Annotated in this window: 49 protein-coding genes, 1 tRNA gene, 1 other RNA gene and 1 other annotated feature (1 of these 52 only partly in view); of the genes, 13 read left to right on the top strand and 38 right to left on the bottom strand. The window is 50.4% G+C overall.

Going from position 1 to position 57,671, the window contains the following annotated elements; translation table 11 throughout:
• Positions 1–146 precede the first annotated feature (146 nt).
• The 3 genes from KO087_RS04075 to KO087_RS04065 all read right to left on the bottom strand — a co-directional run bounded on the left by KO087_RS04075 (position 147) and on the right by KO087_RS04065 (position 5,403).
• The gene (locus KO087_RS04075) at positions 147–2,810 is read right to left on the bottom strand and encodes a valine--tRNA ligase (RefSeq protein WP_215507999.1); all 2,664 of its coding nucleotides are present in this window, start codon (positions 2,808–2,810) and stop codon (positions 147–149) included.
• Between the two features lie 28 nt (positions 2,811–2,838).
• Positions 2,839–3,026: a binding site (T-box leader), on the bottom strand.
• A 49-nt stretch (positions 3,027–3,075) separates the two neighbouring features.
• A complete protein-coding gene (gene trpS / locus KO087_RS04070; protein WP_215507995.1) occupies positions 3,076–4,065 on the bottom strand; it encodes a tryptophan--tRNA ligase in 990 nt (329 codons plus the stop codon).
• A gap of 21 nt (positions 4,066–4,086) precedes the next feature.
• Complete coding sequence (locus KO087_RS04065) at positions 4,087–5,403, bottom strand: amidohydrolase (protein WP_215507994.1); 1,317 nt, start codon at positions 5,401–5,403, stop codon at positions 4,087–4,089.
• Positions 5,404–5,552: 149 nt separating this feature from the next.
• Here KO087_RS04065 and rpsD point away from each other — a divergent pair, with 149 nt between their 5' ends.
• Positions 5,553–6,146 (top strand): 30S ribosomal protein S4, encoded by a 594-nt coding sequence (rpsD, locus tag KO087_RS04060; protein ID WP_215507993.1) that lies wholly within the window; start codon positions 5,553–5,555, stop codon positions 6,144–6,146.
• 69 nt (positions 6,147–6,215) lie between these two features.
• Complete coding sequence (gene murC, locus KO087_RS04055; protein ID WP_215507987.1) at positions 6,216–7,616, top strand: UDP-N-acetylmuramate--L-alanine ligase; 1,401 nt, start codon at positions 6,216–6,218, stop codon at positions 7,614–7,616.
• A gap of 92 nt (positions 7,617–7,708) precedes the next feature.
• On the opposite strand, the gene KO087_RS04050 is transcribed toward murC, so the two are convergent.
• The 11 genes from KO087_RS04050 to ftsE form a co-directional block, all read right to left on the bottom strand.
• Positions 7,709–11,269: an S-layer homology domain-containing protein gene (locus tag KO087_RS04050; protein ID WP_215507985.1), complete on the bottom strand. Its 3,561-nt coding sequence runs from the start codon at positions 11,267–11,269 to the stop codon at positions 7,709–7,711.
• Between the two features lie 422 nt (positions 11,270–11,691).
• Positions 11,692–12,390 carry a hypothetical protein gene (locus tag KO087_RS04045; protein WP_215507983.1) on the bottom strand — a complete coding sequence of 233 codons (699 nt, stop codon included), beginning with the start codon at positions 12,388–12,390 and terminating at the stop codon, positions 11,692–11,694.
• Positions 12,391–12,509: 119 nt separating this feature from the next.
• Positions 12,510–13,232: an amino acid ABC transporter ATP-binding protein gene (locus KO087_RS04040; protein ID WP_215507981.1), complete on the bottom strand. Its 723-nt coding sequence runs from the start codon at positions 13,230–13,232 to the stop codon at positions 12,510–12,512.
• Positions 13,216–13,905, bottom strand: coding sequence for an amino acid ABC transporter permease (locus KO087_RS04035; protein WP_215507980.1), 690 nt, complete (start codon positions 13,903–13,905; stop codon positions 13,216–13,218). The genes KO087_RS04040 and KO087_RS04035 overlap by 17 nt, the downstream gene beginning before the upstream one ends.
• Positions 13,906–13,970: 65 nt before the next feature.
• Positions 13,971–14,885, bottom strand: coding sequence for a transporter substrate-binding domain-containing protein (locus KO087_RS04030; protein ID WP_215507978.1), 915 nt, complete (start codon positions 14,883–14,885; stop codon positions 13,971–13,973).
• A 322-nt stretch (positions 14,886–15,207) separates the two neighbouring features.
• Positions 15,208–18,036, bottom strand: a complete 2,829-nt coding sequence (uvrA, locus tag KO087_RS04025) for an excinuclease ABC subunit UvrA (protein WP_215507976.1) — start codon at positions 18,034–18,036, stop codon at positions 15,208–15,210.
• A gap of 15 nt (positions 18,037–18,051) precedes the next feature.
• The gene (gene uvrB / locus KO087_RS04020; protein ID WP_215507974.1) at positions 18,052–20,022 is read right to left on the bottom strand and encodes an excinuclease ABC subunit UvrB; all 1,971 of its coding nucleotides are present in this window, start codon (positions 20,020–20,022) and stop codon (positions 18,052–18,054) included.
• A 24-nt stretch (positions 20,023–20,046) separates the two neighbouring features.
• Positions 20,047–21,210, bottom strand: coding sequence for a S41 family peptidase (locus KO087_RS04015; RefSeq protein WP_215507972.1), 1,164 nt, complete (start codon positions 21,208–21,210; stop codon positions 20,047–20,049).
• 62 nt (positions 21,211–21,272) lie between these two features.
• Positions 21,273–22,556, bottom strand: coding sequence for a murein hydrolase activator EnvC family protein (locus tag KO087_RS04010; RefSeq protein ID WP_215507964.1), 1,284 nt, complete (start codon positions 22,554–22,556; stop codon positions 21,273–21,275).
• Between the two features lie 24 nt (positions 22,557–22,580).
• Positions 22,581–23,486 (bottom strand): permease-like cell division protein FtsX, encoded by a 906-nt coding sequence (gene ftsX / locus KO087_RS04005; protein WP_215507962.1) that lies wholly within the window; start codon positions 23,484–23,486, stop codon positions 22,581–22,583.
• Positions 23,473–24,159, bottom strand: a complete 687-nt coding sequence (gene ftsE, locus KO087_RS04000; protein ID WP_215508006.1) for a cell division ATP-binding protein FtsE — start codon at positions 24,157–24,159, stop codon at positions 23,473–23,475. The genes ftsX and ftsE overlap by 14 nt, the downstream gene beginning before the upstream one ends.
• 81 nt (positions 24,160–24,240) lie before the next feature.
• On the opposite strand from ftsE, the gene KO087_RS03995 reads away from it, so the two are divergent.
• Entirely contained in the window at positions 24,241–24,798 is a 558-nt protein-coding gene (locus KO087_RS03995) for a 5-formyltetrahydrofolate cyclo-ligase (RefSeq protein WP_215507960.1), read from the top strand.
• Here KO087_RS03995 and larB read toward each other — a convergent pair.
• On the bottom strand, positions 24,783–25,454 hold the full coding sequence (larB, locus tag KO087_RS03990; protein ID WP_215507951.1) for a nickel pincer cofactor biosynthesis protein LarB: 672 nt from the start codon (positions 25,452–25,454) through the stop codon (positions 24,783–24,785). The genes KO087_RS03995 and larB overlap by 16 nt on opposite strands.
• A gap of 103 nt (positions 25,455–25,557) precedes the next feature.
• Between larB and KO087_RS03985 the strand changes: the two genes are divergently transcribed.
• From KO087_RS03985 to KO087_RS03975, 3 genes are read left to right on the top strand one after another with little or no spacing between them, the layout of a single operon-like run.
• On the top strand, positions 25,558–26,310 hold the full coding sequence (locus tag KO087_RS03985) for an ABC transporter ATP-binding protein (RefSeq protein WP_421949888.1): 753 nt from the start codon (positions 25,558–25,560) through the stop codon (positions 26,308–26,310).
• Positions 26,307–27,857 carry a COG1361 S-layer family protein gene (locus KO087_RS03980; RefSeq protein ID WP_215507949.1) on the top strand — a complete coding sequence of 517 codons (1,551 nt, stop codon included), beginning with the start codon at positions 26,307–26,309 and terminating at the stop codon, positions 27,855–27,857. The genes KO087_RS03985 and KO087_RS03980 overlap by 4 nt, the downstream gene beginning before the upstream one ends.
• Positions 27,857–29,149, top strand: coding sequence for an ABC transporter permease (locus tag KO087_RS03975; RefSeq protein ID WP_215507947.1), 1,293 nt, complete (start codon positions 27,857–27,859; stop codon positions 29,147–29,149). The genes KO087_RS03980 and KO087_RS03975 overlap by 1 nt, the downstream gene beginning before the upstream one ends.
• 100 nt (positions 29,150–29,249) lie before the next feature.
• Here KO087_RS03975 and KO087_RS03970 read toward each other — a convergent pair whose 3' ends face one another.
• The 11 genes from KO087_RS03970 to KO087_RS03920 all read right to left on the bottom strand — a co-directional run bounded on the left by KO087_RS03970 (position 29,250) and on the right by KO087_RS03920 (position 39,087).
• Entirely contained in the window at positions 29,250–29,609 is a 360-nt protein-coding gene (locus tag KO087_RS03970; protein WP_215507945.1) for an FMN-binding protein, read from the bottom strand.
• On the bottom strand, positions 29,609–31,600 hold the full coding sequence (tkt, locus tag KO087_RS03965; RefSeq protein ID WP_215507943.1) for a transketolase: 1,992 nt from the start codon (positions 31,598–31,600) through the stop codon (positions 29,609–29,611). Before tkt ends, KO087_RS03970 begins: the two co-directional genes overlap by 1 nt.
• Positions 31,590–32,405, bottom strand: coding sequence for a WecB/TagA/CpsF family glycosyltransferase (locus KO087_RS03960; RefSeq protein WP_215507941.1), 816 nt, complete (start codon positions 32,403–32,405; stop codon positions 31,590–31,592). Before KO087_RS03960 ends, tkt begins: the two co-directional genes overlap by 11 nt.
• On the bottom strand, positions 32,380–33,480 hold the full coding sequence (csaB, locus tag KO087_RS03955; RefSeq protein WP_215507940.1) for a polysaccharide pyruvyl transferase CsaB: 1,101 nt from the start codon (positions 33,478–33,480) through the stop codon (positions 32,380–32,382). The genes KO087_RS03960 and csaB overlap by 26 nt, the downstream gene beginning before the upstream one ends.
• Complete coding sequence (locus KO087_RS03950; protein WP_215507936.1) at positions 33,458–34,828, bottom strand: O-antigen ligase family protein; 1,371 nt, start codon at positions 34,826–34,828, stop codon at positions 33,458–33,460. The genes csaB and KO087_RS03950 overlap by 23 nt, the downstream gene beginning before the upstream one ends.
• Positions 34,813–35,373, bottom strand: a complete 561-nt coding sequence (locus tag KO087_RS03945) for a hypothetical protein (protein ID WP_215507934.1) — start codon at positions 35,371–35,373, stop codon at positions 34,813–34,815. Before KO087_RS03945 ends, KO087_RS03950 begins: the two co-directional genes overlap by 16 nt.
• 3 nt (positions 35,374–35,376) lie before the next feature.
• The gene (locus tag KO087_RS03940; protein WP_215507925.1) at positions 35,377–35,859 is read right to left on the bottom strand and encodes a DUF4330 domain-containing protein; all 483 of its coding nucleotides are present in this window, start codon (positions 35,857–35,859) and stop codon (positions 35,377–35,379) included.
• Positions 35,849–36,976 (bottom strand): glycosyltransferase, encoded by a 1,128-nt coding sequence (locus tag KO087_RS03935; protein WP_215507923.1) that lies wholly within the window; start codon positions 36,974–36,976, stop codon positions 35,849–35,851. The genes KO087_RS03940 and KO087_RS03935 overlap by 11 nt, the downstream gene beginning before the upstream one ends.
• Positions 36,977–36,987: 11 nt before the next feature.
• On the bottom strand, positions 36,988–37,440 hold the full coding sequence (locus KO087_RS03930) for a hypothetical protein (protein WP_215507921.1): 453 nt from the start codon (positions 37,438–37,440) through the stop codon (positions 36,988–36,990).
• Between the two features lie 109 nt (positions 37,441–37,549).
• Positions 37,550–37,891, bottom strand: coding sequence for a type II toxin-antitoxin system PemK/MazF family toxin (locus KO087_RS03925; protein ID WP_215507919.1), 342 nt, complete (start codon positions 37,889–37,891; stop codon positions 37,550–37,552).
• Positions 37,892–37,905: 14 nt separating this feature from the next.
• On the bottom strand, positions 37,906–39,087 hold the full coding sequence (locus tag KO087_RS03920; RefSeq protein WP_215507917.1) for an NAD(P)H-hydrate dehydratase: 1,182 nt from the start codon (positions 39,085–39,087) through the stop codon (positions 37,906–37,908).
• A gap of 214 nt (positions 39,088–39,301) precedes the next feature.
• Between KO087_RS03920 and tyrS the strand changes: the two genes are divergently transcribed.
• A complete protein-coding gene (gene tyrS / locus KO087_RS03915; RefSeq protein ID WP_215507915.1) occupies positions 39,302–40,528 on the top strand; it encodes a tyrosine--tRNA ligase in 1,227 nt (408 codons plus the stop codon).
• A gap of 57 nt (positions 40,529–40,585) precedes the next feature.
• Here tyrS and KO087_RS03910 read toward each other — a convergent pair whose 3' ends face one another.
• The 4 genes from KO087_RS03910 to KO087_RS03895 all read right to left on the bottom strand — a co-directional run bounded on the left by KO087_RS03910 (position 40,586) and on the right by KO087_RS03895 (position 44,810).
• Positions 40,586–41,695, bottom strand: a complete 1,110-nt coding sequence (locus KO087_RS03910; RefSeq protein ID WP_215507913.1) for a PIN/TRAM domain-containing protein — start codon at positions 41,693–41,695, stop codon at positions 40,586–40,588.
• A 7-nt stretch (positions 41,696–41,702) separates the two neighbouring features.
• Entirely contained in the window at positions 41,703–42,215 is a 513-nt protein-coding gene (locus tag KO087_RS03905) for a CarD family transcriptional regulator (RefSeq protein WP_215507912.1), read from the bottom strand.
• Positions 42,216–42,602: 387 nt separating this feature from the next.
• Positions 42,603–43,673, bottom strand: coding sequence for a SpoIIE family protein phosphatase (locus KO087_RS03900; RefSeq protein ID WP_215507910.1), 1,071 nt, complete (start codon positions 43,671–43,673; stop codon positions 42,603–42,605).
• 18 nt (positions 43,674–43,691) lie between these two features.
• On the bottom strand, positions 43,692–44,810 hold the full coding sequence (locus KO087_RS03895) for a THUMP domain-containing class I SAM-dependent RNA methyltransferase (RefSeq protein ID WP_215507908.1): 1,119 nt from the start codon (positions 44,808–44,810) through the stop codon (positions 43,692–43,694).
• Positions 44,811–44,966: 156 nt separating this feature from the next.
• On the opposite strand from KO087_RS03895, the gene KO087_RS03890 reads away from it, so the two are divergent.
• Positions 44,967–45,323, top strand: a complete 357-nt coding sequence (locus tag KO087_RS03890; protein WP_215507905.1) for a desulfoferrodoxin family protein — start codon at positions 44,967–44,969, stop codon at positions 45,321–45,323.
• 151 nt (positions 45,324–45,474) lie between these two features.
• On the opposite strand, the gene KO087_RS03885 is transcribed toward KO087_RS03890, so the two are convergent.
• The 7 genes from KO087_RS03885 to KO087_RS03855 form a co-directional block, all read right to left on the bottom strand.
• Positions 45,475–46,104 carry an ABC transporter permease gene (locus KO087_RS03885; protein WP_215507903.1) on the bottom strand — a complete coding sequence of 210 codons (630 nt, stop codon included), beginning with the start codon at positions 46,102–46,104 and terminating at the stop codon, positions 45,475–45,477.
• Complete coding sequence (locus KO087_RS03880) at positions 46,097–47,056, bottom strand: osmoprotectant ABC transporter substrate-binding protein (RefSeq protein ID WP_215507895.1); 960 nt, start codon at positions 47,054–47,056, stop codon at positions 46,097–46,099. Before KO087_RS03880 ends, KO087_RS03885 begins: the two co-directional genes overlap by 8 nt.
• 1 nt (position 47,057) lies before the next feature.
• Positions 47,058–47,687, bottom strand: a complete 630-nt coding sequence (locus tag KO087_RS03875) for an ABC transporter permease (protein ID WP_215507894.1) — start codon at positions 47,685–47,687, stop codon at positions 47,058–47,060.
• Positions 47,680–48,804 carry an ABC transporter ATP-binding protein gene (locus KO087_RS03870; protein WP_215507892.1) on the bottom strand — a complete coding sequence of 375 codons (1,125 nt, stop codon included), beginning with the start codon at positions 48,802–48,804 and terminating at the stop codon, positions 47,680–47,682. Before KO087_RS03870 ends, KO087_RS03875 begins: the two co-directional genes overlap by 8 nt.
• Before the next feature lie 238 nt (positions 48,805–49,042).
• Positions 49,043–51,124: a heavy metal translocating P-type ATPase gene (locus tag KO087_RS03865; RefSeq protein ID WP_215507890.1), complete on the bottom strand. Its 2,082-nt coding sequence runs from the start codon at positions 51,122–51,124 to the stop codon at positions 49,043–49,045.
• A gap of 1 nt (position 51,125) precedes the next feature.
• The gene (locus tag KO087_RS03860) at positions 51,126–51,437 is read right to left on the bottom strand and encodes a DUF6110 family protein (protein WP_215507888.1); all 312 of its coding nucleotides are present in this window, start codon (positions 51,435–51,437) and stop codon (positions 51,126–51,128) included.
• 453 nt (positions 51,438–51,890) lie between these two features.
• Complete coding sequence (locus KO087_RS03855) at positions 51,891–52,535, bottom strand: class II aldolase/adducin family protein (RefSeq protein ID WP_215507886.1); 645 nt, start codon at positions 52,533–52,535, stop codon at positions 51,891–51,893.
• An 87-nt stretch (positions 52,536–52,622) separates the two neighbouring features.
• On the opposite strand from KO087_RS03855, the gene KO087_RS03850 reads away from it, so the two are divergent.
• From KO087_RS03850 to ffs, 5 genes are all read left to right on the top strand, one after another.
• On the top strand, positions 52,623–54,905 hold the full coding sequence (locus tag KO087_RS03850; RefSeq protein WP_215507884.1) for a helicase C-terminal domain-containing protein: 2,283 nt from the start codon (positions 52,623–52,625) through the stop codon (positions 54,903–54,905).
• Positions 54,906–54,907: 2 nt separating this feature from the next.
• Positions 54,908–55,375, top strand: a complete 468-nt coding sequence (locus KO087_RS03845; RefSeq protein WP_215507882.1) for a tRNA (cytidine(34)-2'-O)-methyltransferase — start codon at positions 54,908–54,910, stop codon at positions 55,373–55,375.
• Positions 55,375–56,325 carry a biotin--[acetyl-CoA-carboxylase] ligase gene (locus tag KO087_RS03840; RefSeq protein ID WP_215507880.1) on the top strand — a complete coding sequence of 317 codons (951 nt, stop codon included), beginning with the start codon at positions 55,375–55,377 and terminating at the stop codon, positions 56,323–56,325. The genes KO087_RS03845 and KO087_RS03840 overlap by 1 nt, the downstream gene beginning before the upstream one ends.
• A 70-nt stretch (positions 56,326–56,395) precedes the next feature.
• Positions 56,396–56,487, top strand: a tRNA-Ser gene (locus KO087_RS03835).
• A gap of 11 nt (positions 56,488–56,498) precedes the next feature.
• Positions 56,499–56,763: signal recognition particle sRNA large type (gene ffs / locus KO087_RS03830), an RNA gene on the top strand.
• 486 nt (positions 56,764–57,249) lie between these two features.
• On the opposite strand, the gene KO087_RS03825 is transcribed toward ffs, so the two are convergent.
• Positions 57,250–57,671 carry the 3' portion of an ABC transporter ATP-binding protein gene (locus tag KO087_RS03825; protein WP_215507878.1) on the bottom strand. It continues 961 nt past the right edge of the window, so the window shows 422 of its 1,383 coding nt (coding positions 962–1,383); the start codon falls outside the window, past its right edge; it ends in the stop codon at positions 57,250–57,252.

The raw sequence follows: 57,671 nt of genomic DNA, 5'->3' as shown, positions 1-57,671 counted from the left end.
GCCCTTTGATACTCATTCTCTTTTCTATTATATCGCAAAAGAAAAACCGGAGCATGGAAAAACGGATGCCTTCTCCTTCAGCATCCGTTTTTCGCTATGAATTCAATTAATCGCAGGCGGTCAAACTCAAAATACTTTCCTAAAACCTAATCCGCCAATTGTTTTTCGACGAAAGCAGCCCGCTCTTTTAAGTTTTTGAGGTTTTCTTTATACATTTCCAATTTTTCCCGCTCTTTTTGTACGACTTCGGGTTTCGCTTTGCTGACGAAGTTTTCGTTGGCCAGCTTCTTTTCCGCACGCTCGATTTCCGCCTCGGTTTTTTCCATGTCTTTTTTCAGCCGTTGGGCTTCTTTGTCGTAATCGACCAAGTCTTTCATTGGAAGGAAAAGTTCCGCTTTTTCCACGACCACGGAGATAACATCGTCGGAGACGGCGTCGCGATCGGGAATTCGCTCAATGGCGGTGCAGTTGGCCAAATTGGCGAAATGATCTTTTAATTCGTCGTAGACTGCCGCCCGGGCGTCGTCGTCGGTTAAGAGGTAGAGCTTGCTCTTTCTAAAGGGCTCGATATCCATTTCCGCTTTGGCATTGCGAATGCCGCGAATGGCTTCTCTGAGAATGGAGATTTTTTCCACATCGTCGTGGTAGCTGTAGATGCCGCTTTTCGGCCAGTCACTGACGATGAGATCGCCCTCGGTGGACGGCAGGAAGGCGTAAATTTCTTCCGTAATGTAGGGCATAAAGGGATGGAGCATCTTCAAAATCTTTTCTAATACATCCAACAGGACGCCGTAGACTACTTCTCGGTCTTCGATGTCGTCGCCGTAGAGGCGGGGTTTCACCATTTCGATGTACCAGTCGCAGTATTCGTCCCAAATAAAGTCGTGTACGGCTTCGGCGGCCATGCCGATGTCGTATTTTTCGATTTTTTCCTGAACTTCCACGATGGTTTCGTCGACGCGGGTTAAAATCCAGCGGTCTTCCGAATGGAGTTTGTCCTTCATAACCTTGGCGTCGTAGAAATCCTCCGGCAGATTCATCAGCACGAAACGCGATGCGTTCCACAATTTATTGCAGAAGTTGCGGTTGTTCTCTACCCGCTTGTAGCTGAAGCGCATGTCGTTGCCCGGAGTGGATCCGGTAATCAATGTAAAGCGAAGGGCGTCGGCGCCGTATTGGTCGATGACATCCAAGGGATCGATGCCGTTGCCCAAGCTCTTGGACATTTTGCGTCCCTGTTCATCACGAATGAGCCCGGTGAGGTAAACGTCGGTGAAGGGCAATTCCTCGGTGATTTCCAGGGCGGAGAAGACCATGCGGATAACCCAGAAGAAGATAATGTCGTAGCCTGTGATTAACACATCGGTGGGATAGTAATAGTCCAAATCAGGCGTGGAATCGGGCCAACCCATGGTGGAGAAGGGCCACAAAGCGGAGCTGAACCAGGTGTCCAATGTGTCTTCGTCTTGGCGAATGTTTTTGCCTCCGCAGGCACTGCAAGTGTGGACGGCTTCTTTCGATACCATCACCTCGCCGCAGTCGTCGCAATAGTAAACGGGCAGGCGATGGCCCCACCACAATTGACGGGAAATACACCAGTCGCGAATATTTTCCAGCCAGTGGGTGTAGATCTTTCCGAAGCGTTCCGGAACGAAGTGGAGCTCGCCTTTTTCGTAGGCGTCCAGTGCGGGCTTGGCCAATTCTTCCATGGCGACGAACCATTGCTTGGAAAGCATGGGTTCGATGACGGTTTTGCAGCGCTCGCAGTGGCCCACGGCGTTGTGGTGATCGTCGATTTTCACCAAGTAGCCGCCTTCGTCGAAATCTTTGATGATGGCTTTGCGTGCCTCTTCGCGGCTCAGACCTGCATATTTTCCGGCGTTTTCGTTGAGTCGGGCTTCTTCATCCATAATCAGCAATTGTCCCAAGTCGTGGCGAGCGCCGACCTCGAAGTCGTTGGGGTCGTGGGACGGGGTGATTTTTACGGCGCCGGTGCCGAATTCCGATTCCACGTAGCTGTCGGCGATAATGGGAATCTTCCGCCCGATGACGGGGATGACGGCATGCTTGCCCACATAGTTTGTAAAGCGTTCGTCGTCGGGGTTCACGGCGATGGCCAAGTCCCCGGGAATGGTTTCCGGTCGGGTGGTGGAGATCATAATGGCGTCGTCTTCGCCGTCGATGGGATAGCGGAAGGTCCACATTTTGCCTTCTTGCTCTTCGTGTTCCACTTCCGCATCGGAAAGGGCGGTTTTGTCGTGGGGGCACCAGTTAATGATGCGGTCGCCCTGATAAACCAGACCTTTGTTGTAGAGGCGAATAAACATTTCTTCGACGGCGGCGGACAAGCCTTCGTCTAATGTGAAGCGCTCTCTGGACCAGTCGCAGGAAACGCCCAGTTTCTTTAATTGGTTTTTAATGTTGCCGCCGTATTCTTCCGTCCAGGCCCAAGCGGCTTCCAGGAATTTTTCCCGGCCCAAACTATCTTTCGACTTGCCTTCGTTGCGAAGTTTTTCCACGACTTTTACTTCCGTGGAAATGGACGCATGGTCTGTCCCCGGAATCCACAGGGCGCTGTAGCCCCGCATGCGCTTGAAGCGGATCAAAATGTCTTGCAGGGTGTTGTTCATGGCGTGTCCCATGTGCAAGTTCCCCGTCACATTCGGCGGCGGCATGACGATGGTAAAGGGCTTTTTGCCCGCTTGCTTATCCTTTTCCCGATCCGGCGTAAACTCGCCTTTTTCCATCCATTGGGCATAGATGCGCGCTTCGAAATCCTTGGGCTTATAGGTTTTCTGCATACTGTTCATAATTCCTCCTACAAAAAAATCTCGCCCTGAAAAGGACGAGATTCCGCGGTACCACCTTTATTCCGTATTGCTACGGCACTTCTTCCCCATAACGACGGGACGCCGTTTCGCTCTCGCGAAAAATGATGAAGGCGACCTTCAATTGCTTCGCCGACCGCTTCCACCACCCGCGATCTCTCTTTAGACGAGGAACAATCTACTCCTCCTTCACTTGTGTAAAGATAGGTTCATTATAGAAAATCTTCTGTGAAAAATCAAGACTTGTTTAAAATTGTACTAATCCGACTTTTCTATAGACTTTTCTTAACGTCTTTTGTGCCAGGTAAGACGCTTTTTCCGCGCCTTCTCTGCAAATGGCTTCCAATTGTTCTTTGTCGCCGCGAATGGCGTGGAAGCGCTCTTGCACCGGAGCAAGGCCTTCGACCACCGCTTCGCCTACGGCTTCTTTTAATTCGCCGTAGCCTGCGGATTTAAATTCACGTTCCGCTTCTTCCGGGCTAATGTGTTTAAAGGACGAATAGATGTCCAGAAGGTTTTTAACCCCCGGTTGCTCGTCGGTATAGGCGATGGTTCCCTTGGAGTCGGTAACCGCCCGTTTGATTTTTCGGCGGATGACATCGGGTTCGTCTAAGATTAAAATAAAGGCATTTTCGTCGGGATCGGATTTGCTCATTTTCGATGTGGGATCTTGCAAGCTCATGATCTTCGCTCCCACCTTCGGCGCCATAATGTCCGGAATGGTAAATGTAGGCGAATAACGGGTGTTAAAGCGTTCGGCAATGTCGCGGGTGAGCTCGATGTGTTGCCGTTGATCTTCCCCGACGGGCACGAAGGAGGATTGATAGAGGAGAATGTCCGCCACCATAAGTACGGGGTAGTTTAAAAGCCCGGCGTGCACTTCTTTTTGTTTTTTGGATTTATCCTTAAATTGGGTCATGCGATTTAATTGGCCGACGGAGGTAATGGTGTTTAAAACCCATGCCAATTCCGTGTGCTCAGGCACTTGAGATTGGATGTAGAGAATCGATTCCTTCGGATCGATGCCGCAGGCCACATAGAGTGCGATTAAATCCAGGGTCCGCTTTCTTAAATCGGCGGGGTTTTGGGGCACGGTAATGGCGTGCATATTGGCGACGCAGTAAATGCATTGGTACTCTTTCTGCAAATCGGAAAAATTGCTGAGTGCGCCTAAGTAATTGCCGATGGTCAAACTACCGGAGGGTTGAATGGCCGAATATACCACTTTCTTATCCATAATATCCTCTCTTTCCGCGGCCTAAAGGTCGCCTTTTATTGCATCGCTTAATTCTTTACGTTCTAAAAGTTGTTGGAATTTTCTCTCCACCTCTGCCCGAATATCGTCGAGATTGACCCGGGTCAGTTTCCGGTCCTTTAAGACAAATTCGCCGCCGATTAAAACGTGTTTAACATCTTCCGCCTGCGCCGAGTAGCACAGGGCGCTGATTAAATTATTTCTCGGCGTAAAGCTCGGTGAATTTAAATTAAAGCAGGAAATATCCGCCAGCTTTCCGACTTCGATGGAGCCGATTTCATCTTCGCGTCCCAACGCCTTCGCCCCGTTAATGGTGGCCATGCGTAGCACATCTTCCGCCTTCAGCACCTCGGGATCGTAGCTTATGCCCTTGGCGAGAAGACTGGCTAGGTGCATTTCCTCCAACATATTTTGATTGTTGTTGGAGCTGTCGCCGTCGGTACCCAACGCCACGGTAAGGCCTTTGTCCATCATTTTTTGAATGGGGGCGATGCCGCTTGCCAGTTTTAAATTACTGGAGGGGTTGTGCACCGGGAAAAATTTCTCCGGATCCACCAAATCCATGTCCTCTTCCGTCATATGCACGCAGTGGGCAGCAATGGTGTGTACCTGATCCAGCCCCAAATCCCACATATAACGAATGGGCGTCGTGCCGTACAGATCCGCGGCATCGTCCATTTCCTTCAAGGATTCGGACAAATGGGTGTGGAGTATGCCGTCCATTTCTCCGGTAAGTCGGATGATGTCTTTAATGTAATCGCCGCTGCAGGTGTAAATGGCGTGAGGCGCCGGTGCCACTTCCACCAAATCGTCGCCCAGGCCGTGGCTGTTAATATAGAGCATGCGGGTTTCTTCTAATTTTTCGTCTCCGCCGCCGTCGATGTCTGTGAGTCCGCGGGTCAAAAGCCCCCGCATACCGATGGCGACGGCCGCCTGGGCCACCATGTCCAAGTGGTAGTACATATCGCAGAACGTCGTCGTTCCCGATAAAATCCCCTCCGCCATGGAAAGCAAACTGGCCCAATAAATGTCTTCGCGAGTCAAATGGGCTTCCAGGGGCCATATGGCCGTGGTAAGCCACGTGTTCAGATCCATGTCGTCGGCGTAATTTCTGAAATAACTCATCCCCAAATGGGTGTGGGCATTGATAAAGCCCGGCACGAGCAAAAGATCCCGACCGTCGATGATCTCTGCACCGTCCAGTGTGCAGGCATCTGCAATGGCCGCAATCTTGCCGTCTTTTATCTCGATGTCTTTGTGGTCAAAAACCTTTCCGGCCAACACATCGACGTATTGCGTGTCTTGAAAAATGGTATGCATAAGTCCTCCTCGCAAGTCTTTCTTTAGTATAGCACAAGGGATAAAAAAGCGGAATATAGCCTTTTTTCTCTTTACATATCATCAATTTTCTTGTATAATACCAGAGGTTCTAAATTATCGCGGCAAATTATAATTTAGGAGTGAAGACAATGGCAAAAATGATGGGACCTAGATTCAAACAATCCAGAAGATTAGGTCTGAATGTATGTGGACATCCGAAGGCGATGAACCGCGCCGGCAGAGGCACGGCTCGTTCCGACAAGAAGTTAACCGAATACGGCAAGCAATTGTTGGAAAAACAAAGACTCAGAGCTTACTATGGCGTAATGGAAAAGCAATTTTACCGCTACGTCCTCGATGCACAAAAAGCTGAAGAAGAAACCGGCCCTGCACTTGTTAAGCGCTTAGAAGTCCGCTTAGATAATTTAACGTATCGTATGGGTTTTGCATCTTCCATTCGTCAAGCAAGACAAATGGTTACCCACGGTCACATTCACGTAAACGGTAAGAAGATCAACATTCCCTCTTACCAAGTCCAAGTCGGCGACGTGATTTCCTTAAGCGACCGCGGCCGCAAAGTTGACATGTTCAAAGAAAACTACGAAACGAACTTCGTCAACGCCTATCCCTACATCACGAAGGAAAAGAACAATCGAGCTACCTTAAGCTCCGAACCCGCTCGTGAAGATATCCCTGTTGAAATCGAAGATCAACTGATCGTCGAATTCTACTCCGGAAAATAAGAAATTGCGGATTTTCCGCAATTTTTTTATTTGTCGTCTTATAAATAACTACCAGGAAGTGAGGTAAGTATGTTTCAATTCCGATTTGGAACGACGGATTATCACCATATCCACTTTATCGGCATCGGCGGCATCAGCATGTCCGGCCTCGCGGCACTGATGCTTTCAAAAGGTTACACCATCTCCGGCAGCGACCGAAAGGCTTCGCCCATTACGGAGCACTTAAAAGAATTGGGCATTACGGTATACGAAGACCACGATCCCGCTCAAATCGAAGATGCGGATCTCGTCGTTTACACCGACGCCATTCAGATGGACAATCCCGAATACCGGGCGGCCATTGCCAAAAAGATCGACGTGGTGGATCGCGCCACGTTCCTCGGCGCCGTCATGAAGAATTTCCACGTCTCCATCGCCGTTTCCGGCACCCACGGCAAGACCACCACCACGTCCATGATCGCCACGGCCATTAAAGACGAGCCCTTCTCCCCGACCATTATGGTCGGCGGCAACCTCGGCGAAATCAGCGGCAATGTACGCATCGGCGAAGGGGACTTCTTCCTCACCGAAGCCTGCGAGTATCGGGCCAATGTATTGAAATACTTCCCTTCCACGGCGATTATTTTAAACATCGACGAAGACCACCTGGATTTCTTCGACAACATCGACCACATTCTGGAAACCTTCCGTGCCTACGCCGGCAACCTCGGCGAAGGGGATGTGTTGATTTTAAATAAGGACGACGACTACGCCTACAGCATGAAAGACTCCACCAAGGGCCGGGTCGTGACGTTCAGCTACAAGGGCGATGCCGATTACGAAGCCCGTAATCTCGTCATCGATCCCCACACCGGTCGCCCCGCCTACGATTTATACATTCACGGCGAAAAGGTCGCGCCCATTCAGCTGCAAGTCATGGGGCTGCACAATGTGTCCAATTCACTTGCCGCCATTAGCGCCTGCGTGGAAAACAACATTCCCATGGAAGATGCCATCAAAGGCGTCCTAGGCTACCACGGCGTGGGCCGCCGCTTGGAATTTAAAGGCGAGGTAAACGGCATTCGCGTCATCGACGATTACGCCCACCACCCTACGGAGATCGCATCCACCCTCCACGCTTTAAAGCCCACGGTGAAAAATCGGCTGATCTGTATCTTCCAGCCGCACACCTACACCCGCACGAAGCTTTTGTTGGATAGCTTCAGCCACAGTTTTAAGGAATCGGACATGACCATTATCGCCGATATTTATGCGGCGCGGGAAAAAGACTACGGCGACATCCACTCCAAGACTTTAGTGGAAGCGGTAAAGGCCAATCACGATTCAGCCATTTACATCGGCGAACAGGACGATATTTTGGACTATATCAAAGACAAAAGCCGCCCCGGCGATGTAATCCTCACCATGGGTGCCGGCGATATCTATCGCGTTGGCGAACGCTTCTTGGAAGACCTTAAAGTGCAAGCATAAAATTAATAACAAAACTGAGCACACCCCCGACACTCATGCGGTGTCGGGGGGTTCGCCCAATGAAAAACTCCCGGCAGGACCGGGAGTTTTTTTTATCTTAACTTATTTATGTTAAACACAATTTGAGCGATTTCCGCTCTCGAAAGTTGTTTCTTGCCTTGGAAAGTGCCGTCTTCCATTCCGTTAAGAATTTTCGATTTAGAAAGTTCTTTTACGGCTTCTCTCGCCCATTTAGGGATCTTGTTTTGGTCTTTAAATTGTTTTGCCTGACCGTCGAAGTTGATTTTCTTCATTTGCTTGTAGCGGTAAAGAATGGTTGCCATTTCTTCTCTTGAAATGTTCTTATTCGGCGCGAAATGGGTCGCGTCCATTCCGTTTACAAGGCCCATTCCCTTGGCCCAGTTTACATACTTGCCGTAATAGGCACCCATATCAATGTCTTGGAAACTGATATTCGCGGTGAACACGTTTACTTTTTCGAATCTACCTAAGATGGCAATGAATTCTGCCCGTGTCATGGCTTTATTCGGTTCAAAGCGATCGCCTTTTACAATATCTTCAAAGAGTTTTTCCTTCAAGCTAAAATTGATGGCTTCTTTTGCCCAGTGGTTTTCAACATCCACGAAAGTCGGCGATTGCTCCTTGGCCTTTTCCTTGTGTTTCTCCTGTTCCTTCGGCGGCGCAGACTTGAAGAAATTAAAGTTGTACCATCCTCTTCTCGGAGCGGCTTCTTCCTTTCTCTTCGGTTTCGAAGGACTTGGAGGCGTCGGTTTCGAGGGACCAGGAGGCGTCGGCTTCGACGGATTCGGTTTCTGCGGATTGTTCGGATCAGGTGTCGGCTTCGACGGATTCGGTTTCTGCGGATTGTTCGGATCAGGCGTCGGCTTCGACGGATTCGGTTTCTGCGGATTGTTCGGATCAGGCGTCGGCTTCGACGGATTCGGTTTCTGCGGATTGTTCGGATCAGGTGTCGGCTTCGACGGATTCGGTTTCGACGGATTGCCCGGATCAGGCGTCGGCTTCGACGGATTCGGTTTCTGCGGATTGTTCGGATCAGGCGTCGGCTTCGACGGATTCGGCTTCTGCGGATTGTTCGGATCAGGCGTCGGCTTCTTCGGATCCTGCGGTGTCGGCGCAGGCGGCGTTGATTGCTCTTGTTTTACTTCCTCTAAGACCTGCTTCAGATCCTTGATTGCCGCATTCATACCGTCAAGCGATTGCCCTTGAAGTGCGGTTTCAGCATCCTTTAAGGTGTTTTTGAGTTTTTCCTTCAACTTTGATGTCGGGGAAAGATTGATCGCCTTTGCTTCTTCAACGAGCTTTCTCAGCTCATTTTTAGCCGCTTCCAAAGTTTTCGCCTTGTTCTTTTCAGCTGCCTTTTCTGCATTTTTACGAGCGGCGTCTTCTTGAATGGATTGAATTTCAGCGACACTGCCAGCGCCATTGATTTGCTCCACATACTTCGATACCTCATCCGGCTCTAAATCAGAGAGCTTTTTCACTTCTTCAATCGCCATCTTGCGCGCATTTTCAAGTTCCGTCTTTGCCGCGGCTTTTTCTTGATCGAGTTTTTTGTATCTTTCTACAATAGGTTCGATCTGGGCGAGCGCTTTTATCGCCATAATTTCTTGTATCGCCGAGTTGACTTCACTCTCGCTTAAATTTTTGAATTCTTCAATTTTATACAGTGCAGCGGACTTAGCTTTGTTTAAGTTAAACTGAACCGCACCGTCATATGCTTCTTTTACGAGATCGAGAGTATCGGCTTCTTGAATTTCCTTCGTAAACCGCTCTTTGTCATCGGCGCTTAATAAAGCGAGAGTCTCCAACTTGCCAATATACTCTTTCTTGGCATCGTCGAGATCTTTCTTCTTCATAGCAGCTTCACTTAAGGATTCATACTTTTTAACGACCTCATCAATTTGTTCCTTATCTGCCGCAGCTTTTAAGTCATTATCCGCTTGACTCAGCTGATCGGCCGTTAAGCCCGGGAGACCTTGAATCTTCGCGAGAGCGTCTTTTTTCGCTTCGAGGATCTTCGCCGCATTTTCCGCTTCCTGATTCTTTGCCTCTGCTTCCTTTAAGAGGGTTTCTACATCGGGGATCGTCGTGGCAGCTTGAATCTTTTTGATGATCTCCGTCTTATACGCCTCGTGTTCCCCTGTAAGGAAGGTGTATTTCTCATTAATCGTTTTAATGGCAGCTGCTTTTTTCTCATTAAGAGGGCGATTCTTTTCGTCTTCTATCTTCTTATCTTCGGCTTGTGCGTCCTTTACAATGTTGTTAATCTCTTGTTCGGAAGAAGCACCGGTTACTTTCGCTTGATAAGCCGTTTTCTTGCTTTTGTCCAGGTTCTTCAATTCGCCGATGGTTTTATTGGCTTCTTGCCGCTTGGGTCCAAGAGAATCTCGCAGTTTTGGAAGAATGATCGCTTCTAAGGCTCTAGCTGCATTGTCGACCTCATTTTGAGTTCTATCCTCTTTTTCTAAATTATTCTTTATCGTCTTGATTTGCGCTTGAAATTCCGTTAGCTTGTCTGCAGAATAGGTCTTCAATTCTTCATAAAGCGGCGTCGCTTTTGACATATCCACCTGAAAGGTCTTCGTTACGACCTGCGAAGGGTTAAAATTGTCTCCCTCTTGAGAAAATTTAAATTCCGTGTTGTTCGGCGTATCCTTGGAGACGGCGTAGAACACCCCGTCTTTTATCGGTGTCAACTCTTGAGACATTTTTGCCTTATCAAGGGTAAAGGTCTTTTCTTCACTCCCCTTTACAACCTTCAACTTCGGCAATTTCTTTTGAATGGGCGTCGGATCCAGTTTCGGATTATCGGGCAGAGAAATGGTGAAGCCCGCCATTTTATCTTTGCTTTCTCTCTCTTTAAATTCTACACTAGGCGCATCGTAGGTATCTTTAAGAACCATTTTTTTGCTAATGGTTTTTCCCTTGCCCTTTTCTTGGTGGACGACGACGTACTCATCGCCTGCATTCGCTCCATAGGTGCTCTTCAACTTTTCCATGGGAAAGTCGTAGGAAATCGCGTTCGGAACATTCTTTTTGTCAAACAAGAAATTCTTCCATTTACCATCTTTCTTGGTGTAAATGTACATGTTCAAAGACCCCGTCATTTGCGAAGAGATCATGATCTTATCTTTCGTCTGCTCCACGATGGGGGCTAAGCTTTTTTGACCCTTGACGCTGACATGACCGACCTTCGTTTCTTGAGCACCCTTTACAACGTAAAGCTCGACGACATCGCCGCCGCTAAATTCTCTGAAGGGGATAAGCGGTACTCCGCCGGCACCCATGATTTGATCCGAGGTGTAGTCCTCTTTGATGTGCTCTTGTTTTACCGGATCCAGTAAGTTCTTTTTATACGTTTGACCATCGGTGATCAGCTTCATTCGCAGCGTATCGCCAAGATCCAGTTTGTTGTCATCTTTCAATTTTTTCGTATTGATCTGCAGTGTTTTGTCGCCGATTTCAGGTCGTTTGTGGAAATACATTTCCATCTCTTGCCCTTGGCTTTGTACAATTTCATTGCCCATTGTTCCCGTTTCGGCATAGACAACACCGCCGGAAAATGACGTAGATAACGTCGCAAGGCTTAATGCCAACGCAAGAGTTTGATTTACTTTATTATATTTTCCCATAAATCCTCCTTTTGTATTTTTATTTTATAGGAGAATTACTTGCCCTGTCACCTCTTCGCCATTTCACAGTTTTTTCACCAAGCCCTCGTTTGTCATTCACGATTTTAACCGTTCTTTCATCCCTGCCCTTGTAAACCCCGTTCAAACATTCATTCTATTTCAATATTTTTATTTTTTAAAATAGGCATAGAACATACAACTCGTTCATACGATGCTCAAAATGCATTATTTTTCAAATCTTCAATTTCTTTTTTTTATTTTTACACAAACGGCTCTCACGAAAATTTCACTGATAAAAAATCCTATTTACTTCTTTCTTCCTATTAAATGCTTTCTTCCTTTTCTTGCCTGTTTTTCCCATGAAAAATCCCCCGATTCGTCCGGGGGATCTGTCTTGTTTTTGAAAAATGAATTGACGGTGCCTAATTGGCGTCTTTCCGAAAGCGGGCCGCTTTTTCATTGAGGATGTCTTCCAATTGATTGTAGGTGTTCATCATCTTCGGCTTCCTTGAATTCCCTCGAAGGGTAGTTAATCTTTCCCGCGGCCGGTTAAAATGCCCTTCTGAAATCTCTTCCATGAGATAAAGCTGACCCACGCTTTCTCCATAGGTGGCGTGCTCTTCAAAGCTTGCGAAAAAAGCCTCGTTCGCTTTGAAAATACGATCGAAGGACGGCAGATCCTCCAGTTTAAAATAAGCTATGGCCAGATTGAGGCGATAGACCAGCTTGAGGTTCTTGTTTTTTAAGTAGTTCACGTCCATGGATTCATAGACATCCACCAACTTGGCGGGCTGATTTAAATCCAGATAGCCGGCGCCTAAATTAAGCTTCATGATGTTTTGAAGGTATTTATTCCGCGTTCCCGAAATCAAGTTCTCCAATTCATCGACGAATTTTTTGTAGTCTCCCCCCTCGTAAAGGGCCATGACGGGCTTCAATTGTCGTAACTTGTAAAAATAATAGCCGGTGTTCATGATGGCCACAAGAAGGATTAAGGCCAAGCCTAATTTCCAATAGACGGAAAGAAAAACCCTCTCGTCGATGTGGAGGACGTTCGTTAAAACCAAAAGGGCGATTCCCAAGACCACGCCGGCAAGAATCACTTTCAGGCTATGTTTCATCGTCGTCTCCTTTCCCCAGATTCATACCCGTTTCGAAAACACATTCCCAAGAAAAAATCGAGCGGCCTTATGCCCCTCGATTCTTCGGAATGATAAATAGGAATGTGTCTGCAATGATTTTACAGCACTTTGTTTAAGAATTCTTGCGTCCGGGCTTCTTTCGGATGACCGAATACTTCTTCCGGCGTGCCTTCTTCCAGCAAATAGCCTTCGTCTAAGAAAAGGATCCGATCCCCCACTTCCCTGGCGAAGCCCATTTCGTGGGTGACCACCACCATGGTCATCCCCTCTTTGGCCAGCTGTTGCATAACGTCCAACACTTCGCCGACCATTTCCGGGTCCAGTGCCGACGTGGGTTCGTCAAAAAGCATGACCTTGGGCTCCATGGCCAAGGCACGCACAATGGCAATCCGTTGTTTTTGTCCGCCGGAGAGTTGATTGGGGTAGCTGTCTTTTTTGTCCAAAAGGCCGACGCGATCCAAGAGCTTTTCCGCCTTGGCCTCAGCCGCCTTTTGATCTACGCCCTTTACCAACATCGGCGCCATGGTTATATTTTCCATGACGGTTTTGTGGGGAAAGAGATTAAAGGATTGAAAGACCATGCCCATGTCTTCGCGAATTTTTTCGATTTCCGTGTTCTTGTCGTTAATGTCCACGCCTTCGAAGATAATTTCGCCGCCGTCGGCTTCTTCCAGGCGATTCAAGCAGCGCAGGAAGGTAGACTTCCCGGAGCCCGAAGGCCCGATGACGACCACCACTTCCCCGTCTGCGATTTCCGTGGAAATGCCTTTTAAGACTTGGTTGTCGCCGAAACTTTTTGTCAGATTATGAATGCGAATCACTGTTAGCCAACCTCTTTTCAAACACACTGATGACCTTGGAAAGGCCGGTTACGAGAATCAAGTAGATAAGCGCCGCCGTTACGTAAGGCATAAAGGGCTTGTAGGTGGCCCCTTGAGCGACTTTTGCCTGATACATTAGGTCGCTTACGCCGACGAGGGCAACGATGGCCGTTTCTTTAATTAAGGTAACAAACTCGTTGGCCAGAGCGGGAAGCACGGTCTTAATGGCTTGGGGCAAGATAATGTAGCGCATAATTTGGCTTTTCTTCATCCCCAAGGACGCTGCCGCTTCCCCTTGGCCGCGATCCACGGCGTTGATCCCGCCGCGAATGATCTCCGACACATAGGCCGAGGAGTTCATGCACACAGCGATCAAGCTTAAAGCAAAGGGATTTTTTAAGGCCGCGTATTGATCCGGCAGAACGCTGGAAAAACCGTAGTAGAATATCGTTACTTGAACCAATAATGGCGTGCCCCGAAAAATCTGCACGTAAATTTTGGCGATGGCTTGCAGGGGCTTTAACTTCGACCGACGAAGCAGCACGATTAAAATACCCAAGAAAAAACCGAAGAACACCCCTAAAAAGGAGAGCTTTAGGGTCATTAAGGTGCCCTCTAAATAGGATGAACCGTACTTACCCATAAAGGCCATCCATGAATTCATTAAGTTCATTTTTCCTCCTCGATAGAAAAAACTGTTTCACGAGGAAACAGTTTTAACTCTATGGTTCGGGCAATTTATTTGCCGTTGTTTTCTGCTGTGGCTTCCTCAGCACCTTCATTGCCGGTGGATTCGTCGGCCAGTTTTTCGTATTCTGCGATCAAGTTTTTGATCTTGCCTTCATCGATTAGTTTTTGCACCACTTGGTTAATGTAAGCGGTCAAGGCGTCGTCGCCTTTTTTATTGGCGACACATACGCCCGGTTCTTCAGGAACGCCTGCGTCGATGACGACGAGTTCGGGGAATTGCTTGGCGTATTGTTCGCCGGAGCTTTTGGAGATAACCAGTGCATCGGCGGTTTTGTTCTTCACTTCCATGGCAAGGTTGTTTAACTTGGAGAGGCTCTTTAATTCGACATCTTTCGGGAAGTTTTCACGAACGGTGGACTCTTGAATGGAGCCGGTTTGTGCGCCGACGACCTTGCCGGCAAAGTCTTCCATCTTCTTGTATTTGTCTGCATCTTCTTTGCGAACGAGAACCACTTGTTCGTTGGTGAAGTACGGTACGGAGAAATTCACCGCTTCTTCACGTTCCGGCGTGGCGGAAAGACCGGCGATACCGATGTCCGCTTGGCCGGAGGTAATGCTCGGAATAATACCGTCGAAGTCCAAGTCCTTGATCTCGAGTTCGACGCCCATTTCCTCGGCAATGGCTTTGGCGATTTCAATATCGAAACCGACGATTTCGTCTTTACCGTCTTTTAAAAGGTGCCATTCGTAAGGGGGGTAGTCGGCGCTGGTAGCCAAGACCAATTTGCCGTTGTCCTTAATTTTCTTTACGGCGGCGTCCATGTCTTCTTGGCTCACTTGAGCAGCTTCTTTTTTGCCTGCGTTGTTCGCTGCGTTTTCTCCGTTTTTCGCACCGGATCCGCAACCGACCAATGCAAATGCCAGTACCATGGCTAAAATTGTAAGTAAACCTGTCTTTTTCATTTTATTCTCCCTTCAATCTCAAATACATCGGCTGTCATTCCTGTCGGCATTGTCTTTTAGGGCCGGACGCGCAAGTCGAATGGATTCTTCCCTTGCGACAATTCCGATCGCTCTCGAAAAATTTTTCTGTATTCAAGATTAAGGCCTCCTTCTTTGTTTTTTCTTTTGTGAGATTATACTATAGTACGTTAAAATCTACAAGAAAATCCGAAAGAAAACGAGAAACGGTGTTTCTCGCCGAGGCCTTTCTCGAAACCCATTCCCTTTTGGAAAAATCTTCTATAAACGGTGCCCCTCACTAAATGCCTTGCATCGCATCCCTTTATTTCTCCAGCAGTGGTTTCAAATAGATGCCCGTATAGGAGGTTTCGTTTTTCGCCACATCCTCGGGCCTGCCCGTGGCTACCACTTCGCCGCCACCGTCGCCGCCGTCGGGGCCAAGGTCGATAATGTGATCCGCCACTTTAATGACGTCCAGATTGTGTTCGATGACCACCACGGTGTTGCCCATGTCCACGAGCTTCGAGAGGACGCCTAAGAGCTTTCGAATGTCTTCGGCGTGGAGGCCGGTGGTGGGCTCATCGAGGATATAGAGGGTGTTGCCCGTTCCCCGCTTGGATAGCTCCGTGGCCAGCTTGATTCGCTGAGCCTCGCCGCCGGAAAGTTGGGTGGAGGGCTGACCCAGTTTAATGTAGCCCAGGCCCACTTCCTGCAAGGTAGTGATTTTTCGTAGGATCCTCGGATGGTTTTCGAAAAATTCCGCCGCCTGATCCACGGTCATATCCAAGACGTCGGCGATGTTTTTGCCCTTGAATTTGACCTGAAGGGTTTCCCGATTGTAGCGCTTGCCGCCGCAGACTTCGCAGGGCACGTAGACGTCGGGGAGAAAGTGCATTTCCACTTTCAAAATCCCGTCGCCCTTACAGGCTTCGCAACGGCCGCCCTTCACATTAAAGGAGAAGCGGCCCTTGGCGTAACCGCGGATTTTCGCCTCGTTGGTTTGGGCGAAAACGTCGCGAATGGAATCGAAGACGCCGGTGTAGGTGGCGGGATTGGATCGAGGCGTGCGGCCGATGGGGCTTTGATCGATGGAGACGATTTTGTCCACGTGCTCCAAGCCCTCGATCTTTTCGTATTTGCCGGGACGCACTTTGTTTTTGTTGACCTTTTGCGCCACGGCTTTTTTCAGGATTTCGTTAATAAGGGAGCTTTTCCCCGAACCGGAGACGCCGGTGACGCAGATAAACTGCCCCAGGGGAAAGTGCACGTCGATGTTTTTTAAATTGTTTTGCGCCGCGCCGTAGACGACGATTTCATCCCCCGTGTAGGGACGCCGCTCCTCGGGCACGGCGATTTTTTTCTTTCCGGAAAGGTATTGCCCCGTGAGGGATTCTTCCACTTGAATGATCTCGTCGTAGCTACCCTGTGCTACAATATGGCCGCCGTGGACGCCGGCACCGGGGCCGATGTCCAAGATCTCGTCGGCTTCCCGCATGGTGTCCTCGTCGTGCTCGACCACAATCAGGGTGTTGCCGATGTCCGTAAGGTTCCGAAGGGACTTTAAAAGCATGGCATTGTCTTTTTGATGGAGGCCGATGGAGGGCTCGTCAAGTACGTAGGTGACGCCGACGAGGGCGGAGCCGATTTGGGTGGCGAGGCGAATGCGCTGGGCTTCGCCGCCGGATAAGGTGCCCGCCATGCGCGCCAGGGTGAGGTAGCCCAGGCCCACTTCTTTTAAGAAGGAGAGGCGCTCGTGGATTTCCTTTAAAATCTGATCGGCAATGCTTCGATCCATGTCGCTAAGTTCCAGTGAATCGAAAAATTCCATGGCGTCAACGACAGAAAGGAGGGTGGATTCGTAAATGTTTTTTCCGCCCAGCTTAAAGACCAAAGATTCCACCTTGAGCCGAGCCCCGTGGCAATCGGGACAGGGAATATCGGAGAGGAAAGGCTCGATTTTTTCTAAGGTGCGATCGCTGGCGTTTTCCGAGTAGCGTCGATTTAAATTCTTCAGAATGCCCTCAAAGGGGCCACTGTATTCTTTGTCTCCGCTGAAGTAGGAATTAAAGACGAAGTGCAAGGGCTTTTTCGTGCCGTACATTAATTCGTCGATCATGGCTTGCGGTGCCTCTTTAATCGGCGCCTTGGTGGAAAAATCGTATCTTGCCGCAATTTGGTCGATGATTTCTTTGTAGTAGGTGCCTTCCGTGGTGCCGTAGCAGGCGATGGCGCCTTCGTCAATGGAAAGCTCTTTATTGGGAATGATGAGCTCCGGATCCGCCCGGCGGCTGCTTCCCAAGCCCTTGCAGGTAGGGCAGGCTCCCATGGGCGTGTTAAAGGAAAAAGAGCGAGGCGTGGCCGGCTCGATGGCAATGTCGTGTTCCGGGCAGGAATAACTCGTGGAGTAAAGCTTTTCGTTGCCGTCCATGGTGTCGACGATGACCGTGGAGCCGGAGATCTCAAGAGCCGTCTCGATGCTGTCGGTAAGGCGGCTCTCGATGCCACCCTTGATAATGATGCGGTCCACGACGACGAAAATGTCGTGCACCTTGTTTTTATCCAGCTCGATCTCTTCTTCCGTGCGGTGCATTTCCCCGTCGATAATCATGCGCAGAAAGCCGTCTTTACGAATGCGGTTTAAGACCTTTTTGTGCTGCCCTTTTTTCTGGCGCACCACCGGCGCCAAAAGCTGAAAGCGGGTGCCCTCTTCCATTTCCATGATCTTGTCCACGATCTGATCTTCCGCAAAAGCCTCGATGGGCTTGTTGCACACCGGGCAATAGGGCTTCGCTACCCGTGCGTAGAGCAGGCGGATGTAGTCGTAAATTTCCGTCACCGTGCCCACGGTGGAGCGGGGATTTTTCGACGTGGTCTTTTGATCGATAGCGATGGCCGGGCTCATGCCCTCGATGTAATCCACCTCGGGCTTATCCATTTGGCCTAAAAATTGCCGCGCATAGGAAGACAAGCTTTCCACGTAGCGCCGCTGCCCTTCGGCGTAAATGGTGTCGAAGGCCAAGGAGCTTTTTCCGGAGCCGGACAGGCCCGTAATGACGGTCATTTTATTTCTCGGAATATAGACGTCGAGGTTTTTTAAATTGTGTTGGCGCGCACCGTGAATGTGGATCGCCTGTTCAATGGATGGGTTCATCTAATTCCTTTCTCTCTATTCATTTAATCCGTAGCGTTCTTTTATCTCTTTTATTTGATCCCGAATGCTTGCCGCCCGCTCGAAATTCAATTGCTCGGCGGCTTTAAACATTTCCGTTTCGAGGTTTTTCAGCATGGCCAGAATATCTTCCTTGGCAAATTCTTCGTCGAAGGCTTCCACTTCTTCCGCCGCAATGGTGTTTTCGATGGTGTCGCGAATACCCTTGACGATGGATTTGGGCACGATGCCGTGTTTCTTATTATAGGCCATTTGAATGGCGCGGCGTCGCTCCGTTTCTTCGATGGTGCGGGCCATGGAGCCGGTGATGGTGTCGGCATACATAATGACGCGGCCCTCCACATTTCTCGCGGCGCGGCCCGCCGTTTGAATGAGGGAGGTTTCCGAACGCAAAAAGCCTTCTTTGTCTGCATCCAGTATGGCCACAAGGCCCACTTCCGGAATGTCCAAGCCCTCCCGCAAAAGGTTAATGCCTACGAGCACGTCGTAGACGCCGAGGCGAAGATCCCGGATGATCTCCATCCGTTCAATGGTCTTCACGTCGGAGTGGAGGTAGGCCACCTTCATGCCCATGTCCTTAAAATACTTGCTCAAGTCTTCCGCCATGCGTTTCGTCAAGGTAGTGACCAAGGTCCGCATATTTTTTGCGGTCATGGCGTTGATCTGTTCCGTTAAATGGTCGATTTGATTCTTCGTGGGCACCACGTCGATCTTCGGATCCACGAGGCCTGTGGGGCGAATGATCTGTTCCACCCGCTGCATCTCGTGTTCCGTTTCGTAAGGCCCCGGTGTGGCGGAAACGTAGACCACCTGATTCTGCAGAGCCTCAAATTCCTCGAAGCGCAAGGGGCGATTGTCCAGAGCCGAAGGCAGGCGAAAGCCGTATTCCACCAAGGTTTCTTTTCTCGCCCGGTCGCCGTTAAACATGCCGCGAATTTGGGGCACCGTGGCATGGGACTCGTCGATAATGGTCATAAAATCCTCGGGGAAGTAGTCGATGAGGGTGTAGGGGCGGCTCCCCGCTTCCCTGCCGCTTAAGTGACGGGTGTAGTTTTCGATGCCGGAACAAAAGCCCATTTCCTCGAGCATTTCCACATCGTAATTGGTGCGCTGTTCCAATCGCTGGGCCTCCAGGAGTTTTTCCTGATCCCTGAGGGTGAAGAGTCGCTCTTCCAATTCCTTGCGAATGGTCTTCACGCCCCGCTCGATTTTTTCCGGCCGCGTGGCAAAGTGGGACGCCGGAAAGATGGACACGTGGTTTCGATAGCTTTCGATGTGCCCGGTGACGGCGTCTACTTCGGCGATTTGATCGATTTCGTCGCCGAAAAATTCCACGCGAATGGTCTTATCCGAATTGCCGGCGGGGAAAATTTCCAGCACATCGCCGCGAACGCGGAAAGTGCCCCGGGAAAAATCCACGTCGTTTCTCACGTATTGAATGTCCACCAGCTTGCTCATAAGGGCGTTTCTGTCCCATTCCATGCCCGGGCGCAGACTCACCACCAAATTCTTGTAATCGATGGGGTCGCCTAAGCCGTAGATGCAGCTCACCGATGCCACAATGATGACGTCCCCGCGCTCGAAGAGAGCCATGGTGGCGGAGTGGCGCAGCTTGTCGATTTCGTCGTTAATGCTGGCGTCTTTTGCGATAAAGGTGTCCGTCCCCGGCACATAGGCTTCCGGCTGGTAGTAATCGTAGTAGCTGACGAAGTATTCCACAGCGTTGTCCGGGAAAAATTCGCGAAACTCCGATGCCAATTGGTAGGCCAGGGTCTTGTTGTGGGCGATGACCAAGGTGGGCTTTTGCACCCGCTCGATGAGATTGGCCATGGTAAAGGTCTTGCCGCTTCCCGTCACCCCCAACAGGGTTTGGTGCTTCATGCCCTTTTCGATGCCCTCGGCCAATTTATCGATGGCCTGTGGCTGATCGCCGGTGGGTTTATATTTGGAATGAATTTTAAAATCCATACATCCTCCTGCAAAAAGAGCGATCTAACGACCGCTCTTCTCTATAATGGCAATTGCCTTTTGCAATTGTGTGTCCTGATCTCGATGCTCCAGTCCGATGGCCTTCACATTCTCCGGCAGGCTGACTTTCACATCGGGCTCAATGCCCTTGTCTTGAATACTTACCCCGGAGGGCGTGAAATATTCACTGGTAGTAAGCTTTATGCCGCCGCCTCCGGGCAGAGGCACCAGGGTTTGCACCACGCCTTTGCCGTAGGTCTTTTCGCCGACCAAAGTGGCCGCCTTGTTGTCCTTTAAGGCACCGGCCACGATTTCCGACGCGGAGGCGCTGCCCCCGTTGACCAAAACCACGATGGGCTTCTTCCAGCTCGCTTCGTCGGAGGTGTAGTGGAAGACTTCCTTGTTTCGATTGTCCTTGGCGCTGACGATGTCCGCCTTGGGAAGCAATTGATCGCTGACGCCGACGGCGGCTTCGAGAATGCCGCCGGGATTGCCTCGCAGGTCGAGTATCAATCCCTTTTTTCCCGCCGCGGCCTTCATGGCCTCGGTAAATTCCTGTACCGTGTCCTCTTCAAATTGGGTGAGGCCGATGTAGGCAATGTCTCCGATGGAGCCTGTGATTACCGATTCCATGTGGATCTCATCGCGGGTGATCTTCACATCCCGCACTCGGCCTTCCCCTTCAGACATTATGCCCAGAGTCACCACGGTGCCCTTGTCGCCCTTAATGTGTTTCACCGCCTCTTCCATTTCATCGACGGTGTATTCCACCCCATTGACGGAGACAATTTTATCGCCGGATTTCAAGCCCGCCGCTTCCGCGGGGGAGCCTTTTATGGGCGCAATGACGGTAATCAGTTTAGAGTCTGCCACGGCGCCGATTTGCACGCCGATGCCGAAAAATTCGCCGGTGGTGGATTCCATAAACTGTTTGTACTCATTTTCGTCGAAATACTGGCTGTAGGGGTCTTTCAGTGCGGCGACCGTACCCTTTTTCCTGCCTTCAATAAAATCTTTCTCCGTAATTTCGTCGCTACGCAGGTAGTATTTTTTTAAGAAGTGCTCCAAAACTTTCGTCTGCGCCACTTCCTTGACACTGCCCGTCGCCAATTGCACGGAAGCGAAGGCGGTGATGATATTGGTCGCGAGCAAAAGGGCAAGGATGCCCGCCAAGTGTTTCTTTTTCATAGGAACTCCTCTTTGTAAATGGAAGAAAGAACCTTCCCGAAGAAAGGTTCTTTTGCTTTCGATTATAAATAGTTAAGGGGGTTTTGCACCGCACCGTTGACCCGCACTTCAAAGTGCAAGTGCGCGCCGGTACTCATGCCCGTGCTGCCCACGTAGCCGATGGTTTCGCCGGCGGATACCGACTGTCCCGGGCTTACGGCTCTGGAAGATAAGTGGCCGTAGACCGTAACCTTGCCGCCGTGATCGATCATAACGCAGTTGCCGTAGCCGCCCATAAAGCGAGAAGCAATGACCGTGCCCGATGCAGCGCTCACCACCGGTGTGCCGTTTGGTGCGCCGATGTCCACGCCGGTGTGGAGTTTGCGGTATTTCAAAATCGGGTGGATCCGATAGCCGAAAGGCGAAGTGATCCGGTGATGACCCGGTACAGGCCAATACAATTCGCCGGTTCGCGCTTCCGGTGTCGCCTTGGCGCCATACTGAACCACGTCGGCAGGGGCACTGCTTGCGGCAGTCCTTGCACGGGGCGCGGATGCTTTTTGGCGACGTACTTGTTGTGCCGCCCGTTGTTTGGCCAGGCGCGCCGCTTCTTCTTGTTTCGCCTTTTGAATGGACAGATCCAAATTCGCGATTTGCGATTCAATGGCATCGGATTCCCGAAGCATGGCGTCGTATTGTGCTTCATAGGCACTTAAATTATTCATCAGGCTGTTCATGTAGCCTGCCTTTTGCGCGTTGGCCGCCTCAAGATTGCTCCGTTCGATGCGAGCTTGTTGTTGCTTTTGAGCCAACTGCTTTTCCTGCTCGGCGAGAAGGGCCTGCTTCTCTTCGATTTCCTTCACCTTGGCGTTAATTTCGTCGATAAGCTCGCGGTCACTGGTGGCAATGGAGCGAATCATGCGGGCATTTCCGATTAAGGACGTGGCGTCCGTGGAATCCAGAAGAATATCTAAGTAGCCGCGGTCGTTGGCGATGTACATGGCGCGAAGGCGCTTGGCGTAAAGATCTTTTTTCTCTAAAAGCTCCGCCTTTGCCGCCTCCAGCTCCGCTTTCGTTTTCGCAATCTCAGCTTGAAGCTTTTGCATTTCGCCGTTTAATTGATCGATCTTTATATTGACCCGAGTGATTTGTGCATCCAAGGCGCTCATTTCCGCCTGAACCGCAGCCACTTGGCCTTTCGTTTGACTGATCTTGGATTGGGTGCCGGCCATATTGGATCGGATCGAGCTTTTCTTTTGCACCGCTTTGGAACGGGCGGCTTCTAAACCCGACGCCGCTACCGGCTGTGAACTTAACATTAAAATAGCGAGAGCCGCGGAAAGTTTCTTCCTGTGATTCCCTTGCAAAGTGAACCTCCTTCTGTTTACCGTCTATACATCTAAGAACCGCTTCAGCGACAGAGAGCTTCCGATTAAGCCGACGCCGACACCGATACATAGAAACATAATGGCCATGTCTTTCAGCATATCCGCGGGGCGGATCAGCTTCAGGCCCATAAGGACATTGAGTTTTTCATCGAACAGGCCGAACATGCCTTTGTAGCCTAAGTACACCAGTACCAAGGCCAAAGCACCGGCCACAATGCCGAAGACCATGCCTTCGATCAAAAGTGGCCGACGGATGTAGCCGTCGCTGGCACCGATGTATTTCATGATCTGAATTTCCTGACTGCGATTGGCGATGGTGGATTTAATGGTGTTGTGAATCAGCACGATGGCGATAATCAAAAGAATCGCCACGATGACCACACCTAAAATGCGTACCCAATCGTTGACTTGCACGATTTTGCCGATTAATTCATTGAGGTAATCCACTTGATAGATCCCTGGCATGCCCTGTAAGGTATTGGCCACGGTTTTCGCCTGTTTTATGTTGGACAGCTGCAAAGTAAGGGAGGCCGGCAGGGGATTTTTTTCCATGCCTTCCAAGAAATAGGCGTCGTTGGTAAGCTCCATGTTCTTGGAAAAATCCTGCCAAGCTTGTTCTTTTGACGTGTAGCTGACCTCTTTCACATAGCCTGTAGCCTCGGCCTTTTTAATAATGGCCCGTATGCTGTCTTCGTTGGCATCGTCATTTAAGTAAACCACCACTTTGTCCACTTTCTTTTCCGTTTCGTTGACGATGCCGGTCATATTTAAGACCAACAGCACCACCACGCCGAAGAGGACCAAAACGGCCATAATGGAAATGACGGACAAAAGGCTCATGCCCTTGTTTCTCGCGATGCCTTGAAAGGCTTCTTTTATGTTATTGCCGAACTGTCTAATCCACCGCATCGTAACCTCCCACGTTCACATCGCTGATGATTCGACCGTTGTCGAGGGTAAGGACCCGGCGTTGCATATGGTTGACAATTTTTCTGGCGTGGGTGGCCATAATCACCGTGGCGCCATCATCGTTAATGCGCTTTAAGGTTTGCATGACGGTCATGGCCGTCTCGAAGTCTAAATTTCCCGTGGGCTCGTCGCACACTAAAACGGGCGGTTTGTTTACGATGGCACGGGCAATGGCGAGGCGCTGCCCTTCCCCACCGGACAATTCGCCCGGATAACTGTTTAATTTATCGCTTAATCCGACAAGCTCCAACACTTCCGGCACGCGCTTTTTAATGGTGCGGCCGCTTTCGCCGACGATTTCCAAGGCATAGGCCACGTTTTCGTAAGCGGTCTTTTTTTGAAGCAGGCGGAAGTCTTGAAACACGACGCCGACTTGACGCCGCAATTTGGGTATATACCAAGAAGACAATTCGGTAATGTCTTTATTGTTCACATAAATGTGGCCGCGAGTCACTTTTTCCTCGCAGATCAACAATTTAATTAAGGAACTTTTGCCTGCGCCCGATGCGCCGACGATAAAAACGAATTGACCGTATGGGATTTCCAGATTAATGTCCATTAAAGCTTGTACGCCGTTTTTGTACTCTTTATAGACATTTTGAAACGTAATCAACAACACACCTCATTCCACACAATTTATCTCATTTATTATAGTATAAGTTACAAAAATATGAAAGGCGGGAGGCCATTTGCCATGAAAAAGAAATGTTTACGTAACAATTACAGGAAAATTCGCGACGAAATTCCCGAATCGACGCGAAAAGAAAAGTCCCGGGCGATTTTTTCTCGCCTTAAGTCCCTGGATGAATACAAAAAGGCACGTCGATTTTTCATTTTCGTCTCCGTGGGAAGCGAAGTGGAAACCATTCGCTGGCTCGACGATTTACTGAAGGAAAAAGAGGTCTTGATTCCCGCCACGAAAAAAGGCGATCCGGAAATGAAAATGGCCCGCCTTTTGTCGAAAGACGAGCTCGTTGAAAATTATTGGGGCATTTTGGAACTTCCGGAGGAATTGGCTCGGGAACGGGAAGAAACGACCTGCGATTTAATCATTACACCGGGCCTCGCCTTCGACCATTCCGGCTATCGCATGGGCTACGGCGGCGGTTTTTACGACCGCTTCTTCTCGAGCCACGCGGGTTTTCGATTGGGCGTAGGCTTTCACGAACAACTGGTCGAGAACGTGCCCCGTGACGAATACGATCTGCCCGTTCACGCCTTTTTGTCCGAGGAGGATTACCTCGTCTTTTGATGAATGGCGTAGACGATTTCCGCCGCCATGTAAGCTGCGCCGTAACCGTTGTCGATGTTCACCACGGCCACGCCCTCGGCACAGGAATTGAGCATGCTTAACAGAGCCGCCACGCCGTTAAAGGACGCACCGTAGCCCACGGAGGTCGGCACGGCAATAACAGGCGATGTCACCAACCCCGCCACCACGGAGGGCAGGGCCCCGTCCATGCCGGCGCAGACGACGATGGCGTCGCTGCTACCGATGGCGTCGATCTTTTCGAAGAGGCGGTGGATTCCCGCCACGCCGACGTCGTAATAACGCTCCGCCTTTACGCCGAAATAAGCGAGGCTACGCACGCACTCTTCCGCCACTTTACTGTCGGCGGTCCCCGCCGTCACCACGGCTACAGAGCCTACGGGCTCTTTTTTTGTGCCCGCCACGGCGGTTTCAGAGAGGGGATCGTAATCCAGCTTCTCTTTTAAGTCGCCTAATTTTTCGTAGGCCGCCGGCGAAAGGCGGGTGACGAACACCTCGCTCTGTGCTTCTAAAAGCCCTTCGATGCAGGCCCTTAAATGCTCCGGCGCCTTGTTCTCGCCGTAGACCACTTCGTCGAAAAGCCGCCTTTCTTTTCGATTCCTATCCAAATTGTAAAACTGTTTTCCGTCTCTATTCATGGGCCGCTTCTTTCTATCTTTGACAAGTCTTAAAATAAGTCACTTCTTTGAAATGTACATCATTCTTTCACAAATGGTATAATGATAGGAAGGATGTGATGCTTTGGATCCATTGATTCGCATAAGGAATTTGTACCGAGTCTACCACATGGGCGAAGAAAAAGTCTATGCCCTTCGTGGCGTCAATTTAGATATTCAGAAAGAAGAAATTCTCTGCCTACTGGGAACCTCCGGCAGCGGGAAATCCACCCTTTTAAATATGATGGCCGGATTGGATCGACCCAGCAAGGGCGAAATTATTATAAACGGTAAAATCCACATGGAGAAACTTTCCGAGGAAAAGCTCACGAAGTTTCGCCAGTTAAACGTGGGCTTTGTCTTTCAATCCTATAATTTAATTTCCACCTTGACGGCCACGGAAAACGTGAGTTTGGGGCTTATTTTCAAGGGCGTGAAAAAACAGGAACGGGAAGCAAAGGCCCGCGCCATTTTAGAGCGGGTGGGCCTGGGCAATCGCCTGGACCACAAGCCCAGCGAAATGAGTGGCGGCCAACAACAGCGGGTGTCCATCGCCCGAGCTTTTGTGGACGCGCCGCCCATTCTCTTTGCCGACGAGCCCACGGGGAATTTGGACACGAACACCTCCGTGGAAATCATGGAAATGATGTGCGACCTCGCCAAAGAACATAAGCAAACCCTCATCATCGTCACCCACGATTTGGAAACCGCCGTTTACGCCAATCGCATCGTCGAGCTCAGGGACGGAAAAATTGTGCGTGACGAAACGCAACAGATTATCGAAAAAGCACGGGAGCTCGAACTTCTCCCCCAAAACAACAACGAGGAGACCCTATGAAAAAACAAGCATGGCTTTTAGCCGGTTGTCTGATACTTACAAGCGTCGCCCCCCAAGTGGCAACGGCTGCAAACAACGCCGATTCCATTCCCCCGGTAAAGGTGGAATCCACGAGCCACGCCCCCATATCCATTCTGGACTTCACCGACATAAGCTGGCCCCACGACGACGGCAGCGGCGCCGACATTCCCATTCGCTTTTCCATTAAAAATAACGGCAAGGGCGGGGCAAAAAACATACGCATTCAAGCGGAATCTCAGGATTTAAACGGCTTGGTGCCGAAATCGGTGACCACGGTCAATGCCAAATACTTCGCGCCGAATCAAAAAGAAAGCTACACCTTTACTTTTCAAATGACCCCCGGCGCTGAAAGCAAAAACTATCCCGTGAAGCTTTCTGTCGCCTATGTTGATGTAAACACCAACGAAGTCCACGAAAGCAAACAAATCGTCACCGTTCGCTCAAACTCCGCCTCGGCTCCCTCCCCGGCTTCCGCCTCTTCCGGCGATTTCTCCGGTGGATCCATGGGCGATTTCTCCGGCGCAGACATGGGCGCGCCCCTTCCCGTTACGGGCTCTGAAGGTGCTTCCTCAGGCGGCGGCCAGGCCCCTACGGGCAACAATACGCCGAAGCTTGTCATCGACCACTACTCCTACGATCCCGTGGACGTCAAAGCCGGGGTTCCCTTTACTTTGTACTTCAGAATTCTAAATACCAATAGCAAGAAAACCGTGCAAAATCTGCGAGTCGCCCTTTCCGCCGATGCAGCGGATGCCGTGGACGTGCCTACCTCTTCCGGCCAGAGCGCCCCAGGTGCCATGGAAGCCGCAGCTTCGGCTTCGGGCGGCGGTGGCGGCGGCAGTGCCTTTATCCCCATCGGCAGCAGCAACACTTTTTTCATCGACAAGATAAAGCCAAAGAAACACGCGGAAAAAGAAATTACTTTGACGACGGCACCGGACACAGCCCCCCGTACCTACACCATTACGGCGAATTTCGAATACGAAGACAGCGCAGGCAATTCCTACACTTCTTCGGAAATCATCGGCATCCCCGTGATCCAAAGTGCGGAAATCGAATTGGGGGATTTGAAGGTTGACAAAGAAGGCTTTGTCGGCGGCGAAATGCCTCTGTCCCTGGAATTTTTCAACACGGGCAAATCTGTGCTCTCCAATGTGATGGTGAAAATGCGGGGCAATTTCGATGCGGATACCAACACCTATTTCGCCGGCAATGTGGCGCCGGGCAGTGCCCAAACTTACGACGTGAACATTACGCCTCGGGCAAAGGGCGAGCAAAAGGGCGAAATCGTCATTACCTACGACGATGCCACGGGCAGAAAACAGGAATTGGTGAAGCCTTTTGTGGTTCAGGTGGAAGGCGATATGCCCGCCCCTGAAGATGAAGGCGAAGAAACGTCCCGCCCCGCATGGGCTGTTCCCTTAGGCGTCTCTCTTATCGCCGCCATTGTCGGCGCCATCGGCTTCTACGTCTATAAGAAGCGCAAAAACGGCGGCGACACGAACGACGAGGATTTGACGATCTGATGAGTTACCGCGACCTATTCGACATGGCGAAGAAGAATCTCCTCGCCAGAAAACTTCGCACGGGCCTCACCCTTCTCGGCGTGGTCATCGGCTGTGTCTCCATCATCATTATGCTCAGCTTCGGCTACGGCATGACGGAAAACAACAAGCGCATGATCGAAGACTTCGGCGATGTGAAAAACATCAATGTGACGCAGAAAGAAGAAGGCGGAAAGGGCAAGGCCCTCACGAGAAAAACTATTTCGGAATTAAAAGAGCTTCCTCACGTCGTGGACGTGACGCCGGTTTACAACACCAGCGTGAGCATGAAGCATAGAAAGTTTCAATCGGATTTCGTGGGCATTACGGCCATGGAAAAACATACCTATGATTCCCTTGGCTGGGAAATGGACAAGGGCAGTTTCTTCCACGGCGACGGCAAGGGCCAAATGCTCTTCGGCAGCAAGGTAGTGGATATGTTTTACGACCCCACGGGCTCCACGACCATGCCCGCCATGGACGAGGACAAGGATCCGCCGCCGCTTTTTAACGCCGCAGGCAAAGCCATGACGATTACCTCCTCCGACGTCTCCATGATGGGAGGCACCGGGACCGGCACCGGTCTATCGACGGAATTAAAAGTCACGGGGCTTATCGCCAAGACGAAAAAAATGGACTACGACAACAATGTCTTTATGACCGTGGACGGCTATATGGATTTAATGGACCGCTTAAAAATGGATCGGCCCAACACCCACAACTACGACCGCATTCAGGTGCGGGTGGATGACATGAAAAATGCCGAAGAGGTATCCGACGGCATTAAGGCCCTGGACTACGACGCCATGGGCATGCTGGAAATGATCAAGAGCATGAACAAGGCTATGACCATCGTCAACGCCATCTTCGCCGGCATCGGCTCCATCTCCTTTGTCGTCGCCGCCATCGGCATCGCCAACACCATGATTATGTCCATTTACGAGCGCACCCGAGAAATCGGCGTCATGAAGGTCATCGGCGCGTCGATTCAGGACATTCAGAAGCTCTTTCTCACCGAAGCCGCCCTTATCGGCTTTATCGGCGGCGTCATTGGTGTGGCGCTGAGTTTAATGATGAGCGCGGGCTTTAATCTCATCGGCAACCGCTTTGCCATGGCTCAGGGTGCGGAAGAGGCGGTAAAGATCTCCCACATTCCCCTGTGGCTCATCTTGGTGGCCCTCGTCTTTTCCACCTTGGTGGGCATCGCCGCCGGCTACTTCCCCGCCAAGCGCGCCATGAACCTCTCGGCTCTCGACGCCATTCGCAGCGAATAATGGTTTATAAATAAAAAATCGGAAATGCCTCACGCGGCCATTCCCGATTTTCAAAAATTTTTCTATTGAAAAGGACCCCTGTTTTTACAGAGGTCCTCTTTTATTTCCCGGCCTTGTGAAGCGCATCGATTACGGCGGCGCTTAATCCCGCCGAAGTTTCCGTGGCGCCGGCAATGCCATCGACGCTAGGGGTGTTTTTTCGCACCATGGCGCCGGGGAGTTTCTCCAGGGCGCTTTCCACCTGAGGTACTTGCTCCGTCGATTCTCCGTGGCTTTTTACGGCAATGTCTGCAATGCGGCCGTCGTCGATGACCACGCGAAGGACGATGGGCTCCTTTTCGTTATAGCCCTTTCCCCGCCCTTCGTAGGTGCCGTCTTTGTAGGTGCTTTTCTCAGTGCAGCCACCTAAAGACAAGGCGAGCACTAAGAGCAACGCCGCTGTTTTTCTTCGAGACGTCATTACTTGCGGCTCGATAAATAGGCCTTGGCTTGTTCCGTTACGGCTTCTGCGGTGAGGCCGAAGCGTTTAAATACTTCCGAAGCCTTGCCCGATGCGCCGAAGGAATGCATGCCGATGGCCAAGCCGTCCAGGCCCACGTACTTGTACCAACCCATGGTGGTGGCCGCTTCGACAGAAATTCGGTTGCGCATGGTCGAGGGAAGCACGGCTTCTTTGTATTCCTCCGATTGTTCGTCGAAGAGTTCTTGAGAGGGCATACTTACCACGCGGACGCCGTGGCCGTCTTTTTCAAGGGCTTCGGCGCTTTCGATGGCCAGGTGCACTTCACTGCCCGTGGCGATAAAGATGAGATCCAGTGCATTGGCTTCTTTTTTCACCACATAGCCGCCTTTTAATGCGTCCTTGGAAGAGCCTTCAAGCTCCGGCAGGGTTTGACGGGTGTAGATCATGCTCACAGGTGTGGACTCGCTGTGCATGGCCACGTACCAAGCGGCGGCCACTTCCGTGGAATCCGCCGGGCGGAAGGTAATCATATTGGGAATGGAGCGAAGCATAGCCAAGTGCTCAATGGGTTGGTGGGTCGGGCCGTCTTCGCCGACGCCGATGCTGTCGTGGGTGAAGATGTAGGCCGTGGGAATGCCCATGAGGGCGGCGAGACGAAGCTGGGGCTTCAGGTAGTCGCTGAAGACCAGGAAGGTGGCACCGTAGGAGCGGAAGCCGCCGTGGAGATAGATGCCGTTCACGATGGCGCCCATGGCGTGCTCCCTGACGCCGAAGTTAATGTTTCCGCCTAAGCGGTTGTCCACGCTGTATTGACCCTCGCCTTTCATATCGCTCTTGTTGGAGGGGCCCAAGTCGGCACTTCCGCCAAAAAGATTGTCCATGCCGGCGGCGACGCGCTGCAGCATTTCGTGGGAGCTGGCCCGGGTGGCCATGTCTTTTTCAACAGGCGCCCAGTAAGCGTCTTCGTCCATAAAGGAGAGGTCTTGCTTTTTCGTATCGTAGCTTGCCAGAAAGGCGTCGTATTTTTGCGGGAAGGCTTCTTTGTATTTTTCTTCCAATGCCTTCCATTCGTCGTAGACCTTGCGCTTTTCTTCCAGCTTTTCGTCGACTAAGGCCTTCACTTCGTCGGCCACTTCAAAAGGCGCCACGTCGTAGCCTAATTTGTCGCGGGTGGCTTGATTCTTTTCTTCGCCAAGGGGCGAGCCGTGGACGCCGGCGGAGCCTTCCAAAGGCGAACCGTAGCCGATGGCGGTTTTAATTTCGATTAATGTGGGCTTGACCTTTTCCTGTTTCGCCGATTCCACGGCCCGGGAAATGGCATCAATGTCCGTGCCGTCTTCCACGGTGAGCACTTGCCAGCCCAGGGCGCGGTAGCGGGCGGCGATGTCTTCTTTAAAGGATAGTTCCGTATTGCCTTCGATGGTGATGTTATTGGAATCGTAGAGGACGATGAGTTTGCCCAGTTCCAAGGTACCGGCGATGGAGGAGGCTTCGTTGCTCACGCCTTCCATTAAGTCGCCGTCGCCGCAGAGGACGTAAGTATAGTGGTCGATAAAGTCGTAGCCCGGTTCATTGTAGATGGCGGCAAGGCGGGTTTCCGCCATGGCAAAGCCGACGGCGGTGGAGATCCCTGCGCCTAAGGGGCCGGTGGTGGTTTCCACGCCGGCGGTGTGGCCGTATTCCGGGTGGCCGGGGGTCTTCGAATCCAGTTGACGGAAGTTCTTTAAATCTTCCGCTTTAAGGCCCAAGCCGAAGAGGTGGAACAAAGAATACAAGAGGGCGCTTCCGTGGCCGGCGCTTAAAATAAAACGGTCGCGATTGGGCCACAAATGGTCCTTAGGATCGAAATTTAATGTATTGGCCCACAGTGCCCACGCCATGGGCGCCGCGCCTAAGGGCAGGCCCGGGTGACCGGAGTTGGCTGCATCAATTTGGTCGATGGATAGTGCCCGCAAGGTGTTGACCGCGAACTGTTCGTTATGATTCATGAGATCCTCCTCTGTTTTCTTTCACGACGGAGACCGCCTTTTTGTTTGTTGCGATGGTCCATAAGAATTTCGGAATGGCCATTTGCCGCCCGATTCTCGACGGGTTTTTTAACAGGCGATAAAACCATTCCAGGTGGAGTCGGATGAAAACCTCCGGCGCCCGCTTGGCTTTTCCCGCCAACACGTCTAAGACGCCGCCGTTTCCAATGGCCACGACGATGTGCTCGAGCTTGTCTTTGTTGTTTAAAATAAACTGTTCCTGCTTCGGAAAGCCCAATCCCACAAAGAGAATCGACGCGCCGCTTTCGTTGATGGCGCGGATCACCGCCGCCTCTTCCTCGGAATTTTCATAGCCGCGGTGGGCACCTTTAAAATACCCGTGGTGCTCTCCTGCTACAATGGGCCCGTACTTCTCTTCTACCCTTTTTTTCGCTTCCGCCGCCACATGGGGCTCGCCGCCTAAAAAGAAAACCTGCTTGTTCTTTTCTTTGGCCAATTCCAGAAGATAGACGGACAAATCGTAGCCGGTAACCCGCTCTTCCAAGGGATGGCCCCCCATTTTCGAACCGATGACCAAACCGATGCCATCGGGCACCACGAGATCGGCCGCGTTCATCACCGCCGCTTGTTCGGCGTCGTCTTTCAGCGCCATGACAATTTCCGTATTGGGCGTGAAGATTCGATGGAAGCCGCCTTCATCTAAAAAATCGGAAAGAATTCTGCGGCTCTCTTCCTCGCTCACGGGATCCACCACGGTATTAAAGATTTTGATCTTGTCCTTAGGATTGTAAAAGGTCGAAGACATGTTTCACATTCCTCCTGCTTTTTTCCAAGAGCACCCGGTGCTGGGCCTCGAGGCGCGCCCGCTCCGCATCCCGCTTGCCGTACATAGCCACCACGGCATTTAAGAGCTTTTTCTCGTCCATGCCTTCGGCTTGTATGTCCGCGTCGATGGACAGGGCTTCCAATTGGGCCTTGACCTTCGGGTCGTAGACCACGCCCACCGCCGGCGTTTTCGATGTAACGGCGTAGATCAAGGCGTGGAGGCGCATGCCGATTAAAAGATCGCACAGGCCGATGATCCCTTCCATCTCTTCCACGCCGTAATTGCCGCTTAAGACGTAGCAATGATCCTTGTGTACCATTTTCGCCTTGATGCTCTCGGCGAAATGCTTGTCTTCCGGATAATGCAGGGGCGTAAATAAAATTTCAAGGCCTAATTCTTCGTGGGCCCGATCGGCGACGTAGGCGATTTTCGTCGCCAACGCAGGGGCTTTTTTCCACTGGCGCACGGCGATGGCGAGGAAGCGTTGATCTGCATCAATGCGTTCTTGCCGCAAAATAGCTTTCGCCGCCTCCGGGCTGATGCCTTCGATGCCGTACACGGGATCGGCGGTGACTTCCACCGGCGGCACGTTTACGCCAATGTCTTGAAGGACCTTGGCGCTGTCCGCATCCCTCAGGGTAATGTAGTCCACCTTGTTTAGAATGCGCGCCGTCAGTTTTCGGTTCAGGGCCTTGTGAATGGGGCCGACGCCGTTGGCATAGACGTAGATCTTTTTTCCCAAACGCTTCGCCAGGGCCATAACCCCCAAGTAGTAATACAAGCTCCTGGAGGAGGTCTCGTCTTGGAGGAGCGAGCCGCCGCCGCTAATTAAGAGATCCGTTCCCATGAGGGCCTTCTTCACGGATTTGTAGTGAAAGCGCTGGGTGGCATTGACGCCGTATAGCCTACGGGTTCGCGGTGGATCGTAGGAGAGGACATTTAATTGTACGGTGGGATCACAGGCCCTGATGTCCGCTACGATGGCGTGTAAAATCGCGTCATCGCCGCTGTTGTCGAAGCCGTAATAGCCACTAAATAAAACTTTCTTTCCCATAAGAATCCATCCTTTTCTCCGCAAGGGGGTTTGCGAGGTCTTTTTTGCAAATACGTACCAGTGCAAAGGTCAAAGCCAAGAGCAGCCAGAAGGTGGTCGTGATCTTGGTCATGTAAAAAATGTTTTCGAACATACCGTGACAGAGCATGCCTGCAAATGATGAAGCCAATGCTGCGCCCATAATTTTCAAATAACAGTTTTCACTCTTTAAGGGGTAGCGCGCCAAATTAACGAAGATGCTGACCATAAAAATCAGAAAGAGCACGAAGCCGATAATGCCCATTTCCGCAAAGATCTGCAGGAAAGCATTGTGGGCGTGAAAAATACCCATGCCTCGCAAATACTGCTCGAAAACCATTTTAAAGGGCCGGTACCCAAGGCCAAGTCCTACGAGAAGATGGTTGTGGATGATGGTTTCCGTCGTCTCCCAAATTTTAAACCGGTAAGAAGTGGACGAGTCGGCGAAATCGAAAATCGTCATAAAGCGATTGACGATGCTTGTGGGCACCACATACACGGTGGCTCCCATCAAGGGAATAGCCAAAAGCAAGAGTTCTTTTCGCACGAGACAGATAAAGACAAAGGCCGCTACGCCAATACCCAGCCAACCACCCCGTGACATAGTCATAATAAGTGATGCCATTTGTAAAACAAACATGGCTAAAAACAACAGACGCACGCCGTCTCGCTTCGTGGACCAAAAGATGCCCACAGTGAGGGGGATGGCCATAACCAAATACTCGGCGAAAATATTCGGATTGCCGAAAAGTGAATAGGCTCTGGCACGAATGGGGCTGTTAGAGTATATATCCACCCAGCCATCCTTCACGTCCACCCCGCCGAAGTATTGGTAAACGCCGTAAAGAGCGAGAATGGTAGCGGCGACACTGACGGCGACGATCATGCCGTGAAACTGTTCTTCTGTCTTGATTTCGTTAATCATAAAGATCAAATACATGAAGCCGCCGGTGTGGATGACCAAATCCCGGACCGAACCCATGGGATAGATCGAGGTGGCCGTTTGGATCACCATTAAGAGAAAATAGATATAGGGTACGATTTCGTGGCCGGCCACGACGAGGGGATCGTCTTTTTTTAAAAATTTTCTAATGATAAACAATCCGAAGGTTCCGTACAAAAGCGCGAGAACCAGCACATCGGGCAAGAAAATGTAGCCGAAGGTGGTGGCGATGAGGCTGATCATGGGATTTTCGAAAAAGACCATGACCCCGATGAGTCCTAAAAACAGCAGGATGACGAAGGGAATCTTAATCGCTAGACCCACACCGCCAATGACAAAGCCCAGGGCAAATAAAAGGAGGGGATTGATTTTTACGCGCGTTTCCATGACTCGGCCTCCTTATCGTGTAGAAGCAGGCGCCACAGGCATTTCACCGCGGACACGACGAGGGAACTGTCGAGCTTCTCCTGCGTATCGGTTCCCAGGAAGTTGGCGAAAAGGCCGCCGAAAAGAAAGACCAAGCCGAAGATGCCGTAAAGGCTGCGATGAAACAGGCCTAAAATAATGACGCTCAAGCCGAATCCCATAGATGCCATGCCCGTTACTTTCAGGGCGGAATCCAAGGATGCATAGCTGTCCACAATGTCGAAACCCACGGAGCCTTCTACGGCTCCCGCAATTCTTAGGCGCACCCAATGACAAACGGTGTTAATCAACCGATAGAAAAAACGAAGGATGCGAAAAACCAGGCTTTGAGTGAAGACGCCCTCCGCCCCGTCGAGCGCTCTATGGACCTTCGATGCCTTCCACTGTCTGCTCACAGCGCCGCCGACGGCAGCGAAAAAGCCGTGGAGCAAACTTTGTTTATACCAATTCTCCAATGCCCTTATGATGAAAAGTAAAATTTGAATCAGTACACTGGATTGAATCATAAATTACTCTCCGTCTTTTTTAATGCCGACGCAAATGCCCGTAAACGCGGAGGTTTTTGTCTTGACGCGGTAATCGTTGCCGACGCGAATCTCTTCGCTGCCCACCGCGTAGGACTTGTCCGAATCCTTAATGTCCACTTCCACATCCAAGTAAATGGAGTACTTATCCGGCACCGGCGCCTTGACCCATTGGCCCTCGTATTCCACCGCGTCTTTATACGGCTTTACCGTCTTGCGTAGGATTTTACCCAGGTAAGTTCCCTTGTCGGAGCTGTAGATATCTTGTCCTTCGGTAATATTCTCCGCCGTTGGCATACGCACATTGTCCACGAGAAAAGTCATCGTTCCTTTCGACGTGCTTTCCACGGAAATGGGGGATTCCTTAAAACGGGATGCACCACCCACGACGGCGACGATAAGGATGAGTAAGAAGAGGCAGTCAATAATATTGATTTTGCCGAAGAGTTTTCCTTTTTTATCGATCATGTTGGCTCCTTTGAAGAATTTTCTGATAGATTTCTGCATGGCTTTCGGCCATGGCTTCCTGACTGAAGTGTTCGTTTACGTATTCATAAAGGCCTTCGCCCCGCGCCTTCATTTCATCGGGATGATTCAGGGCATAAAGCATTTTCCGACTCATGGCTTCGGCATCTTTCGGTTGAAAGACCATGCCATAGTCCCCCGCCATTTCTCCGATGCCGCCGACGTCCGTGGCAATAAAGGGAATTTTCGCCTTAGCCCCTTCGAGAAGGGCGTAGGGGAAGCTTTCCGATACGGAGGTGAGGAGATTCACATCCCCTGCCCCGTAAAGGCTAAAGGGATCGGAGACCTGGCCCAAGAATGAAACCAAATCTTCCAGACCCTCATCTTTCACATAGGCCATGAGCTTTTCCCGCTCCGGCCCTTGCCCGGCGATGAGTACGTGTGTGCCTGTGAAGGCTTCCTTGTTTAAGGCCACCGCGCGCAAAAGGGTCATGTGGTCTTTGACCAAATCCAGGCGGGCGGCAATGACAAAGAGCATGCGATGGGCGTATTTTTTTAATCCGTAGCGATCCAAAAAACGGTCTTTATCTACGGCGAGCTCCGTCTTTTTCATGTCGATGCCGTTGTAGGTGACGAAAATGGCATCTTCCGGAAAACCACGACTTACCAGCATGGTCTTGAAGCGTTCCGTAATGGCGATGTAGTTGTCAAATCGCTTTAAGGCGTATTTGTTTAAAGGCGTAAAGACCTTGTCCTTAATAAAATTATCTTTGAAGTCCAGTAGGTAATCGCTGTGCAAGGTGGTGACCATGGGCACATCCACGCGCTTTCGCAGGTACAGGGCGTTAAAATTAGCCCGCGCGCCGTGGCAGTGGATTAAGTCGAATCCTTCGTCCTCGATCATGCGGGCCACTTCTTTTAATGCCCCCATGTCGAAGCGATTTTTCTGCTCTACGAGGCGGGCATCGATGCCCAATTCCAAGGCGCCGTCGAGAAAAGGACCGGGACAGAAACACACCATGCTTACTTTGCCATAGCCTTCCAAGCCCTTCAGCAAAGTATAGATGTGGGTCTTCGCCCCGCCGGTGTCGCCGCCGCTGATAAGATGAAGAACTTTCATCGTCATCCCCGTTAAAGTCCTCGTACCACGCGGTAATTGCCCCGCGCGAGTACAATGGCGTCGGTGGCGGCCACAAGGCCACGGCCGTCACTTCTCGGTGCAATGAGCATATGGTTTAAGGGCGCTTTCTCCCCTTGTTTTAAATCCACGCCGACGGTAATGTCGCTGAGGCCGCCTAATTCTTGGGCGATGGTGTCCACCCGCCCGCTTCTCGGGATCATCTCCGCCCCTTGGGCCGCGATAATTTTATCGCCCGCCTTCAGCTCCACCACTTCCATGGTACCGGAAGTTGCAACGGACGCCGGTTGTTGGTTTTGTTTTTTTTCAATGGCTTCAAGCCTTTGGTTTAAATAACTCAAGGAAACCAAAGGATCGTCGTCTTTGGCAAAAGCGGGAATGGCCGCGCCCATAAACATCAATCCGAGGGCACAGGCCGCGCTTATTTTTTTCCAATTGCGTTTCACAATCTCATCCTTTCTGTGTCTTAATTCATCTTATCTATTATACAACAATCCAAGGCTTAGACCAATGAAAACGACAAAAGCGCGGGGCTTGCCCGCGCTCGTCTATGTATTACAGACCGATGCTGATTTTTAATGCTTCGTCGACGTCGTCCATAATTTTTGTGCCGAACTTGCCGATTTTTTCCCGCAACCGCTTTTTATCGATGGTACGCACCTGTTCCAAAAGAATCACGGAGTTTTTCGGCAAATCATTGTTCGCCGCCTTCACCTTGACGTGAGTCGGCAGTTTTGTCTTGTTCATTTGCGATGTAATCGCCGCAACAATCGTCGTAGGCGAATACTTGTTGCCCACATCATTTTGAATGATGACCACGGGCCTTACGCCGCCTTGTTCCGAACCGATAACCGGGCTCAGATCGGCATAAAACACATCGCCTCTCTTAATAACCATAGATCACAACCTTTCTATTTCTGACAGATCTCTCTCGCGGCCTCGAGGCGGAGGAAGGCTTCAGGCAAATACTCGATAAGATCCGAAGCGATCATTCCCCGCTTGCTTTTATGTAAAGCGGCGAGATCTCCTGCCAGTCCGTGTATGTATACCCCCAGGCGGGCCGCTTGAAAACAATCCATGCCCTGGGCCAAAAACGATGCGATAACGCCGGTTAAAACATCGCCGGAGCCCGCCGTCGCCATGCCGGCATTGCCCGTTTCGTTGACTACGCGGTCGTCTTTCGAAGCCACGATGGTGTCGTGTCCCTTCAATACCACCACGCCGCCGTAGCGACGAAGGCAAGCATCCACAGCTTCGTCTCGGTGGGCGTTCACCCAGGCCACATCGCGATCAATGAGGCGGGCCATTTCCCCGGCGTGGGGCGTGAAAATTTTCGGTCCCGCCGATGGCACCTTCGCTTCCGCCAAATGGTAGAGCCCGTCGGCGTCGACGGCCATGGGAAGGGCGAGGCCGTATACTTTCAAAAACACATCCCGCGCCCTGTCGTCGCGGCCCATGCCAGGACCGAGCCCCAAGGCGTCCACGTCCTTTAAATCCTCCGCCGCACTTTGTTTTTTTACGATGACTTCGCGCATACGCAAAGAAAAGTCGCGGAAACTATCGTCGGGAACGTAGGCGTAACTCAGGCCGCAACCGGCCCTTAATGCCGCCGAGGCGGCGAGGTCTACGGAGCCGAACATCCCGGCGCATCCGCCGACGACGGCCGCCTTTCCCCGAGCGCCTTTGTGGTCACTCAGATTCACGACGGGGAGCATTTTCGCCGCCTCCTTCGACACCGAAGGCCCCTCGCCTGTCCTAAGCCGCGCCACGGCGACGGCGTAGTCTTTTTCGTGAGAGATGGATAAATCAAAGAAATGCTGCTCAAAGCGTCCGTAGGGTGCGCCGCTTTCGTCGTAGAAAACAAGCAGGTTTTTAAAGCCCGCCTTAAACAGACCCGCGCCCAATGCCTTGGCCATGGCCTCTTTTGCGGCAAAGTGTGCGGCCACGGTATTGGGGTGCAGGCGCAGATTTGCCCGTTCCTCAGGCGAAAACACTTTTTGCAGAAAAGCCTCGCCTCGCCTGTTCAGTATTTCTTTTATTCGCGGTATGTAAACCAGATCCACGCCAATCATATGCCACCTCTTTTTCATCATAACACAATTTTCAGAAAAAAACGCTTTTTTGCTTGACAAAGTTTTTGTCCCTCCATATAATGGATATCAAATTCATAGATACGATGATGGCGTCCCCAAAATTACAGCGCCGGAGTATGATAATTTGCTTGAGGCTTTTTGCGAAGAAAGGTGGTACCGCGTTGGAAGACGCCCTTTCGCAGGAGCTTTTTTTGTGCTTAAAAAAGGAGGCATTATGACTGAAAACGTATTTGATCTACTTGAAAGAAGAGGTTACATCGACCAAGTAACTTTCCCCGAAGAATTGCGTGAACGCTTGGCAGAAGGACCGATTACTTTTTATATCGGCTTTGACGCAACGGCGGATTCCCTTACTTTAGGCCACTATCTTCAAGTAAAAGTTCTTCAACATTTCCAACGGGCCGGTCACGTGCCCATTACCCTTTTCGGTGGCGGCACCACCTTAATCGGCGACCCCTCCGGACGCAGCGACATGCGCAAAATGCTGACCCGCGAAGACATCGACCACAACATCGAATGCTTCAAACGGCAATTATCTCATTTTATCGATTATTCCGACGGCAAGGCCATCGTCGCCAACAATGCGGATTGGCTCTTGGATCTGGGCTACCTGGAATTCATGCGCAACATCGGCGTGCATTTCTCCGTAAACCATATGCTGAAGCTGGACGCTTATGCCAATCGTTTGGAACAAGGGCTGACTTTCTTCGAAATGGGCTACATGCTCATGCAGTCCTACGACTTCCTGCTCCTCTACAGAAAATACAATTGCCAATTGCAATTAGGCGGCTCCGACCAATGGAGCAATATGCTCGGCGGCTACGACTTGGTTCGGAAGCTCGACGACGGCAAGGTCTACTCCATGACCTTCAAGCTGCTCTCCACCGCCGACGGCCAAAAGATGGGCAAATCCATGAAGGGCGCCATTTTCTTGGATCCCAACAAGACGCCGCCCCACGAAATGTTCCAATACCTGCGTAATTGCGACGACCGCGATGTCATTAAGTTCCTGAAACTCTTAACCGACGTCAGCGACGAAGAAATCGGCGATTACGAAAAACTGGAAGGCCAAGAACTGAATGCAGCCAAGGAACGTTTGGCTTGGGAAATCACCAATGAAGTTCACGGCAAGGAAGAAGCGGACAAGGCTCTGGAAGCTTCCCGCGTTCTCTTCGGCGGCAGCGGCGATACGGAACACATGCCCACCACGGAGCTTGCAGAAGAAGATGTGAAAGACGGCATCACCATTGTGGAACTGATGCAAAAAGGCGATCTCATCGCCTCCACCAGTGAAGGACGCCGACTCATTCAACAAGGCGGCGTGTCCGTCGACGACGAAAAAGTCGCTTCCCACGATGCCATCATCACTTTAGATGCCCTTAAAAAAGGTGTCCACGTCCGCAAAGGCAAGAAGGTTCACCACCTGTTCAAATTAAAATAAGCCCATACAATGAAAAGCGACCCGAGGAACGTGGATCCCCACGAACCGGGTCGCTTTTTAATCCAATGGTTTGGCGAAAATCATTTTTCCCGCCGAGGTTTGAAGCATACTGGTCACTTTGCAGTCCACATTGTGGCCGATGTAGTCGATGCCGTTTTCCACGACGATCATGGTGCCGTCGTCTAAATAGCCCAGGCCCTGTTTGTCCTGACTGCCGGGCTTGACGACGAAGACATTGATCTTCTCGCCGGCGACGAAGACGGGCTTCATGGCATTGGCCAAGGCATTGATGTTCAACACCCGTATGCCCTGCACGTCCGCCACCTTGTTTAAATTATAGTCGTTGGTCACCACCACGCCCTTCACTTCTTTGGCCAAGCGCAGAAGCATGGTGTCCACTTCGGTTATATCGCCGTAGCTTTTTTCCAGAATTTTAATTTTATAGCGACTGTCTTCTTGGAGCTTTTTCAAAGCATCCAAGCCCTTTCGGCCCTTCGCCCGACTCATGCCGTTTGAAGAATCGGCGATGCCCTGAAGCTCCCGCAAAACGAAGTTCGGCACGACGATGGGCCCTTCAATGAAGCCCAGCTCGATTATATCGACGATGCGCCCGTCGATAATCACCGAGGTGTCCAAAAGCTTCGGTACGCCCTGTTTTTTATCGACGTTTTTCAATTTCACGGCGCCGCTTCCCTGGAGAAAAAGATTCCGAATGGATGTGGCGATTTCTTCCCTTTTAAAGAGCATAATCCGTATGCCCAGCACCCCTAGTACGACATAGATAATCAGAGATAAAAAGCTGCTGATGTAATCGATGTTCAGTCGGTAGATGGGCAGGGAGACGAGAAAGGCAATGATGATTCCGATAATCAGACCGAAGATGCCCCAAAAAATATCCGATGCAGGCACGTCTTTCATTTCTGATTCGACAAAACCTACAAACCGCCAAAGCGCCCCGTAAGCGTATTTCCCGAGAATAAAAAATAAAATGGCAAATAAAATAAAAATAACCACGGGAATCGCTGCAGGGGGAATCAGACGGCCCAGTATTTTCATGGCATTCAAATCGCGCAACAGTCTTAAGACCAGGCGTGCGACGGCCAATCCCAAAAGGGTAAAGAGCAGTCGGAACGCCCAGTGGAAGATGCGATTGGATCGAATTCCCATGGGCACCCTACTTTCTTTCTTCAATGTCCTTCAAACATCCGTCCGCCATGGTTTGATCCACCAGCTCCACCACTTCGTCGAAAGACTTGTCGTAAACGAGGACCATTTCGGACAATATAATTTGCCGGGCCGTGTTAAGAATTTTACGTTCCCCCGTAGAGAGGGCTTTTTCTCTGTCTAAGCTTTCCAGATTTTTAATGACCTTGGCAATTTCTTCCAGGTCGCCGGTTTTAATCTTGTCTTGATGGAAGCGATAGCGCCGATTCCAGTTGGTCGGCATTTTTTCCTTCCCGGGATCCTTCAATACCTCCAAGACTTTGTCCATTTCTTCCGGTGTTTTTATATCGCGAATCCCTACATCGCCCATGCTGCCCAGGGGGACCAACACTTTCATTTCGTTTACGGGAATTTTCATGACGTAGTATTCTTTTTTCTCTCCCAAAATGACTTTGGTCTCGATATCGACGATGATGCCGGCACCGTGTACGGGATAGACGATCTTATCACCTATTTTAAACATAGCTTCCTCCTCTCCTGCCTATATTCTATTTAATTATACCATAATCAGAAAAATTTAACATACTATCACATACGGGATAGGGTTTCAAGTGATTTTGTAAAAAGTTTCTCTTCGAGGGACGGGTTTTTCCGCAAAATGCCTTCTCCTTTTATTTATCCCTTCCTGATTTTTCCGCGGTTCGCCATTCAGGCAAGCTTGCCTTTCACAGGCTCCCGCCAATACAATAAAACAAATAAAAAACGGCACAAAGATCCATGCCTTTATGCCGTTGGCGTGTAAGGACTTAAACGAAGCCCTTTTCTTCAATTATAGACATTTCCACGGTCTTTACGGGTTCTTACACCAACTCACGGAGAGGTTCAAGGGATTTTGAATCCACCGCCTCGCCTAAATCATCTTCACATAAAGGCAGGTCATGTCGTCTACGATGTCTTCGTAAATAAAATCGCTAAGTGCCTGTTGAATTTCCGCCAGGGGATCGTCGCCGATTCGGCTGAACAGATCCCGCAAGGCATCTACGCCGTACTGCTTTCTGCCCCGACTGCGGCATTCCGTAATCCCGTCGGTGTAAAATAATAATTCGTCGCCTTTTTGCAAATAGGCGCTGCGGCACTCATAAAACGTCGCCTCCACCAATTGCGTCACGGGAAAGCCCGCGTTCATCAAGAGCCGCACGTGGCCGTTTCGCTTTAACAGGGGCGGGCAATCGTGGCCGGCATTGGCATAGGTGAATTTCCTGTTCTTTTTCGAATACACGCCGAGGAACATGGTGAAGTACATGGTGTCCGGCGGATTCAGCTCCCGGAAGCGATGCACCAGCTCCATCATGGCCACGGTGGGATCCACCAAAATCTCCGGATCCATGTTTCGCATCGTTTGGGAAATAAATAAAGTCGCCATGGAGGAAGCGAAGCCGTGGCCCACGGCATCGGCCATGTAAATGGCTGTGTGGTCTTCGTCGATTTCAATAATGTCGAAGAAGTCGCCGCTTAAAATTTCCGCCGGTCGATAGAAATAGTCTGTATAAAAAAACCGATCGTAACCCCGCTGGGGCAAAAGGGCCCGCTGAATGGAGGCGGCACTCATTTGCTCCTCGATTAGGGCGCGATTCTTTTCGATCAACTCCACCTGAAGCCGCTTTTCCACGCTCTTGTCGCGAAACACTTCGATGGCGCCGATAATATCTCCGGCTTCCGATCGAATGGGATTGGTTTTTACGGAATAGTAGGTTTCGCCGATGTAGGTCTCCCGCTGAATGTTTTCGCCACTTCCAAGGGCGCGGGCCGTCATGCGGTCATCGTCGTGCTTTCCGTCTCTTTCGTTTTTCTCCAATACTTTTTCCATGGCATGATTATAGTAGACTACGCGATTGTCCTTGTCCACGACGCGAATTAAATCGGTCATGGTGTCCAAAAGCTTGGTCTCGATTATGTTGCTTGGAATCTCGCTCTTTCTCATGCCTGCCTCTTTCCCCTGTTAGGGCCTGGGACCGTAGTATTGGTAGTAGTCTGTCTTGATCTTTCCGTTGTAAAGCTTGCGCTTTCTGTCCGCCTTCTTGCCGAAGCCGTATTCAAAGCCTTCGTCCGCCGTAATAATGTAGTGGCTCCATGTGGGCAATGCTTTCGCCAATTGACCCAGCTCACGATTTAGTGCCATGACCGACTCTTTGTCTTCGATCCTGACGCCGTAAGGGGGATTGGTAATGATGACGCCGTAGTCTCCGGCCAGGTCCAGCTGGGCAATGTCTTTTTCCCTTAAAGTCACGTCGTCTAAAAAGCCCAGGGAATCCAAATTGATTCGCGCCGCTTCCAGGGCCTTAGGATCTATGTCGAAGCCGTAAAGCTCCAATTTGCTGTCGTAGTCGATCATTTCAAAGGCTTCTTTTCGCATGGCCTTTTCATTGGTCCCCTCCAGGTTCCAATACTCAAAGTCGAAACGACGATTCAACCCCGGGGCGATGTTTCTGCCTAAAAGAATCGCCTCGATTAAAATGGTGCCGCTGCCGCAAAAAGGATCCACGAGCATACGGTTTTTGTTCCAAAAACTGAGCTGCACCAGCCCCGATGCCAATGTTTCCGTTAATGGCGCCTTCACCGAGCGCTTTCTGTAGCCCCGGTCGTGAAGTCCGTCGCCGGATGTGTCGATATAAATCGTGGCCAAGTCGTCGACAATTCGCACGCCGATGCGGTAGCGGGCCCCGTTTTTTTCAAACCATTCGGTTTTGTAGCGGGTCTGCAATTTGTTGACCACGGCTTTTTCCGTGATTCTTTGAATATCCGACAGAGAAAAGAGTTGTGATTTTTTACTCTTGGCCTCGGTAATGAAATTCGCCGTCTTGGGCATAATGTCCGGCCAAGGCAAATCGTATACGCCGTCGAAAAGCTCCGTAAAACTTCTCGCCTCAAAGCGGGCAAGCACCCAGTGCACCCGCTCCGCCGTGCGCAAATGTAAATTTAATCGACTGATGTCTTCCGTCTTTCCTTCCATGGACACGAGGCCGTCTTGCACGCGAATGTTTTTCATGCCCAGAGCCTGAGCTTCCCGTTTCAATACGGCTTCCATGCCGATGTTTGCCGTTGCTTCCAAATAAATCATAGAACACCTCCACACTATTATACTAAATTACACCCCATTTGAACATGATTCCCCGAAAAGGCGGAGATAAAAGATGAAATCACTGTGGTTTTTTTGAAATAATGGGTATATAAACATCGTAAAATAAAACTTAGAATTACTGGGAGGTAATAATTCATGACAAAATTAACCGAAACCGTCAAATCCGGCGACTTTAAGAACGAAAAACACGTTCCCGAAATCGAAGCTTCTTTCGAAGGCGGCTTCGTTAAAGTTTCCGTTGCCGTCGGCAAGGAAATCGAACACCCGAACACATTGGAACACCACATTTCCTGGATCAAAGTCTTCTTCAAGGCTGAAGGCGCTGCAGCACCTGTAGAAGTCGGCAGCTATGAATTCAACGCACACGGCGAAAGCGACGTCTTTACTGTTCCCGAAGTCAACACCTGCTTCAAGAGCGAAAAGAAGGGCACCGTTTACGCACTGAGCATGTGCAACATCCACGGCCTCTGGGAAAATGTCGTTGAACTTTAATTGACGATCAGTGATCTGATCCGACGCCTCCTTTCGGGGGCGTTTTTTGTTGCCTGCATCGACTCAAAATGTTTCCATTAAAAAACCCGAGATTCGGAATTTCCGAGCCTCGGGTTTTCTCTTTTATGAAATTGGCGGAAGCGTGCCTTAGCTATTGCTTTAATTTCTTCTCGATCCACCCGAGAAACACATCGGATAGGATGGCCATCAGGGCCGTGGGAATGGCGCCGGCTAAAATAATGGCGGAGCCGTTGGCCACCGTCGTGCCTCGGGTAATAATATCGCCCAGGCCCCCGGCGCCGATAAAGGTGCCGATGGCGGCGACGCCGATGCCTACCACCAGGGCGTTGCGTATGCCGCCCATGATGACGGAAATGCTCAGTGGAAATTCCACTTTCATCACCTGTTGCACTTGGGTCATGCCCATGCCCCGTGCCGCATCGATGATGCCGGGATCGATGGCGTCGATGCCGGTGATCGTGTTTTTAATAATGGGCAAGAGGGCGTACAAAAACACGGACAAGACCACGGTGTTTGCGCCGATGCCGATGAGCATCATTAAAATGGCCAACATGGCAAGCCCCGGTATGGTTTGAATGACATTCACGACGGCCATGACGATGTTTCTGATTTTTTCTCTCCCTGAAATGAAAAATCCCAAGGGAATGCCCACGATGCAGGCAAAGAGCACGCCGTAAATGGCAATGAGGAAGTGGCGGGAAAATTGTTCCGCAATGTAGTTGAAGTTCGTGGCGTAATAATTTATGAGTTCATTAACCATTGACTTCACCTCGGATTCGTTCCAGTTCCTTTTGATCGACCTTCACATCGTCGAAGTAATTGTTCGCTTTTAAAAATTCCTCGGCTACGACTTGGGGCTCCATACGGTCTTCCGATGCCAGTTTGTTTAATTCCTGCATTTTTTCGGAAGAGATGGTTCCCTTTAATTTCAGTAAAATTTCAATGAGCTCCGGATGCTTCTTCAGTATCTCCACCGAAGCCACGGGAGAACAATCGTAGGCAGGGAAAAGCTTTAAGTCGTCTTCCAAAAGCACGAGATCATAGGAATTGATTCGCCCGTCGGTGGAATAGCCCAATACCACATCCATGTTCCCACCGGATAAGGCGGAATAAACGAGACCGATATCCATGGCGTAAAAATGCGGAAACTCAAAGCCGTAGGTGGCCTTAAAGGCTTCGTAGCCGTCGCCGGGCCGTTCCACCCAGGAGGAATCCACGCCCACTTTCACCTCGTCGGCGATGCCTTTCAGTTGAGACACTTTCGTTAAGTTGTGGGCGCGGGCAAAGTCTTTCGTCACCATAAAGGCGTAGGTATTGTCGAAGCCGTAGGACGGAAACCAAATTCGGTTAAACTTTTTTAAATAGCTTTCCCGCACCGATTCCATGGCCTTTTCCGGATCTCTTTCCGGCACCATACCGCATTCTCCCGTAAGGGACGTGCCGGTATACATGCCGCCGACCACATTCAGTGCTTTTTTCTCCATGGCGATGTGTGTCATGGTGGTGGAGCCCAGATTTTTAACCTGACTCACCTTTAAATCCGTGTTGTGCTCCACCATTTGGGTGACGATCTCCGCCAATACCTGCCTTTCCGTGTAGGTGCCCGATGCAACGATGACGTCATTGTCTACGGAAGATGAGATGCCCGGCAGAGAACAGGCCGTCAAAAGGAATGTAAAACAAATTAGAAGAAGCTTTTTCATGTTCTTCATCTCATTCACCTCCCTTGTATGGCGACAACCGCTTTTCCAATTTCCCGAACAGGTAGTCCGTTAAAAGGGCGAGCACGGTAATGGGAATCGTGCCCCAAAGAATCATCGGCGGCACGTAATTGTTGAGTCCGTTAAAGATGAAGTCTCCTAATCCCCCGGCACCCACATAGGCGGCCAGGGTGGTCCATGCCAGAACATAGACCGCCGACAGGCGGATCCCCGCCATGATCACCGGCAGGGCCAAGGGAATTTTTACTTTCGTCAAAATTTGCCTTTCTTCCATGCCCATGCCTTTGGCCGCATCCACGGCCGACGGGGTGACGGAGGTGAGGCCTAAAAAGGTGTTTCGCAAGATGGGCAGCAGGGAGTAGATAAACAGGGCGGAGACGGCCGTCTTCTTTCCCACACCAAATATGGGAATCATCATGGCGAGAAGGGCAAAGGAGGGAATCGTCTGAAGCACCGACGCCACGCCCATGACGCCCTTTGAAATCTTTTCATACTTTGAAAGCAAAATGCCCAATGGCACGGCGACGAGAATGCCCAAGGCCAGGGAAATCGCCGAAATAGACAAATGCTCCAGCAATTTTTCGCCGATGAGGCGATAATTTTCCGCAAAGAAATTAATCATCTGCATCACCGCCGATAATATTGTTGTAAATTGTATCGACGACGGAGGCGCGGGTGACGATGCCTACCAATTTTCCCTTTTCATCGACGACGGGCAGGTTTCGATAGCCCAACTCCACGATGAGGTGAATGGCTTCGATGATTTTCGTCGTGTTTTTTATGGAGACGGCATCGTTCATAATTTCCGAAACACGGGTATCGATGCGGCCCAGCCTCCCTAATTCGAAAATACCCACGACACCTTTCAGCGTATTTTTCCTGTCGGTGACAAAGAGGGTGTCTACTCGTTTTTTCCGCATTAATTTCAGGGCCTCCCGCGTACTTTCCCCCTCATTAATGTAAGCAGGGTCGCGAATCATAATGGTCTCGACGGAATTGTAAGAGGTCTTCGCCTTATTTAAATTGTCTTCCCCCAACAAGCCGCGAACGTAGTCATTGGCCGGGTTTTTTAAAATATTTTCCGGCGTATCGTACTGCACCATGTGGCCCATGTCCATAATTAAAATGCGATCCGCCAGGTTTAAGGCTTCATTCATATCGTGGGTTACGAAGACCACGATCTTCCCCATTTCTTTCTGTATGTTTTTAATTAAATTTTGCAGTGCCTCCCTGGTAATGGGATCCAGAGCCCCGAAGGGTTCGTCCATTAAAATAATGTTTTGATCTGCAGCCAGGGCCCGCACGACGCCGATGCGCTGTTGTTGGCCGCCGCTCAGCTGGCTCGGGTACTTATCCAAATACGCCACCGGCAGATCGACTTTTTGAATCAAGGCCTCGGCGATGTCTCGCTTTTTCTCTTCATCCCACTTTAAAAGGGACGGGACCAGGGTGATGTTTTCATAGATCGTCATGTGGGGCAAAAGACCGATCTGCTGAATGACATAGCCGATTTCTCTTCTCAGCTTCACCGGATTTTTCGTCATAATGTCTTCACCGTCGATGAAGATTTTTCCCTTCGACGGCTCGGTCATGCGATTAATCATACGCATAATCGTCGTCTTCCCCGATCCCGAGGTGCCGATGACGCAGATAAACTCCCCGTCATTTATTTTAAAGCTTATATTTTCAACGGCCGTTTGGGTTTTATAAATCTTTGCCACGTCGACAAATTCAATCATGTGTTGCCCTCCCGTTCTTCTCTGAACTTTCTTTATATCATTATTTATACCCTTTTGAATACTGTATTCTCTATTTTATGGCCTTTTTTCTGAGATAAAGCGTTTGGGGCATCTTTGAATCACAAAGCCACTGTGCTTTTTGCGTAACGGGACCGTTTCATGGCATTAAAAAACTTCAACCGAATCGATGATTCGTCGGTTGAAGTTTCTTTTATTTCAAAGTCGGTCGTACTTTCTTTTAAGACACGGCGTAATCCCGCATGTTTTCCATGGCGATGGCCACAGTAGACGAATTGTGCAGGAAGGACGAGGTCGTATTGGTAATGACCTCGAAGTAGCCCAGTGCGATTAAAAGAGAATTAAACGAGATGATCTTGCGGTAATCCCGTTGAATTCGTGCTTGCAATTCCTTGGCGATCTTCACCACTTCTACAATGGAGGCCAAGTCGTCGCTGCCGATGGCGATATCTGAGATTTCTCGGGCGATATCTGCGCCTTTATGCATGGCAATGCCTACATCGGCGCCGGACAGGGCCACGGAATCGTTGATCCCGTCGCCGATCATGACAACTTTTCTGCCCATGGCTTTTTGCGATTGAATGTACTCCGCCTTGTCCTCGGGAAGGACTTGTGAGCGGTAGTAATCCAGACCCAACTCATTGGCCACGAAGCGTGCGGAGTTTTCCGCATCGCCGGTCAGCATGGCAATGTTGGTAAATCCTAATTGACGCAGGGCATCCACCGTTTCTTTCGCATCATCGCGAATGGGATCGGCAATGCACAGCACGGCAATTAACTCGCCGTCATACGCCAGGTACAGAAGGGAATAATTTTCCTTGAGCTCTTCGATAACGGATTCTTTCGCCGGGGGCAGGTGCACATTTTCGTCATCGAAAATAAAGTGCGCCGAGCCGATGAGGGCGGTTTTTCCGTCGATCTTCGAAGAAATGCCGTGTGCCACAATGTATTCCGTCTCGGAATGCATTTCGTCGTGACGCAAATTCCGTTTAATGGCTGCATCTACAACGGCATTGGCGATGGAATGGGGGAAGTGTTCTTCCAGGCAGGCGGCAATTCGAAGGCATTCATCTTCCGAACGGCCGTCGAAGGCAATGACTTTTTCAACCGTCGGCGTAGACTTGGTCAACGTCCCGGTCTTGTCAAAGACAATGGTATCCGCTTGAGCTAAGTTTTCCAAATACTTGCCGCCTTTTACCAAAACGTCCATTTGTCCGGACTGGCTCATGGCTTTCATAACGGCAATGGGGATCGTCAGCTTCAGTGCGCAGGAAAAGTCTACCATTAAGAAGGCCTTGGCCTTATGCACAGAGCGGGTCAGGGCATAGGAAATAATCGCTCCGAGGAAGGAATACTTCACCAGAGAATCCGCCATGTTTTCCGCTTTTTTCTGTGCCATGGATTTATTCTTTTCGCTTTCGCCGATCATCTTAATGATGTTGTTGATGCGGCTTTCATTGTAAAGTTTTTCGGTCTTTACGTGCAACATGCCTTCTTCGAGGACCGTGCCCGCAAAGACGGTTTTGCCTTCTTCCTTTTTAACCGGCACGCTTTCGCCGGTGAAGGAGGATTGGTTTACCGTACCCACACCCTTGACGATGGTGCCGTCTACGGGAATGGTGGTACCCATGGTAACTTCTACAACATCGCCGATGGTGATGTCGCGAAGGTTTTTGACGTATTTTTCTTCTCCGTCTACGACAAAGACCTTGTCGATGTTTAATTCCAAGGTGCGAACCAAATCGCTTTGGGATTTCTTCAAGGTCCAATCTTCCAATTTTTCGCCTAAATTCAACAGGAACATAATGGAAGAAGCCGCGCCGAAGTCGTTTGTGGCCAGGGATACACCGATGGCCGCAGCATCTAAGACTTCCACATTGAGCTTGCGTTCGTAAAGTGCGACCAAGCCACGTTTAATAAACCTGGATGCCCGCACCAAGGTCACGATGGTTCCCAAGGGGTAGGGCAAAAAGTTTTTCATGACGAAACGCACTTCGAAGGCGTCGCGCACGATGTGGAACAATTCTTTTTCTTCAAGGGGAATGTAGCTCGTGTCCTCGATTTCGAAATCATCTAAGGACGCGAGCTTCAAATCTAACAGGGTGCGACAAGCTCTTTTTAATCCGGCGTCATCGTCGTGATTGACGATGATGCTGCCGGATACGGGAGATACTTTCGCATAAGATACCCCGGGCACTTGCTCCAAAAGATACTTGATCTTGTTGGCCCTTTCATAAGACAGTTGGTACGTCGTAGAAAAACGCGTACGACCCGGGATACGATGGGCAATGGCGACCTTCATCTTATTCCACTACGTCGCAGGCGACACAGTCAGATTCTTCTGCCGCTTTTGCTAAATCTTCAGCCGTTTCTTTTGCTTCTTCAGCTTCTCTTTTTGCTCGTTCGTCTTCTGCTTTTTTGACCTTTGCTTCAGCAACGACATCTTCGGCGTTTTCTTTCGCCTTTTCGATGGTCTTGTCGATGCCTTCTTTGACCTTGAGGCCTCCACTAACGGTGGAAACTGCTAAGTTCTTTACTGCATTGGATTTGAGAATTTTGTCTCCGACTACGCCAAGCACAACGCCGGCGCCTAAACTGATTAACTTCTTTTTCATAATAATCACCTCTTTGTTCCGTATCATATCACCTTTATTATCATTTATCAATACTATTTTTACAATTTCTTAAAATAATTTTTGCCTGCTATGTACAACTATCGGTAATCTACTTATTTCCAACGTTTTCTTATATACAATTGTTTTGCGTTTTTAGGAATATTTGCCCTTAATGAATTGCTAACTGATATTGATAGGCGTCATCCTATATGATTTTCGGCTTTGTACCTTTATTTCATTCGAATCCGTATCCGGTGCACGCTCGTCCAAAGGGTCGTAAAATTTATATTAAAAGATAAATGCGATCGTTTAGCCCTTTTTGCTTCTGTACGTTTTTCCGCACCGTCGCTTCTTTTCCCTTTCTCGGTTGTAAAATTTCATCTTATGAAATTTTTTAAACGATAATTATACTCATCTTATCAATTAAAAAATCGACGATTTCTCGTCGATGCTTTATTGGCCGTAGCTCTTCAGTTTTTCGAGAACTTCATCGATTTTCTCTTCGGGAATGAATTGAATGGGCTTTTGCGTCGCCAAGGCGGTCATATACATAAAGGCACAAAATTCCAAGTCACGAGTCAGGCCCATGGCTTCTTTTAAATTTTTCCCGCCGGCAATGAGTCCGTGATTGGCGAGGATCACCGCTTTAGACGTATCACCCATAGCCTTTACCGCCGACCGGGCCAAGGCTTCGGTGCCGAAGGTTTCGTATGGCGCAAGAGGCACAGTTGCAGCCCCCGACGATGCGATTAAATAGCTGATGGGCCCCAAATCTTCACCCAGAGTGGAAAAGGCGCTGATATAGTTGCTGTGGCAGTGAATGAGGGCGCGAATATCGGGGCGGGCGCGGTAAATCGCCGCGTGCATATGCCATTCCGAGGAGGGCTTGCGCTCGCCGCCTAAAATATTGCCCTCTAAATCCATGCGTACAAGGTCGCTTTTTTTAAGGCTGTCGTAGGCCATGCCCGACGGCGTAATAAAAAAGCTCATGCTGTCGTCGCTTCTGACGGATAAGTTTCCGCCGCTGCCGAAGGTGAGTCCCTCTTTTACCAAGGCCAGGCCGTATTGAATGAGGTCATTTCTGTCCTTTGTTTCCATAATTATTTAAGTCCTCCTTGCCACATTATACGCGGGCGGCGATTCACTCGCAAGGCAAAAAGCGTGTATAATGATGATGGTGATATTATGAAAAACCATTGGTCCGTACGAAAGCTGGTGGCCTTTACCCTCCGAAGCGGCGACATCGACAGCGGCTTTTTGTCTCACAAGCGGGCACAGGAAGGCATTCGCCTCCACCAAAAATTGCAAAGGGCCTATCCGCCTTCTTTTGATTCGGAGGTGGAGATTTCAGGCACCGTGGCCTACGACGGCGGCGAAATCCATTTGGAAGGCCGCATCGACGGCGTCGACGAAGACGCCCATCTTTTGGATGAAATTAAGTCGACGGTCTACACGAAAGATGCCATCGACGATAGGCCCGACGAGCTTCACTGGGCCCAGCTAAAGTGTTATGGCTACCTCTACGCCAGGGCCAAGGGCCTCGATGAAGTGCATCTGCGCCTCACCTACATTCGCATCGAAGACGAGGATGTGTTTCGCTACGAAAAATGCCTTTCCTTCGACGAGCTAAACACCTTTATGGACGAGGTTATGGCGCGGTTTCAGCGGATTCAAAAGCGCCTCACCGATTTCGAGGCCCTGTCTCTCGCCTCGGCAAAGGCACTCAATTTTCCTTACGACGGTTTTCGCCCGGGCCAGCGGGACATGGCCGTGGCGGTTTTCAATATGATTCAAACAGAAGGCACCCTCCTCGCCCAGGCACCGACGGGCATCGGCAAGACCATTGCCACCTTGTTTTCCGCCGTAAAAGCCGTAGGCGAAGGGCTATTAGAGGGTGTTTTCTACGCCACCGGCCGCTCCACGCAAAAAACCGTGGCCACGGAAACATTGGCCCTTCTACGCGAAAAGGGGCTGCGCATCAAAAGTACGGAGCTTGTGGCCAAGGAGAAGGCCTGTTTAAACGACGTGCTCAGCTGCACGCCACAGGACTGTCCTTACGCCAAAGGCCACTACGACCGCCTTCTCGACGGCATGATCGATATTTACGATCACGCCGATTTATTTGACGGGCCCACCGTGGCCCGCTACGCAGAGAAGCACCGACTCTGTGCCTTTGAATTCGCCTTGGATCTCAGCAATCTCTCTTCGATTTTAATCGGCGACTACAATTACGTCTTTCATCCGAAAAGCTATTTGGAGCGCCTCATGGAAGATCGGGACCGCTTGAAAGCCACCTGCCTCCTCGTGGACGAGGCCCACAATTTAATCGATCGGGGCCGAGATATGTACTCCGGCAGCCTCTCCGTCGCAGAGCTGGAATCCGTAGACTACCCGACGAAAAAAATCGAAGCCCTTGCCGACGATTTGGCGGACAAGATCCGCGCCACAGCTTCCGCGGAAGACAGGACCTACGATGGCTTAGACGACGACTTTTCAGAAGCCGTGGAGGATTTCATTGATGAGGCGGCGAGCTACCTTGCCCGACTGAAGAAGGAGCCGGATGAGGATTTTCTCGAACTCTACTTCCGCCTCTTGGATTGGCAGAATTTAAACCTTTATTACGATGAAACCCGCTTCACTTTCTTCGTGCCGGAGAAAAACAAGCTGCATCTTTTGTGCTTGGATCCGTCGCAGGTGCTCTCCGCCCGGCGGGAACTGTTTCAGTCGGCGGTGTATTTTTCCGCCACTCTCTCCCCCATGGACTACCACGGCCACTGCTTAGGCGCGGGAGAGGCACGAAAAACCATGGTCTTGGACAGCCCCTTCGATCCCGCCCATCTCTTGATTTTGCATCCGCCCCATTTATCCACCAGGTACAAGGATCGCGAACGCACCCTTTCGGAGATCAGCCGCTACTTACAGGCCTTTTCCACGACGCGAGAAGGCAATTTCATCCACTTCTTTCCCTCCTACGCCTACAAAGATCAGGTCTATTCCGCCTGCCAAACTTGGGAGGAAAGCGCCCACGATCAGGCACGGGCCATGACGGAAAAGGCGCGGGCCGATTACATCGCAAGGTTCAGAAACGAACGCCCGGTTCACGGCTACAGCGTCATGGGCGGCGCTTTTTCCGAAGGGGTGGACCTCTCCGGCGAAGCCCTCATGGGCGTGAGCATCCTCACCTTGTCCCTGCCCGGCCTCTCTCGAGAGCGGGAGCTCATCAAAAATCGCTTCAATCAGCTAGGAAAAGACGGCTACGCCTATGCCTACACCTATCCCGGGCTCACGAAAGTGGTGCAGGCCGCCGGGCGCATCATTCGCTCCCATAGCGATCGAGGCCAACTTCTTCTTTTAGACGACCGCTACCTGCACCCCGACATTCGCAACCTGCTTCCCGCCCATTGGCGGATTGAAACCGTCGATTCAGTGGATGATATGATAGAAAAGATAAACGCATTTTGGAGGTAAATATGACATTGCACATCTGTTTAGTTGAACCTGAAATTCCCCACAACACCGGCGCCATCGCCAGAAGCTGCGGCCTGACGAAAAGCGTGCTGCATTTGGTTCGGCCCCTGGGCTTTTCCGTCGACGACAAGCATTTAAAACGCTGCGGCCTGGACTATTGGGATCTCGTGGACATCCGCTACCACGACAGCATCGAAGAGGTCATGGAAGAATACAAAGACCACCGCTTCTTCTTTGCCTCCACCAAAGCCCATAAGCGCTACAGCGACATTGAATTTCAAGACGGCGATTTTTTGGTCTTCGGCAAAGAAACCAAGGGCCTGCCCGAGCCGTTATTAAAGGCCCACGACGAGACGGCCATTCGCATTCCCATGTTAAAGGATTTCGGCCGTAGCTTAAATCTATCCGTGTCCGTGAACATTATTCTCTTTGAAGCTTTGCGCCAATTGGATTACCCGGGGATGGCCTGATGAAAAATAAAGATTACATTCTGCAAGCCCTGAAAGAGGCCGACGATTATCTCTCCGGCGAAGACATGGCCGGAAAATTAAACATCAGCCGCGCCGCCGTGTGGCAGGCCATAAAAGCCCTGAGGCAAGACGGCTACCGCATCGACGCCGTCACCAATCGTGGCTACCGCTTATTCGAAAACCACGAAGCACTGGATGCAGCGATCATTAAAAATCACTTGAAAAGCGAGTTAAAAGACGTGGCCGTTTTGGTAAAAAACCGGGTGGACTCCACCAACGACGCGATCTTCAGAGAAGACGCACACGCACCCCTTCCCTCTTTTTCCTTTATGGCGGCGGAAGAGCAGACGGCGGGCAAGGGCCGCGTAGGCAAATCCTTCCTCTCCCCCTACGGCATGGGCCTTTACCTCTCGACAATTATTCACGAGGGCGACGTATCCGATCCCGCACTGCTTACCATAACCGCCGCCGTAGCCCTAAAAGAAGCCTTAATGGCGCAAACCGACGAAGATATAAAGATTAAATGGGTCAACGACCTGTACTGCAATCACAAAAAAATTGCCGGCATCCTGACAGAGGCGAATTTTTCCGGCGGCAAAGCCCGCTACGTCATCGGCCTGGGCATTAACATTACCACGCCGGAAGGCCTATTCGAAAAACAATCCCTTCCCGCCGCAGGCTCCCTTTCTTCTGCCATTTCCAGAAATCAATTGGCGGCGGATATCTTAAACAACCTCTACGCCCGACTTCAACAGCCTGCCGATGACATCTTAGGCGCCTACCGCAAGTACAACCTCACCATCGGAAAAACCATTCGCTTCGCCAAAGGCGACATTGAATACACCGGCGTGGCCGAAGCCATCGACGACGACGGCGCCCTTCTCGTCGCCGTTGAAGGCCGCACCCTTCGCCTGACTGCCGGGGCCATTTCCATCAAAGGTGATTGGTAAGCTTACAAATTTTGAACTTTCCCTTGACAACAAACCGATTCCACCGTATAATCATATACTGTAATCCAATGGAGAGATGGTTGAGTTGGTTTAAGGCGCTCGCCTGGAAAGCGGGTATACGTTAATAGCGTATCGGGGGTTCGAATCCCCCTCTCTCCGCCAGGAAAAGTTTGCCATGCTAGATGGGGAATTAGCGGCACCCTGTAACTTGTAATCCGCTACAACAAGATTGAATTCCCGATCCAGCGCATTTCTTTTGCGGCCTGCCCGAGAAAAGTGATGTTGATGTGTGGGTCCTACGCAATAAGCCCTTTCGAACCGTGTCAGGTCTTGACGGAAGCAGCACTAAGGAAGTCCGCTTATGTGACGTAGATTCGCCTACGCTGAGTTAACTCTCTCGGTAACGCGTGGAAGACTTGTGCAAAGTCGGGTGCATGGCTACATATAAAATTGCGGTTCTTCGGAACCGCTTTTTCTTTGCAAAAAATTCCCACACAAAAAGCCCCTTCCGCTTTCACGCAGAAGGGGCCGTTTTTGTTGGCTCTATAATATCCGTTGGGGAGTAACCTCCTCAGTAGATATTTTTGGCTCTATAATATCCGTTGGGGAGTAACCTCCTCAATGGATATTTTTGTGCAAAAAGATAGCACTTGTTTTCCCAATTACCTAAAATTAAATCACCACAAATTAATAAAGGGGATCAAACAAGCGCAAAACAATATTACAACAATTCTTTTAGGAATCCAAGATGTCGAGTTAACCGGTGCTTCAAAAAAACGTTTTATAACAATAATAATGTGTGCCATTCACGAGCGGCTATGTCCCCATTGTAGTTCCTTCCACGCTCAAGGAGTGCAATTGCTTCAAGATGCCCGATGCGATAAAAACACGTGATCCTTCTCACGGAAAAGTTACATTATTGTTCTAAAACTTTACAACCCTATCGCAGACTGACTCTAAAAACTCAACATCATGGGATATTATTAAAATCAGCTTGTCTTTTTCCTTAACTTTCTTTATGTTTTTAGCTACTATTTTCATATTTCTATAGTCCAATCCACTGGTTGGCTCATCGAAAAATAGGATTTTCTTGTCGGATAGTAAAGCGGATAAAATAATCACTCTCTGTTTTTGTCCTCCTGACAAGGTGTGAGGATTTCTATCACCAATGTTTTTTAACTCCATGTCTTTTAGCCAAGTATCTAAAACATAATCATCTTTAATATTTGATGTTAATACTATTTCATCTTTAACGCTGTCTGTGAATAACTGATAGTTCACTTCCTGCATAATAAGCAGGCTCTCATTTAGCCTACTTTTTATATTTAAATTCTCACCATCTCTTA

Origin of the sequence: Peptoniphilus rachelemmaiella (genome assembly GCF_943169845.1) — a bacterium.
Taxonomy (GTDB): domain Bacteria; phylum Bacillota; class Clostridia; order Tissierellales; family Peptoniphilaceae; genus Aedoeadaptatus; species Aedoeadaptatus rachelemmaiella.
Note: the sequence above shows the minus strand (reverse complement) of the source record. Positions and strands in the feature narration are given on the sequence as shown.

Bases quoted from the DNA above. Each gene is read 5' to 3' on its own strand.
- rpsD (WP_215507993.1), top strand. From the start codon at position 5,553: ATGGCAAAAATGATGGGACCTAGATTCAAACAATCCAGAAGATTAGGT.
- ftsX (WP_215507962.1), bottom strand. From the start codon at position 23,486: ATGCGGTGGATTAGACAGTTCGGCAATAACATAAAAGAAGCCTTTCAA.
- KO087_RS03960 (WP_215507941.1), bottom strand. From the start codon at position 32,405: ATGTCTTCGACCTTTTACAATCCTAAGGACAAGATCAAAATCTTTAAT.
- tyrS (WP_215507915.1), top strand. From the start codon at position 39,302: ATGACTGAAAACGTATTTGATCTACTTGAAAGAAGAGGTTACATCGAC.
- KO087_RS03840 (WP_215507880.1), top strand. From the start codon at position 55,375: ATGAAAAATAAAGATTACATTCTGCAAGCCCTGAAAGAGGCCGACGAT.
- KO087_RS03975 (WP_215507947.1), top strand. From the start codon at position 27,857: ATGAGTTACCGCGACCTATTCGACATGGCGAAGAAGAATCTCCTCGCC.
- KO087_RS03905 (WP_215507912.1), bottom strand. From the start codon at position 42,215: ATGTTTAAAATAGGTGATAAGATCGTCTATCCCGTACACGGTGCCGGC.
- KO087_RS04050 (WP_215507985.1), bottom strand. From the start codon at position 11,269: ATGGGAAAATATAATAAAGTAAATCAAACTCTTGCGTTGGCATTAAGC.
- KO087_RS03995 (WP_215507960.1), top strand. From the start codon at position 24,241: ATGAAAAAGAAATGTTTACGTAACAATTACAGGAAAATTCGCGACGAA.
- KO087_RS04065 (WP_215507994.1), bottom strand. From the start codon at position 5,403: ATGCATACCATTTTTCAAGACACGCAATACGTCGATGTGTTGGCCGGA.
- KO087_RS04035 (WP_215507980.1), bottom strand. From the start codon at position 13,905: ATGAACTTAATGAATTCATGGATGGCCTTTATGGGTAAGTACGGTTCA.
- KO087_RS03860 (WP_215507888.1), bottom strand. From the start codon at position 51,437: ATGAAAAAGAAGTTAATCAGTTTAGGCGCCGGCGTTGTGCTTGGCGTA.
- KO087_RS03845 (WP_215507882.1), top strand. From the start codon at position 54,908: ATGACATTGCACATCTGTTTAGTTGAACCTGAAATTCCCCACAACACC.
- KO087_RS03885 (WP_215507903.1), bottom strand. From the start codon at position 46,104: ATGGTTAATGAACTCATAAATTATTACGCCACGAACTTCAACTACATT.
- KO087_RS03945 (WP_215507934.1), bottom strand. From the start codon at position 35,373: ATGATTCAATCCAGTGTACTGATTCAAATTTTACTTTTCATCATAAGG.
- tkt (WP_215507943.1), bottom strand. From the start codon at position 31,600: ATGAATCATAACGAACAGTTCGCGGTCAACACCTTGCGGGCACTATCC.
- KO087_RS03865 (WP_215507890.1), bottom strand. From the start codon at position 51,124: ATGAAGGTCGCCATTGCCCATCGTATCCCGGGTCGTACGCGTTTTTCT.
- KO087_RS03900 (WP_215507910.1), bottom strand. From the start codon at position 43,673: ATGAGAAAGAGCGAGATTCCAAGCAACATAATCGAGACCAAGCTTTTG.
- larB (WP_215507951.1), bottom strand. From the start codon at position 25,454: ATGAATAGAGACGGAAAACAGTTTTACAATTTGGATAGGAATCGAAAA.
- KO087_RS03880 (WP_215507895.1), bottom strand. From the start codon at position 47,056: ATGAAGAACATGAAAAAGCTTCTTCTAATTTGTTTTACATTCCTTTTG.
- trpS (WP_215507995.1), bottom strand. From the start codon at position 4,065: ATGGATAAGAAAGTGGTATATTCGGCCATTCAACCCTCCGGTAGTTTG.
- KO087_RS03940 (WP_215507925.1), bottom strand. From the start codon at position 35,859: ATGATCGATAAAAAAGGAAAACTCTTCGGCAAAATCAATATTATTGAC.
- KO087_RS04075 (WP_215507999.1), bottom strand. From the start codon at position 2,810: ATGAACAGTATGCAGAAAACCTATAAGCCCAAGGATTTCGAAGCGCGC.
- KO087_RS03895 (WP_215507908.1), bottom strand. From the start codon at position 44,810: ATGATTTATTTGGAAGCAACGGCAAACATCGGCATGGAAGCCGTATTG.
- KO087_RS03890 (WP_215507905.1), top strand. From the start codon at position 44,967: ATGACAAAATTAACCGAAACCGTCAAATCCGGCGACTTTAAGAACGAA.
- KO087_RS03850 (WP_215507884.1), top strand. From the start codon at position 52,623: ATGAAAAACCATTGGTCCGTACGAAAGCTGGTGGCCTTTACCCTCCGA.
- KO087_RS03910 (WP_215507913.1), bottom strand. From the start codon at position 41,695: ATGGGAATTCGATCCAATCGCATCTTCCACTGGGCGTTCCGACTGCTC.
- KO087_RS03920 (WP_215507917.1), bottom strand. From the start codon at position 39,087: ATGATGAAAAAGAGGTGGCATATGATTGGCGTGGATCTGGTTTACATA.
- KO087_RS04015 (WP_215507972.1), bottom strand. From the start codon at position 21,210: ATGAAAAAGAAACACTTGGCGGGCATCCTTGCCCTTTTGCTCGCGACC.
- KO087_RS03875 (WP_215507894.1), bottom strand. From the start codon at position 47,687: ATGATTAATTTCTTTGCGGAAAATTATCGCCTCATCGGCGAAAAATTG.
- uvrB (WP_215507974.1), bottom strand. From the start codon at position 20,022: ATGGATTTTAAAATTCATTCCAAATATAAACCCACCGGCGATCAGCCA.
- KO087_RS03980 (WP_215507949.1), top strand. From the start codon at position 26,307: ATGAAAAAACAAGCATGGCTTTTAGCCGGTTGTCTGATACTTACAAGC.
- KO087_RS03970 (WP_215507945.1), bottom strand. From the start codon at position 29,609: ATGACGTCTCGAAGAAAAACAGCGGCGTTGCTCTTAGTGCTCGCCTTG.
- KO087_RS03855 (WP_215507886.1), bottom strand. From the start codon at position 52,535: ATGGAAACAAAGGACAGAAATGACCTCATTCAATACGGCCTGGCCTTG.
- KO087_RS03950 (WP_215507936.1), bottom strand. From the start codon at position 34,828: ATGGAAACGCGCGTAAAAATCAATCCCCTCCTTTTATTTGCCCTGGGC.
- KO087_RS04030 (WP_215507978.1), bottom strand. From the start codon at position 14,885: ATGAAAAAGACAGGTTTACTTACAATTTTAGCCATGGTACTGGCATTT.
- csaB (WP_215507940.1), bottom strand. From the start codon at position 33,480: ATGGGAAAGAAAGTTTTATTTAGTGGCTATTACGGCTTCGACAACAGC.
- KO087_RS04045 (WP_215507983.1), bottom strand. From the start codon at position 12,390: ATGAAACATAGCCTGAAAGTGATTCTTGCCGGCGTGGTCTTGGGAATC.
- uvrA (WP_215507976.1), bottom strand. From the start codon at position 18,036: ATGAACCCATCCATTGAACAGGCGATCCACATTCACGGTGCGCGCCAA.
- KO087_RS03925 (WP_215507919.1), bottom strand. From the start codon at position 37,891: ATGGTTATTAAGAGAGGCGATGTGTTTTATGCCGATCTGAGCCCGGTT.
- KO087_RS03935 (WP_215507923.1), bottom strand. From the start codon at position 36,976: ATGAAAGTTCTTCATCTTATCAGCGGCGGCGACACCGGCGGGGCGAAG.
- murC (WP_215507987.1), top strand. From the start codon at position 6,216: ATGTTTCAATTCCGATTTGGAACGACGGATTATCACCATATCCACTTT.
- KO087_RS03870 (WP_215507892.1), bottom strand. From the start codon at position 48,804: ATGATTGAATTTGTCGACGTGGCAAAGATTTATAAAACCCAAACGGCC.